The sequence below is a fragment of the Microbacterium sp. H83 genome (genome assembly GCF_001650405.1).
Lineage (GTDB): Bacteria > Actinomycetota > Actinomycetes > Actinomycetales > Microbacteriaceae > Microbacterium.
Map to the genome: position 1 here is coordinate 1 of NZ_LWCU01000010.1, position 55,851 is coordinate 55,851.

The 55,851-nt window shown below is 70.1% G+C and carries 56 protein-coding genes (1 of these 56 only partly in view); 34 read left to right on the forward strand and 22 right to left on the reverse strand.

Translation table 11 applies throughout. The features are described from left to right. Positions 1-508 precede the first annotated feature (508 nt). Positions 509-1,639 (reverse strand): sensor histidine kinase, encoded by a 1,131-nt coding sequence (locus A4X16_RS05135; RefSeq protein ID WP_442922901.1) that lies wholly within the window; start codon positions 1,637-1,639, stop codon positions 509-511. Further along, positions 1,626-2,297 carry a response regulator transcription factor gene (locus A4X16_RS05140; protein ID WP_067117411.1) on the reverse strand — a complete coding sequence of 224 codons (672 nt, stop codon included), beginning with the start codon at positions 2,295-2,297 and terminating at the stop codon, positions 1,626-1,628. Before A4X16_RS05140 ends, A4X16_RS05135 begins: the two co-directional genes overlap by 14 nt. Positions 2,298-2,399: 102 nt before the next feature. Here A4X16_RS05140 and A4X16_RS05145 point away from each other — a divergent pair, with 102 nt between their 5' ends. Beyond that, positions 2,400-3,002, forward strand: a complete 603-nt coding sequence (locus A4X16_RS05145) for a M15 family metallopeptidase (RefSeq protein ID WP_157559979.1) — start codon at positions 2,400-2,402, stop codon at positions 3,000-3,002. An 8-nt stretch (positions 3,003-3,010) separates the two neighbouring features. Here A4X16_RS05145 and A4X16_RS05150 read toward each other — a convergent pair whose 3' ends face one another. From A4X16_RS05150 to A4X16_RS05160, 3 genes are all read right to left on the reverse strand, one after another. Further along, positions 3,011-5,518, reverse strand: a complete 2,508-nt coding sequence (locus A4X16_RS05150) for a DEAD/DEAH box helicase (protein ID WP_067117414.1) — start codon at positions 5,516-5,518, stop codon at positions 3,011-3,013. Positions 5,519-5,641: 123 nt separating this feature from the next. Continuing rightward, positions 5,642-6,355: a purine-nucleoside phosphorylase gene (gene deoD / locus A4X16_RS05155; protein ID WP_067117417.1), complete on the reverse strand. Its 714-nt coding sequence runs from the start codon at positions 6,353-6,355 to the stop codon at positions 5,642-5,644. Positions 6,356-6,571: 216 nt separating this feature from the next. Continuing rightward, positions 6,572-7,240: a DNA alkylation repair protein gene (locus tag A4X16_RS05160; RefSeq protein WP_067117420.1), complete on the reverse strand. Its 669-nt coding sequence runs from the start codon at positions 7,238-7,240 to the stop codon at positions 6,572-6,574. A gap of 206 nt (positions 7,241-7,446) precedes the next feature. Between A4X16_RS05160 and A4X16_RS05165 the strand changes: the two genes are divergently transcribed. Then, positions 7,447-7,641, forward strand: a complete 195-nt coding sequence (locus tag A4X16_RS05165) for a hypothetical protein (RefSeq protein ID WP_067117423.1) — start codon at positions 7,447-7,449, stop codon at positions 7,639-7,641. 115 nt (positions 7,642-7,756) lie between these two features. Here A4X16_RS05165 and A4X16_RS05170 read toward each other — a convergent pair whose 3' ends face one another. Then, complete coding sequence (locus tag A4X16_RS05170) at positions 7,757-8,791, reverse strand: FUSC family protein (RefSeq protein WP_067117637.1); 1,035 nt, start codon at positions 8,789-8,791, stop codon at positions 7,757-7,759. 163 nt (positions 8,792-8,954) lie between these two features. Between A4X16_RS05170 and A4X16_RS05175 the strand changes: the two genes are divergently transcribed. The 10 genes from A4X16_RS05175 (at position 8,955) to A4X16_RS05220 (ending at position 17,494) form a co-directional block, all read left to right on the forward strand. Then, complete coding sequence (locus A4X16_RS05175; RefSeq protein ID WP_067117426.1) at positions 8,955-9,905, forward strand: manganese catalase family protein; 951 nt, start codon at positions 8,955-8,957, stop codon at positions 9,903-9,905. A gap of 113 nt (positions 9,906-10,018) precedes the next feature. Then, a complete protein-coding gene (locus A4X16_RS05180; protein WP_067117428.1) occupies positions 10,019-10,474 on the forward strand; it encodes an SRPBCC family protein in 456 nt (151 codons plus the stop codon). A gap of 180 nt (positions 10,475-10,654) precedes the next feature. Continuing rightward, the gene (locus A4X16_RS18035) at positions 10,655-10,900 is read left to right on the forward strand and encodes a hypothetical protein (protein ID WP_067117431.1); all 246 of its coding nucleotides are present in this window, start codon (positions 10,655-10,657) and stop codon (positions 10,898-10,900) included. 65 nt (positions 10,901-10,965) lie between these two features. Next, on the forward strand, positions 10,966-11,895 hold the full coding sequence (locus tag A4X16_RS05190; RefSeq protein WP_067117434.1) for an ATP-binding protein: 930 nt from the start codon (positions 10,966-10,968) through the stop codon (positions 11,893-11,895). 74 nt (positions 11,896-11,969) lie between these two features. Continuing rightward, positions 11,970-12,173, forward strand: a complete 204-nt coding sequence (locus A4X16_RS05195; RefSeq protein ID WP_067117437.1) for a cold-shock protein — start codon at positions 11,970-11,972, stop codon at positions 12,171-12,173. Between the two features lie 386 nt (positions 12,174-12,559). Beyond that, positions 12,560-13,594, forward strand: coding sequence for an iron-siderophore ABC transporter substrate-binding protein (locus tag A4X16_RS05200; protein ID WP_067117440.1), 1,035 nt, complete (start codon positions 12,560-12,562; stop codon positions 13,592-13,594). Positions 13,595-13,628: 34 nt separating this feature from the next. After that, positions 13,629-14,672 carry a FecCD family ABC transporter permease gene (locus A4X16_RS05205; RefSeq protein ID WP_067117443.1) on the forward strand — a complete coding sequence of 348 codons (1,044 nt, stop codon included), beginning with the start codon at positions 13,629-13,631 and terminating at the stop codon, positions 14,670-14,672. Between the two features lie 29 nt (positions 14,673-14,701). Further along, positions 14,702-15,751 (forward strand): FecCD family ABC transporter permease, encoded by a 1,050-nt coding sequence (locus tag A4X16_RS05210; protein ID WP_067117640.1) that lies wholly within the window; start codon positions 14,702-14,704, stop codon positions 15,749-15,751. Beyond that, entirely contained in the window at positions 15,748-16,548 is an 801-nt protein-coding gene (locus tag A4X16_RS05215; protein WP_067117446.1) for an ABC transporter ATP-binding protein, read from the forward strand. Before A4X16_RS05210 ends, A4X16_RS05215 begins: the two co-directional genes overlap by 4 nt. Then, on the forward strand, positions 16,538-17,494 hold the full coding sequence (locus tag A4X16_RS05220; protein ID WP_067117449.1) for a siderophore-interacting protein: 957 nt from the start codon (positions 16,538-16,540) through the stop codon (positions 17,492-17,494). The genes A4X16_RS05215 and A4X16_RS05220 overlap by 11 nt, the downstream gene beginning before the upstream one ends. Positions 17,495-17,661: 167 nt before the next feature. Here A4X16_RS05220 and A4X16_RS05225 read toward each other — a convergent pair whose 3' ends face one another. Then, entirely contained in the window at positions 17,662-18,504 is an 843-nt protein-coding gene (locus A4X16_RS05225; RefSeq protein ID WP_067117452.1) for an alpha/beta fold hydrolase, read from the reverse strand. 96 nt (positions 18,505-18,600) lie between these two features. On the opposite strand from A4X16_RS05225, the gene A4X16_RS05230 reads away from it, so the two are divergent. From A4X16_RS05230 to A4X16_RS05240, 3 genes are all read left to right on the forward strand, one after another. Continuing rightward, a complete protein-coding gene (locus tag A4X16_RS05230) occupies positions 18,601-19,164 on the forward strand; it encodes a TetR/AcrR family transcriptional regulator (RefSeq protein ID WP_067117455.1) in 564 nt (187 codons plus the stop codon). 298 nt (positions 19,165-19,462) lie between these two features. Beyond that, positions 19,463-20,257 carry a tryptophan-rich sensory protein gene (locus A4X16_RS05235; RefSeq protein ID WP_067117458.1) on the forward strand — a complete coding sequence of 265 codons (795 nt, stop codon included), beginning with the start codon at positions 19,463-19,465 and terminating at the stop codon, positions 20,255-20,257. A 150-nt stretch (positions 20,258-20,407) separates the two neighbouring features. Continuing rightward, entirely contained in the window at positions 20,408-20,896 is a 489-nt protein-coding gene (locus A4X16_RS05240; RefSeq protein ID WP_067117460.1) for a GNAT family N-acetyltransferase, read from the forward strand. Between the two features lie 112 nt (positions 20,897-21,008). On the opposite strand, the gene A4X16_RS05245 is transcribed toward A4X16_RS05240, so the two are convergent. The 6 genes from A4X16_RS05245 to A4X16_RS05270 all read right to left on the reverse strand — a co-directional run bounded on the left by A4X16_RS05245 (position 21,009) and on the right by A4X16_RS05270 (position 29,011). Beyond that, positions 21,009-21,680: a response regulator gene (locus A4X16_RS05245; RefSeq protein ID WP_067117464.1), complete on the reverse strand. Its 672-nt coding sequence runs from the start codon at positions 21,678-21,680 to the stop codon at positions 21,009-21,011. Then, positions 21,677-24,217: an ATP-binding protein gene (locus tag A4X16_RS05250; protein ID WP_067117467.1), complete on the reverse strand. Its 2,541-nt coding sequence runs from the start codon at positions 24,215-24,217 to the stop codon at positions 21,677-21,679. The genes A4X16_RS05245 and A4X16_RS05250 overlap by 4 nt, the downstream gene beginning before the upstream one ends. Then, a complete protein-coding gene (gene kdpC / locus A4X16_RS05255) occupies positions 24,214-24,816 on the reverse strand; it encodes a potassium-transporting ATPase subunit KdpC (protein ID WP_067117470.1) in 603 nt (200 codons plus the stop codon). Before kdpC ends, A4X16_RS05250 begins: the two co-directional genes overlap by 4 nt. 172 nt (positions 24,817-24,988) lie before the next feature. Then, a complete protein-coding gene (kdpB, locus tag A4X16_RS05260) occupies positions 24,989-27,238 on the reverse strand; it encodes a potassium-transporting ATPase subunit KdpB (RefSeq protein ID WP_067117473.1) in 2,250 nt (749 codons plus the stop codon). A gap of 1 nt (position 27,239) precedes the next feature. Continuing rightward, positions 27,240-28,922: a potassium-transporting ATPase subunit KdpA gene (gene kdpA / locus A4X16_RS05265; protein WP_067117476.1), complete on the reverse strand. Its 1,683-nt coding sequence runs from the start codon at positions 28,920-28,922 to the stop codon at positions 27,240-27,242. Then, positions 28,922-29,011 (reverse strand): potassium-transporting ATPase subunit F, encoded by a 90-nt coding sequence (locus tag A4X16_RS05270; protein WP_067117479.1) that lies wholly within the window; start codon positions 29,009-29,011, stop codon positions 28,922-28,924. Before A4X16_RS05270 ends, kdpA begins: the two co-directional genes overlap by 1 nt. 362 nt (positions 29,012-29,373) lie before the next feature. Between A4X16_RS05270 and A4X16_RS05275 the strand changes: the two genes are divergently transcribed. The 3 genes from A4X16_RS05275 to A4X16_RS05285 all read left to right on the forward strand — a co-directional run bounded on the left by A4X16_RS05275 (position 29,374) and on the right by A4X16_RS05285 (position 33,316). Then, positions 29,374-30,306: an RHS repeat-associated core domain-containing protein gene (locus A4X16_RS05275; RefSeq protein ID WP_157559983.1), complete on the forward strand. Its 933-nt coding sequence runs from the start codon at positions 29,374-29,376 to the stop codon at positions 30,304-30,306. Positions 30,307-30,434: 128 nt separating this feature from the next. Then, complete coding sequence (locus A4X16_RS05280; RefSeq protein ID WP_197491774.1) at positions 30,435-31,529, forward strand: DUF4240 domain-containing protein; 1,095 nt, start codon at positions 30,435-30,437, stop codon at positions 31,527-31,529. 608 nt (positions 31,530-32,137) lie between these two features. Next, complete coding sequence (locus tag A4X16_RS05285) at positions 32,138-33,316, forward strand: SLC13 family permease (RefSeq protein WP_067117643.1); 1,179 nt, start codon at positions 32,138-32,140, stop codon at positions 33,314-33,316. A gap of 12 nt (positions 33,317-33,328) precedes the next feature. On the opposite strand, the gene A4X16_RS05290 is transcribed toward A4X16_RS05285, so the two are convergent. The 3 genes from A4X16_RS05290 to A4X16_RS05300 form a co-directional block, all read right to left on the reverse strand. Then, the gene (locus A4X16_RS05290) at positions 33,329-33,910 is read right to left on the reverse strand and encodes a GNAT family N-acetyltransferase (protein WP_067117488.1); all 582 of its coding nucleotides are present in this window, start codon (positions 33,908-33,910) and stop codon (positions 33,329-33,331) included. Between the two features lie 41 nt (positions 33,911-33,951). Continuing rightward, positions 33,952-36,039 carry an APC family permease gene (locus A4X16_RS05295; RefSeq protein ID WP_067117491.1) on the reverse strand — a complete coding sequence of 696 codons (2,088 nt, stop codon included), beginning with the start codon at positions 36,037-36,039 and terminating at the stop codon, positions 33,952-33,954. Between the two features lie 100 nt (positions 36,040-36,139). Then, positions 36,140-36,499 carry a nuclear transport factor 2 family protein gene (locus A4X16_RS05300; RefSeq protein WP_067117494.1) on the reverse strand — a complete coding sequence of 120 codons (360 nt, stop codon included), beginning with the start codon at positions 36,497-36,499 and terminating at the stop codon, positions 36,140-36,142. 98 nt (positions 36,500-36,597) lie between these two features. Between A4X16_RS05300 and A4X16_RS05305 the strand changes: the two genes are divergently transcribed. The 5 genes from A4X16_RS05305 (at position 36,598) to A4X16_RS05325 (ending at position 40,268) form a co-directional block, all read left to right on the forward strand. Next, the gene (locus A4X16_RS05305) at positions 36,598-37,296 is read left to right on the forward strand and encodes a GTP pyrophosphokinase (RefSeq protein WP_067117496.1); all 699 of its coding nucleotides are present in this window, start codon (positions 36,598-36,600) and stop codon (positions 37,294-37,296) included. Between the two features lie 51 nt (positions 37,297-37,347). After that, positions 37,348-37,617: a hypothetical protein gene (locus tag A4X16_RS05310; protein ID WP_067117499.1), complete on the forward strand. Its 270-nt coding sequence runs from the start codon at positions 37,348-37,350 to the stop codon at positions 37,615-37,617. A gap of 79 nt (positions 37,618-37,696) precedes the next feature. Further along, positions 37,697-39,283 carry a molybdopterin-dependent oxidoreductase gene (locus tag A4X16_RS05315; RefSeq protein WP_067117502.1) on the forward strand — a complete coding sequence of 529 codons (1,587 nt, stop codon included), beginning with the start codon at positions 37,697-37,699 and terminating at the stop codon, positions 39,281-39,283. A gap of 59 nt (positions 39,284-39,342) precedes the next feature. Further along, positions 39,343-39,831, forward strand: coding sequence for a MogA/MoaB family molybdenum cofactor biosynthesis protein (locus tag A4X16_RS05320; protein WP_067117505.1), 489 nt, complete (start codon positions 39,343-39,345; stop codon positions 39,829-39,831). Continuing rightward, entirely contained in the window at positions 39,828-40,268 is a 441-nt protein-coding gene (locus A4X16_RS05325; protein ID WP_067117508.1) for a molybdenum cofactor biosynthesis protein MoaE, read from the forward strand. Before A4X16_RS05320 ends, A4X16_RS05325 begins: the two co-directional genes overlap by 4 nt. Positions 40,269-40,365: 97 nt before the next feature. Here A4X16_RS05325 and A4X16_RS05330 read toward each other — a convergent pair whose 3' ends face one another. Genes A4X16_RS05330 through A4X16_RS05345 form a run of 4 tightly spaced genes read right to left on the reverse strand, consistent with a single transcriptional unit; the run spans position 40,366 to position 43,086 of the window. After that, positions 40,366-40,599, reverse strand: coding sequence for a MoaD/ThiS family protein (locus A4X16_RS05330; RefSeq protein ID WP_067117511.1), 234 nt, complete (start codon positions 40,597-40,599; stop codon positions 40,366-40,368). Beyond that, entirely contained in the window at positions 40,596-41,075 is a 480-nt protein-coding gene (gene moaC, locus A4X16_RS05335) for a cyclic pyranopterin monophosphate synthase MoaC (RefSeq protein WP_067117514.1), read from the reverse strand. Before moaC ends, A4X16_RS05330 begins: the two co-directional genes overlap by 4 nt. After that, complete coding sequence (locus tag A4X16_RS05340) at positions 41,072-42,319, reverse strand: molybdopterin molybdotransferase MoeA (protein ID WP_067117518.1); 1,248 nt, start codon at positions 42,317-42,319, stop codon at positions 41,072-41,074. Before A4X16_RS05340 ends, moaC begins: the two co-directional genes overlap by 4 nt. Continuing rightward, positions 42,316-43,086: a HesA/MoeB/ThiF family protein gene (locus A4X16_RS05345; RefSeq protein ID WP_067117521.1), complete on the reverse strand. Its 771-nt coding sequence runs from the start codon at positions 43,084-43,086 to the stop codon at positions 42,316-42,318. The genes A4X16_RS05340 and A4X16_RS05345 overlap by 4 nt, the downstream gene beginning before the upstream one ends. Positions 43,087-43,226: 140 nt before the next feature. On the opposite strand from A4X16_RS05345, the gene A4X16_RS05350 reads away from it, so the two are divergent. From A4X16_RS05350 to moaA, 5 genes are all read left to right on the forward strand, one after another. Next, positions 43,227-43,619 (forward strand): TOBE domain-containing protein, encoded by a 393-nt coding sequence (locus tag A4X16_RS05350; protein WP_067117524.1) that lies wholly within the window; start codon positions 43,227-43,229, stop codon positions 43,617-43,619. A 1-nt stretch (position 43,620) separates the two neighbouring features. Then, entirely contained in the window at positions 43,621-44,409 is a 789-nt protein-coding gene (gene modA, locus A4X16_RS05355) for a molybdate ABC transporter substrate-binding protein (RefSeq protein ID WP_067117527.1), read from the forward strand. Further along, positions 44,406-45,194, forward strand: a complete 789-nt coding sequence (modB, locus tag A4X16_RS05360; protein WP_067117530.1) for a molybdate ABC transporter permease subunit — start codon at positions 44,406-44,408, stop codon at positions 45,192-45,194. Before modA ends, modB begins: the two co-directional genes overlap by 4 nt. After that, complete coding sequence (locus A4X16_RS05365; protein WP_231880278.1) at positions 45,191-46,249, forward strand: sulfate/molybdate ABC transporter ATP-binding protein; 1,059 nt, start codon at positions 45,191-45,193, stop codon at positions 46,247-46,249. Before modB ends, A4X16_RS05365 begins: the two co-directional genes overlap by 4 nt. A gap of 129 nt (positions 46,250-46,378) precedes the next feature. Then, the gene (gene moaA / locus A4X16_RS05370) at positions 46,379-47,473 is read left to right on the forward strand and encodes a GTP 3',8-cyclase MoaA (RefSeq protein ID WP_067117533.1); all 1,095 of its coding nucleotides are present in this window, start codon (positions 46,379-46,381) and stop codon (positions 47,471-47,473) included. A gap of 300 nt (positions 47,474-47,773) precedes the next feature. On the opposite strand, the gene A4X16_RS05375 is transcribed toward moaA, so the two are convergent. After that, the gene (locus tag A4X16_RS05375; RefSeq protein ID WP_067117536.1) at positions 47,774-48,988 is read right to left on the reverse strand and encodes an amidohydrolase; all 1,215 of its coding nucleotides are present in this window, start codon (positions 48,986-48,988) and stop codon (positions 47,774-47,776) included. Between the two features lie 10 nt (positions 48,989-48,998). Continuing rightward, the gene (locus A4X16_RS05380) at positions 48,999-49,646 is read right to left on the reverse strand and encodes a TetR/AcrR family transcriptional regulator (RefSeq protein WP_067117539.1); all 648 of its coding nucleotides are present in this window, start codon (positions 49,644-49,646) and stop codon (positions 48,999-49,001) included. Positions 49,647-49,836: 190 nt separating this feature from the next. Here A4X16_RS05380 and A4X16_RS05385 point away from each other — a divergent pair, with 190 nt between their 5' ends. From A4X16_RS05385 to A4X16_RS05410, 6 genes are all read left to right on the forward strand, one after another. Further along, on the forward strand, positions 49,837-51,501 hold the full coding sequence (locus A4X16_RS05385; RefSeq protein WP_067117542.1) for an ABC transporter substrate-binding protein: 1,665 nt from the start codon (positions 49,837-49,839) through the stop codon (positions 51,499-51,501). 64 nt (positions 51,502-51,565) lie between these two features. Beyond that, entirely contained in the window at positions 51,566-52,390 is an 825-nt protein-coding gene (locus A4X16_RS05390) for an ABC transporter ATP-binding protein (RefSeq protein ID WP_067117545.1), read from the forward strand. Further along, the gene (locus tag A4X16_RS05395) at positions 52,387-53,208 is read left to right on the forward strand and encodes an ABC transporter ATP-binding protein (protein WP_067117548.1); all 822 of its coding nucleotides are present in this window, start codon (positions 52,387-52,389) and stop codon (positions 53,206-53,208) included. The genes A4X16_RS05390 and A4X16_RS05395 overlap by 4 nt, the downstream gene beginning before the upstream one ends. Beyond that, positions 53,205-54,305, forward strand: a complete 1,101-nt coding sequence (locus tag A4X16_RS05400; RefSeq protein WP_067117551.1) for an ABC transporter permease — start codon at positions 53,205-53,207, stop codon at positions 54,303-54,305. Before A4X16_RS05395 ends, A4X16_RS05400 begins: the two co-directional genes overlap by 4 nt. Positions 54,306-54,366: 61 nt before the next feature. Beyond that, entirely contained in the window at positions 54,367-55,413 is a 1,047-nt protein-coding gene (locus A4X16_RS05405) for an ABC transporter permease (RefSeq protein WP_067117649.1), read from the forward strand. Beyond that, on the forward strand, positions 55,410-55,851 hold the start of the coding sequence (locus A4X16_RS05410) for a glycoside hydrolase family 3 N-terminal domain-containing protein (RefSeq protein WP_067117554.1). Its footprint extends 1,823 nt past the window's final position; the window shows 442 of its 2,265 coding nt (coding positions 1-442); it begins with the start codon at positions 55,410-55,412; its stop codon lies beyond the right edge, outside the window. The genes A4X16_RS05405 and A4X16_RS05410 overlap by 4 nt, the downstream gene beginning before the upstream one ends.

The following is a 55,851-nucleotide window of genomic DNA, read 5'->3' on the forward strand; positions in this document are numbered from 1 at the left end:
GGCGAGTCTGGTGCGCGCTGCCCGGTGGCCCGGTGTCGTGGTGGGTGTTGGGTGTCGTCTGCAGGCTCGATGAGCTCCTGCATGCCGAGATCGCCCCGTTCGGCATGCACACGGATTCTGGGCATGCACACGCGAGGGGGCGAGAGCGGTCGCGAGAAGAGTGACGACACCGCGCATGCCCGCCCAGGAGATGACCGCGTTGTCCTTCCAGGTGAGCTGCAGCCCCGCCATCCTGTCGCGCACGATCTTCGAGCGCAGCTCCTCGGCCGAGTACTGCTTCCAGCGTCTCGAATGCCGCCGTTCGTCGAACGCCGCCCCGGACCCGAACCCTAACCTGAACCGGTTCGTCCGTCCGTCCCTCGCGTGTGCATGCCCAGAATCCGTGTGCATGCCGAACGGGGCGATCTCGGCATGCAGGAGCTCATCGAGCATGCAGACGACACCCACCACCCACCACGACACCGGGCCACCGGGCAGCGCGCACCAGACTCGCCGGAACCTCCGCGGGTCACCGAGCCGGGACGGGGTGCGCGATCGGATGCGGCAGCCACACCGTCACGTTGAGCCCGCCGCCCTCGCGCGCGGTGAGCACCAGCGAGCCGTCGTGCGCCGCCGCGATGCGCTGGGCGATGGCCAGCCCGAGCCCGACCCCGCCATGATCGTCCCCGCGCGTGCGCTCGGCTCCCCGCTGGAACGGTTCGACCAGCGTCGCGACCCGATCGGGCGCCAGCACGTCGCCGGTGTTCTCGACCACGAGGGCGACGGCCTCCGGCAGCGTATGCGTGCGCACCGTGACCGTGCCGTCCTCCGACCGGTTGTGCACGATCGCGTTGTGCACCAGATTCGTGATCAGCTGCTGCAGGAGCGCCCCCGAGCCCCGCACGGCGGCGCTGTCTCCGCCGACGTCGATCACCACCGCCCGACGCTCCGCGAGCGGCAGCAGCGTCTCGACCGCCTCCTCCGCCAGCAGCGACACGTCGAGGGGCTCGCGGGTGAACGCACGGCGCTCGGCGCGGCTGAGCAGGAGCAGCGCCTCGGTCAGCTCGATCGCCCTCGCGTTGACCTCGTGCAGCCGGTCGATCAGCGCGTCGACGTCGCGGTCGGGGTCGGTGCGGGCGACCTCGAGCATGGTCTGCGAGATCGCCAGCGGCGTCCGCAGCTCGTGCGAGGCGTTCGCCGCGAACCGCTGCTGCTCGGCGACATGCGCCTCGAGCTGGGCGAGCATCGCATCGAACACGTCGGCGAGGTCGCGGAACTCGTCGCGCGGACCCTCCAGCGCCACCCTGTGCGACAGCGATCCCTGGGCCGCGAGCTGTGCCGCGCGACCGATGCGGTCGAGCGGCGCCAGCATCCGTCCGGCGATGATCCAGCCCCCGCCCAGCCCCATCGCGAGCAGCACGAGCATCGCGATCGCCGCCGCAGGGATGAACGCGCGGATGAGGTCGGAGCGGTTGGGCACGAACAGGCCGCTCTGCGTGGCGATCTGCACGTCGGGCACGTACCGCAGCAGGTAGAACGCGACCGCGACGAGCAGTCCGACGCCCGCGACCACGACGACCGCCGCGTAGCTCAGGGTGAGCTTCCACCGGGCGCTCAGCCCGCGACGCCTCGGCATGCGCGTCGGGTCAGCCATCGGCATCCGTCCCGATGCGATACCCGACACCCGGCACCGTGAGGATCAGCCCGGGCTCCCCGAGTCGTTTGCGCAGCGACGACACCGTGATGCGCACGGCGTTCGTGAACGGATCGGCGTTCTCGTCCCACGCGCGCTCGAGCAGCTCCTCGGCGCTGACGACCCCGCCCGCCGCGTCGACGAGCACCTCGAGCACCGCGAACTGTTTGCGGGTCAGAGCGACGTATCTGCCGTCTCGGAAGACCTCGCGGCGGAACGGGTCCAGGCGGAGACCGGCGACCTCGAGCACGGGCGGTCGCGCGCGCTGCCGGCGGCGGTCGAGGGCGCGCAGCCGCAGCACCAGCTCGCGCAGCTCGAAGGGCTTGGTCAGGTAGTCGTCGGCCCCGATCTCGAAGCCGGACGCCTTGTCGTCGAGGCGGTCGGCGGCGGTGAGCATCAGGATCGGGATGCCGGTGCCCGACGCGACGATCCACCGGGCGACGTCGTCGCCGGACGGCCCGGGGATGTCGCGGTCGAGCACCGCCAGGTCGTACGCGTTGACGCTGAGCATCTCGAGCGCGGTGTCGCCGTCGCCGGCGATGTCGGCGGCGATCGCCTCGAGTCGCAGCCCGTCACGCACGGCCTCGGCGAGGTACGGCTCGTCCTCGACGATCAGAACGCGCACCGGACAGCTCCCATGTGCTGAGAGCTTACGCACCCGCGCATATCGCGAGCGTATGCGAAAGCGCATACGCCGTGGCAACAGCCGGGTCCGTTGACTGACGGCATGAACTCACGCACCGCCCTCTCCCGTCCCGCCGCCGTCGCGGCCGTCGCTGCCATCATGCTGATGGCGCTCGTCATCGGCACGATCGTGTTCGTGGGACAGCAGTCGAGCGCCGTCGCGTCGCCGCCGGTCACGCGCGCTGCGCTGAGCGCGGCCGACGGCGTCATCACGGAGGAGGGCGCCGTATCGGTGTACGACGAGACGCCGGCGGTCTCGAACCTCGACCCCGAGCTGCTCGCGGCGGTGCGGGCCGCGGCCGAAGCGGCACGGCAGGACGACGTGCCGATGCACGTCAACAGCGGCTGGCGCTCGGCGGCGTATCAGCAGGTGCTCCAGCAGGAGGCCGTCGAGCAGTACGGCTCCGCGGAGGAGGCGGCGCGATGGGTCGCGACGCCCGAGAACTCGGAGCACGTCTCGGGAGACGCCGTCGATCTCGGGCCGCTCGCCGCGCAGGATTGGCTGGCGCAGCGCGGCGCCGAGTTCGGCCTCTGCCAGATCTACGCCAACGAGCGATGGCACTTCGAGCTGCGACCCGCTGCCGTCGCCAACGGATGCCCGCTGATGTACGAGAATCCGACGACGGATCCGCGCACCCAGCGCTGAGGATCCGATCAGAGGCGGTCGACTCCGGTCACGGTGACGACCGCCGCACCCTCCTCGTCAGAGGCCGCGAGATCGATGGTCGCCGAGATGCCCCAGTCGTGATCGCCTGCCGGGTCGTCGAGGATCTGACGCGCGGTCCACTCGGTCGCCCCCTCGGTGAGGAGCAGCAGCTGCGAGCTGCGTGCGTCGGCGCCGGTGAGGATCTCGTCGTGCTCGGCGAAATAGCCGTCGAGCGCGTCCGACCAGGCGTCGGCACCGAACGACGGATCGAGCTCGGCGAGAGCGTCCACGTCCTCACGCGCGGCGAGCTGCACCCGCCGGAACAGCTCGTTGCGCACGAGGATGCGGAACGCCCGGATGTTGGAGGTCAGTCGCTTCGGGGCCGGAGGGACGATCGGCTCCTCATCCGGGTCGTGCAGCACACCGGCGACGAGGTCGGTCCACTCGTCGAGCAGGCTGGAGTCGACCTGGCGCACGAGTTCGCCGAGCCACTCGATGAGGTCGCGGAGATCCTCGTCCTTCAGCTCCTCGGGGATGGTCTGCGAGGCCGCCCGATAGGCGTCGGAGAGGTAGCGCAGCACGACGCCCTCGGAGCGCGCGATCTTGTAGTACGCGACATATTCCCCGAACGACATGGCTCGCTCGTACATGTCGCGCACGACCGATTTCGGATGCAGCTCGAAGTCGCGGATCCACGGCTGTGCGGCACTGAAGGTCTCGAACGCGGCGCCGAGCAGCTCCTCGAGGGGCTTCGGGTGCGTGACGTCCTCGAGCAGCTCCATCCGCTCGTCGTACTCCATGCCCTCCCGCTTCATGGCGGCGACCGCCTCGCCGCGAGCGAGGAACTGCTGCTGGCTCAGCACCGGGCGCGGGTCGTCGAGCGTCGACTCCACGATGGAGATCATGTCGAGCGCGTACGAGCCGGTGCCGGCGCTCGCCGCGGAATCGGGATCGAGCAGCTCGAACGCCGCGAGGGCGAACGGCGACAGCGGCTGGTTGAGCGCGAAGTTCGGCTGCAGGTCGACCGTGAGGCGGATCTCGCCGGCATCCGTCTGCTCGACGACCCCGGACTCGACGAGGGTCCGGTAGATGCCGATCGCCCGCACCGCCAGCTCGCGCTGCCGCGCCCGCGGCTCGTGGTTGTCGAAGATCAGCGAGCGCATGTTGCCGAACACGTCGCCGCCGCGCGCGATCACGTTGAGCATCATCGCGCTCGTGATCTGCATGTGCGACGTGAGGGTCTCGGGCTCGGCATCGATGAGCTTGCGGAACGAGGGCTCCCCCCAGGACACGAAGCCGTCCGGGGCCTTCTTGCGCACGATCTTGCGCTTCTTCTTCGGGTCGTCGCCGGCCTTCCTGACCGCGGCGGCGTTCTCGCTCTCGTGCTCCGGCGCCTGCGCGACGACGGTGCCCGCGGTGTCGTAGCCCGCACGGCCCGCTCGTCCGGCGATCTGGTGGAACTCGCGGGCGTTGAGCTGCCGCATCCGCTGGCCGTCGAACTTGGTGAGCGCCGTGAGCAGCACCGTGCGGATCGGCACGTTGATGCCGACGCCGAGCGTGTCGGTGCCGCAGATGACGCGCAGCAGTCCGCGCTGGGCGAGCTGCTCGACGAGGCGGCGGTACTTCGGCAGCATCCCGGCATGATGAACCCCGATGCCCGCCCGGAGGAACCGCGACAGGGTCTTGCCGAACGCCGTCGTGAAGCGGAATCCGCCGATGAGAGCGGCGATCTCGTCGCGCTGCTCGCGCGTGGCGACCTTGGTGCTCGACAGCGCCTGCGCCCGCTCCATCGCGGCTGCCTGCGAGAAGTGCACGATGTAGATCGGGGCCTGGCCGGTGCCGAGCAGGTCGTCGATGGTCTCGTGGATCGGCGTCGTCTCGTAGAAGTAGTGCAGCGGCACCGGTCGCTCGATGCCCGTGACGGATGCCGTGTCGCGGCCGGTCCGGCGGGTGAGATCCGACGCGAGCCGAGTCACGTCGCCGAGCGTGGCAGACATGAGGATGAACTGCGCCTGCGGCAGCTCGAGCAGCGGCACCTGCCAGGCCCAGCCGCGGTCGGGGTCGGCGTAGAAGTGGAACTCGTCCATGACGACCTGGCCCACATCGGCATCCGACCCCTGGCGCAGCGCGAGGTTCGCGAGGATCTCGGCGGTGCAGCAGATGATCGGCGCGTCGGGGTTCACCGATGAGTCACCCGTGATCATTCCGACGTTCGAGGCGCCGAACAGATCGACGAGGGCGAAGAACTTCTCGCTCACCAGGGCCTTGATCGGGGCTGTGTAGTAGGTGCGGCGGCCCTCGACGAGCGCGGCGTAGTGCGCGCCCACGGCCACGAGCGACTTGCCGGTGCCGGTGGGTGTCGACAGGATCAGGTTGTTGCCCGAGACGATCTCGATGACCGCCTCGTCCTGCGCGGGGTAGAGCGTGATGCCGGTCGACTCCGCCCAGTCGACGAACGCCGTGTAGACGGCATCCGCATCGGAGCCCGCAGGCAGGGTCGTCGGGTCGAGCATCATGACTCGATCCTTTCACCCTGCGTGGCGGGCAGCCGTGCAGGATTCAGCACGGGTCCCCGGGATCAGGGCTCCGACCGGCGTTCGCGGCGTTCGGCGGCGATCCCTGCTGAATCCTGTACAGGCTCAGACGGCGGTGGCGGCGCGCAGCGCGATCCGGATCATGTCGCCGAACGTCTGCTCGCGCTCCTGCGCTGTCGTCTCCTCGCCGGTGACGATGTGATCGGACACCGTGCAGATGGCGAGAGCACGGCGCTCGTAGTACGCGGCGAGGGTGTACAGGCCGGCCGCCTCCATCTCGACGCCCAGCACGCCGTGCTTCACGAAGGGCTCGGTGAGCTCCGGTCGCGTGCTGTAGAACTGGTCGCTCGAGAACAGCAGACCGACGTGCACGGCAGCGTCCAGAGGCTCGGCCTCGCTCGCCTCGACCGCCGCACGGAGCAGGCCGAAGTCCGCGACCGGCGCGTAGTCGAGACCGTGGAACCGGGTGCGGTTGATCCCCGAGTCCGTGCAGGCGCCGTTCGCGATGACGATGTCGCGCACCGCGAGCTTCTCCGTCAGGGCGCCGCACGACCCGACGCGCACGATGGTCTGCACGTCGTACTCGTCGAAGAGCTCGTTCGCGTAGATGGCCATCGACGGCTGCCCCATGCCGGATCCCTGCACCGAGACGCGGTGGCCCTCCCAGGTGCCGGTGTAGCCCAGCATCCCGCGGGTCTCGGAGTACAGCTCCGCGTCCTCGAGGAAGGTCTCGGCGATCCACTTCGCGCGGAGCGGGTCGCCGGGGAACAGGACGACGGGGGCGATCTGACCGGGCTCTGCGGCGATGTGCGTGCTCATGGTCTCAGCGTACGAGGTGGGGCTGTGCCGGATTCCGGGAACGCGGAGTCTGCAGCACCTCACCGGAGATGACGGAGATCTCGCGGAATGAAGGAGAGGATGCCGGATTCGCTCCTTCATTCCGGGTGTTCTCCTTCGGACCCGGAGTCGTCGCCGCAGCCGGACCCATCGCCGGAGCGGAAGCCCGATCGGCAGCGGGAGAGCACGGGCGGATGCTCAGCCCTCGCGTCTCCGCACGATCTCGCCGATCCAGGCCGGGGCGAAGGGGGACGTGCAGCCGGGAGCCGTGGGGTAGTCGGCGAGCACCTGAAGCCGTTCGCCGATCTCGAGGGCCCGGGAACGGAGCTGCGGATGGAAGATGCCGATGTTCGCGAGCGTCTCGTTCATCGCCCACTGCAGTCGCTTCGGGGCGTCTCTCAGGTCACGCTCGATGAGGTCCAGCAGATGGTCGAGGTCGAGGCCCTCGGCATCCTTCTGCACCCGCACCGTCGTGAGCGACCAGGCGGCGGCGGCGACCGTCGGGTCGGGATCGTCGAACCAGCGCAGCCGCAGCTCCTCGGCGAGCGGGGTCTTCTTGGCGACGTAGTTCACGAACCAGTCGTTGATCTTCGGCTCGTCGGTCTCGCGCAGCATCGCGTCGAGCTCGTCGGCGGTGAACGCCCGCGGCGAGCAGACCAGAAGCGCGAGCAGGCGGGCGGAGGTGTCGCCCGTCGCCCATAGGTCCTGCGCGAGCGGCTGATCGGTCTTGATGCGCTTCGCCACGGCGCGCAGTCGACTGAGGTTCATGCCGTGATGGTCGCCGCGCTTCTCGTTCGCGGCGCGCATCTTCGGATCCTCGAGCGCGGCGAGCTCGGCCAGCGCCTCGGGAACGGTGAAATCGGACATGGCTCAAGGGTAGGTCGGCGGGCGATCTTCTGCCGGAGCATCCGTTCATAATTCAGCACGGACCGGCGAGAACCCCGCCGTCAGGCCGGAATCAGCACGCGGTCGCCCGCTCATGCTGAATCGTGCACCGCCGCGCGGCTTGTCAAGGGGCACGCGCTCGCACCCCCGACCGCATAGTTTCGTCGAAACCGACGGAAGGAACGGACATGAGCACCGACAGCGGACACGACGACATCAGCACCGACCGGAACGACCTCAGCACCGAGCCGTCGCCCGGCCCCGAGGAGAACGACAACCTCGGCGCCGAGGACAACAAGGGCGAGCCGCCGACGGTCGTCCCGTCGGGGTCGGGCGACGACGAGAGCGACGACGTCCTCGCCGACGACCCCGAACAGGACTGAGTTCCCGCCCGCGGCCGTTCACAACTCCGGACATCAGCGCCCATGAGTCGCCGAATCGGCTCCCGTCGGGCGAGAAGCGCCCCGATCTCCGGAGTTGTGAACGGGAGCGCCGCGCTCAGTCCTCGTCGACGAGCTCGCCCCTGATCCGACGCAGGTCCTCCATGAGCGACCCGATGAGGATCCAGTGCGCCGACGAGGGCGGACGGATCACGAGCGGTGCCGTCAGTGCGGGAATGGCAGACGTGAGCGCGTCGGGCTCGGGGGAGACGTCGGCGATCTGCACGGCCAGCCGCACGTCGTGCCCCGCTCGGCGCAGCTGATCGGCGATCGCGGCGACGGCGGGCTCCTGTCCGATCGAGTCGTCGTAGTGGTCGAAGTAGGCCCTGGTCATGCCGATGGTCTGCGTGACGATCGGCGTGAGCCTGTCGAGCAGCGCCCTCATCTCCACGAGATCCTGCCGGTGGTTCGATCGTCGGGGGTTGAGCGTCAGTGACTCCTCCCCTGCCGCGATCGACGCCTCGGCCGCATCCCGCATCGGACGCAGCAGTCGTACCTCGACCATGAGCTCGAGCAGCTTCTCCGGCGTCTGCGGTTCGGGCAGAGCGTCCGCCAATCGGTCGAGGCTCGCGGCCAGCTCGCTCCCTAGGAGTCCGAGATCGCGGCGGGCGGGACCGACGAGCACGGGCGGCACGATGAGCGCGTTGACGACGATGCCGATGGCCACGCCGATCAGCGTCTCGACGATGCGGGCGAGGGCGTAGTCGGGCGTCGAGCCGAGCGCGAGCACGAGCATCGCCGAGATCGCGACCTGGTTGCCGGTGCCCGGCGTCGCCCGGAACACCCAGGCGACGAGCATCGCGACGACGATCGCGAGCAGCACGATCCAGCTCGGCGATCCGAGCAGCAGGCCGAGCAGCACGGCGATCACAACGCCGACGATCACGCCGATGCTGCGCTCGAGCGCCTTCGACAGGGACTGGTTGATGCTCGGCTGCACGACGAGCAGCGCTGCGATGGCGGCGAACACCGGCAGCTGGCCCGGCACGACCCAGCCCGCGAGCAGCCAGGCGGCGATCGTCGCCGCGGCGGACTTCACCACCTGCAGCAGCGGTGAGCGCTTGGAGGCGCGGATCGCGGCGGGGATGCGCATGCCGACCACGCTACTCGCGCCTCCGGTCACGAGCGGCCGCGGCTGCCTGCCGCCCCGCGGGATCGCATGATAGACGGGCCGACCGGGTTCGTCCACGGGGGAAGCGGTCGTGGGGTTGAGGCGGAGAGTGGGCCACCCCAACCCAGATCAGCGAGGAGCCCCCATGTACTTCCACCTCCAGAACCTCATCAACGACATCGAGGTCGACGAGCCGGATCCCGCCGCGGCGAACGCGCTGCAGGAGGGTCTCGGCGGCCAGTTCGGCGAGATGCGCACGATGATGCAGTACCTGTTCCAGAGCATCAACTTCCGGGGTCCGTCCGGCAAGCCGTACCGCGATCTCATCCAGGGCATCGGCACCGAGGAGATCAGTCACGTCGAGCTGATCGGCACCACGATCTCGCGGCTCCTCGACGGCTCGCCCGAGTACCAGGGCAAGAAGGATGCTCCGGTCGACGCCCCCGGTGCGGGCGGTGCGGTGCCGCTGCAGATCGCGCTCGACCACAGCAACATCCACCACTATCTGGTCGGCGCGCAGGGTGCGCTGCCGGTCGATGCCGCGGGCAACCCGTGGATGGGCAGCTACGTGTACAACTCGGGCAATCTCGTGCTCGACCTGCTGTACAACCTGATGCTCGAGTCGACCGGGCGCCTGCAGAAGTGCCGGCTGTACGAGATGACGTCGAACAAGACCGCGCGCTCGACGATCTCGTACCTGATCGTCCGCGACCAGGCTCACGAGAACGCCTACGCCAAGGCGCTGGAGACCCTCGGGGTGAACTGGCGCACGTCTCTGCCGATCCCGAAGACGAACGCCGAGAGCTTCCCCGAGGTCAAGCGACTGCTCGATCTGGGACTGCAGAGCAAGCAGTACTCGTTCGACCTCGACGACCGGTCCGAGGCGGGCAAGATCTTCCAGGGCATGTCGCCCTCGAACGACGGCACGAATCTCGACGCGAGCGAGCAGGCGCCGGAGGGCGTGCCGAACGTCATCTCGCCCGAGCGTCCCGAGGAGTTCTCGCCGGGTGCGGATGCCGATCTGCGGGCTCTCATCGAGGCGACCGCCGAGATGGAGATGGCGGACATCGACGCCACCTTCGGCCGCATGGCCTGAGGGTCGCAGGATGGTCGGCGCGACCGCCGCTGTCAACCCCGTCGCCGAATCCGCGTATCGGCGGCTGAATGGACCACACGAACACATGACCGACGAACAGTGAGGAGCATCACATGGTGCAGATCATCGAGACCATCGACGTCCACGTTCCCGTCGACATCGCCTACAACCAGTGGACGCAGTTCGAGAGCTTCCCCCAGTTCCTCGACGAGGTGGAGTCGATCACGCAGATCGACGACACCCACACCCGCTGGAAGGTGAACGTCGGCGGCGCGACCCGCGAGTTCGACGCAGAGATCACCGAGCAGCACCCGGACGAGCGGGTGGCCTGGAACAGCATCGGCGGCGAGACGGAGCACGCGGGCGTCGTGACGTTCCACAAGCTCGAAGATCTCACGACCCGCGTGACGGTGCAGATCGACTGGGAGCCCGAGGGGCTCCTCGAGAAGGTCGGCTCGCTCGTGGGCGCAGGCTCGCACGCGGTGAAGAAGGACCTGCAGAACTTCAAGGAGTTCATCGAGAAGCGCGGTGCCGAGACCGGCGCATGGCGCGGCGACGTGGACGCCTGACCCAGACCCCAGGTGACGAGGCCCGGACGACAGCATCGCTGTCTCCGGGCCTTGTTGCGTCCGGGGCGCGCGAGCCCTGGGCGTCTGAGGCGGTCGGATGCAGAAGATAGGGCATCCGTCCGATGCCGGCGGGTCGCCTCAGAGCGGAGCGTGAGGACATCACCCCACAGAGGAGATGTCATGTTCGAGCACCCGTACCTCGCGTACAAGGTCACCGCATTCGACGAGGAGCAGCTGCAGCGCGCGGTCGAGCTCCGGCGGGTCGTGGCCGAGCATCCCGACCAGATCGTCCCGCGTCCTGCGGGCCCGGTGCGGCGGCTGCTCCGGCGGATGCTGCACCACGGCGCGCGCTCCGCGAGCGCAGCCGCATCCGCATCCGTCGACCGCCGTCCGAACCCGGCCCGAGAACCTGCCGCCGCGCGGTGAGCGCCGACCGTCCGCCGACGGCAGCGGGCCTGCCGGATGTCGGAGGGGGGTGGGACGATGAATCCATGTCCCCCTCCGCGTCGAGCACCGCGATGGTCGGCCGTGAGGCCGAGTCCGCGGCCGTGCGTGCGTCGTTCGACCGGGCGCTGGAGGGCACGCCGGTCGCGCTGCTCGTCGAGGGGGAGGCCGGCATCGGCAAGTCGCGTCTGCTGCGCGAGTTCGGGGCCGAGGTCGCGAACCGCGCCGACGTGCACGTCGGGTGGTGCCTCGATCTGGGGGCATCGCGCACGCCGTTCGGGCCGGTGATCGGCATCCTGCGTGCGATCGTCGCGCATCTCGGGGCCGATGCCGTGCGCGACGAGCTGGGCGTCGGCGCACAGGCGCTCGGGATGCTGCTGCCCGAGCTCAACCCCACCGAGCGCAGCCAGACCAGCCCCGACCGAGTGCGCGACGCGATCGCCGCACTGATCGAGGCCGCCGCGGCGCGGAACCCCCAGGTCCTGATGGTCGAAGACCTGCACTGGGCCGACGACTCCACGCTCGCCCTCCTCGCATTCCTGATGCGGACTCTCACGCAGGGGCGCATCCTGATCGTCCTCTCGTGCCGCAGCGACGACGTGCGGCGCGGCGACGCCGTGAGCTCCTTCATCGGGGAGTCCACGCGGTCGCGGCTTCTCGAACGGGTGCAGGTCGACAGGCTCGGCGCCGGTGCCGTGCGCGAGCTCGCGGAGACCATCACGGGCCACCCGCTCAGCGACGCGGCGATCGAGCGCATCCAGGTGCGGGCCGAGGGCGTGCCCTTCTTCGTGGAGGAGATCGTGCTCGAGATGGGTGAGATCGAGCGGGTCGAGGGGATGCTGTCGCGCGAGCTCGCCCAGGCGACGCTGCGCATCTTCCACGCCTACTCGACGATGACGCGCGTGCGGGTGCTGTCGTGGCGGGGTCGTCATGTCGAGGCGGTCCCTGCCACGTCGCAACCCGCCGTGGTACCGTGAAAACGTGTGCGCGTCGGATGCTCCGTCGCGGCACGGGCCGTGAGAGCGGCCATTCAACAGAAAGTAGAAAACACATGGCCACTGGCACTGTGAAATGGTTCAACGCGGAGAAGGGCTTCGGCTTCATCGCTCCTGATGACGGCTCGGACGACCTCTTCGCCCACTACTCGGCAATCGCCGGCTCCGGTTTCAGGGAGCTCCGCGAGAACCAAAAGGTCGAATTCGACGCTGAGCGTGGCCCCAAGGGCATGCAGGCGGCGAACATCCGCGCTCTCTGAGCACGCGCTGACTTCCTGAAGCCGGTCGGATCCTCACGGATCCGGCCGGCTTTCTGCATCCCCGGCGCGGCGAACCGCATCCGGGTGCCGGGATGGATGGAAAACGCGGCGGGGAGTGCCCTCAGGGGGACGTTTTCCATCCATCCCGAGACATGTGCGCCGGTGCGGGGTCGACACCGCATCCGGATGCCGGTGCGGGGCCGGAAGCGCACCGGAACGAGCCGTCGGCGATGCGTCATCGACCCCGCACCGCCCGTGCGCGCCGCGTGGTACGCCGACGACCCGAGATGAGGCTCGCCTAACTTTCTGTTAGATTAGGCCAGGCTTACCAAAGCCTGGCGCCTCTCGAGCGCCGCCCCCTCCTCCCAAACCCGAAGGGAATGCCTGTGCGCACCTCTCGACTCCTCGCGGCCGCCGGTACCGCTGCCGCCCTCGCGCTCAGCCTCGCGGCCTGCGCCACCCCGGCTGCCGACAGCGGCTCCGACTCCGCCGGCATGAACCCGGCCGACGACAGCGCGTTCCCGGTCACGATCGAGCACGTCTACGGCGAGACCACGATCGAGGAGAAGCCCGAGCGCGTCGCCACGATCGCCTGGTCGAACCACGAGGTGCCGCTGGCCCTCGGCATCGTCCCCGTCGGCATGAGCAAGGCCACCTGGGGCGACGACGACGACAACGGCATCCTGCCCTGGGTCGAGGAGAAGCTCGACGAGCTCGGCGGCGACGAGCCCGTGCTGTTCGACGAGTCCGACGGCATCGACTACGAGGCCGTCGCCGACACGAACCCCGACGTCATCCTGGCCTCGTACTCCGGTCTGACGCAGGAGGAGTACGACACCCTCTCCAAGATCGCGCCGGTCGTCGCGTACCCCGAGGTCGCCTGGGGCACCCCGGTCGACGAGATGATCGAGATGAACTCCAAGGCGCTGGGGCTCGAGGCCGAGGGCGAGGCCCTCATCGAGGATCTCCACGCCGCCGCGGAGGCGGCGCTCGAGGAGAACAGCATCCTCAAGGACAAGAAGGTCCTGTTCGCGTACGTCGACCCCACCGACCTCAGCCAGGTCGGCTACTACACGGCCAACGACACGCGCCCCGGCTACCTGCACGACGACCTGGGCCTCCCGCTCCCGTCGATCGTCGAGGAGAACGCCGACAGCGAGGAGTTCTACCTCACCGTCAGCTCCGAGCAGGCCGACGCGTTCGCCGACGTCGACGTCTTCGTCACCTACGGCGACGAGTCGCTCATCGCCACGCTGCAGGCCGACCCGCTGCTCTCGAAGATCCCCGCCGTCGCCGAGGGGCGCATCGCCATCCTCCCCGACGCGACGCCGATCGCGGCCTCCGCGAACCCGTCGCCGCTGTCGATCCCGTGGGGCCTCAGCGACTACCTGGGTCTCCTGGCGGCACCGCTCGCGCAGTGACCCTCCGCGTCACCCTCGCGCACTGAGCTCCACCGTGACCGCTGTCACCATCCCCACGCCGGGCACCGCAGACCTGCGGCGCCCGGCGTGGGCGCGCACCCTCTGGCTCGTCGCCGGAGCGGTCGTGCTCCTGGTGCTCTGCGTCCTCTCCATCTGCTTCGGCGTGCGCGCCGTGAGCGTCGACGACATCTTCGCCGCCCTCGCGGGCCACGACGACACCCTGGCGCAGGCCGCGATCATCAAGCGCTTCCCGCGCACAGTCCTCGCCCTGCTCGTCGGCGCAGCCCTCGCCCTCTCCGGCGCGACCATGCAGGCGGTCACCCGCAATCCGATCGCCGATCCGGGCATCCTCGGCGTCTCGAACGGCGCGTCGCTCGCGGTCGTGTTCGGCCTCGCCTTCTTCGGACTCACGAACCCGTACGCGCAGATGGCGCTCGCGATCTCCGGTGCCGCCGTCGCCGCGACCTTCGTGTACACGGTCGGCTCCCTCGGCCGCGGCGGAGCGACGCCGCTCAAGCTCGCCCTGGCAGGCGCCGCGACGTCCGCGGCGTTCGGCTCCCTCATCAGCGCCGTGATGCTGCCCCGCGTCGACCTGCTGCAGGCGTTCCAGTCCTGGCAGATCGGCGGAGTCGGGGGCGCGGAGTGGCCGCGCATCGCGATCACCGCGCCCGTCCTCGCACTCGGCGCCCTCATCTGCATCGCCAGCGCGCGCGGCATGAACTCCCTCGCGCTCGGCGACGACATGGCCAAGGGCCTCGGCGAGCGCGTCTTCCGCACCCGGCTCGTGTCGGCGCTCGGCGCCGTGATCCTCGCCGGTGCGGCGACGGCGATCGCGGGTCCGATCGGATTCGTCGGCCTCGTCATCCCCCACGTCTGCCGGATGCTGGTCGGCACCGACCACCGCTGGCTCCTGCCGTTCTCTGCGCTGGCGGGATCCGCTCTGCTGCTCGCGAGCGACATCATCGGCCGCGTCATCGCGCCGTCGTCGGAGGAGATCCAGGTCGGCATCATCACCGCGATCATCGGCGCCCCGTTCTTCATCTGGATCGTCCGCCGCACGAAGGTGCGTGAACTGTGAGCATCATGAACCGCCTCGCCCGTTCGCAGATGACCCCGCCCGCACCCGGGAGCGACCAGATCGCGTCGATCATCGCGGGCCGACGCGCGCGTCATCGTCGTCACGCGGTGGCGACGATCGTGCTCGCCGCCCTCGTGGTCGCGCTGTTCACCGTGTCGCTGATGATCGGCAACACCTTCTACCCGCTCGACGAGGTGGTCCGGGTCATGCTCGGCCAGACAGTTCCCGGGGCGTCGTTCACCGTCGGCGAGCTGCGGCTGCCGCGCGCCGTGCTCGCGATCCTCGCCGGCCTGTCGTTCGGCATCGCGGGCGTCTGCTTCCAGACGCTGCTGCGCAACCCGCTCGCGTCGCCGGATATCATCGGCATCTCCGACGGCGCGGGTGCCGCGGCCGTCCTCGGGATCATCGTGCTGTCGCTGAACGGCCCGGTCGTCTCGCTCCTCGCGCTCTGCGGCGCCCTGCTCACGGCCGGGGTCATCTATCTGCTGTCGATCAAGGGCGGCTTCGCCGGCACCCGGCTGATCCTCATCGGCATCGGCATCGCCGCGATGCTGCAGAGCGTCATCTCGTACACGCTGTCGCGGGCGGCGAGCTGGGACATCCAGACCGCGATGCAGTGGCTCACCGGAAGCCTCAACAACGCGTCATGGGACCGCGTCGCCCCGCTCCTGATCGCCGTCGCGATCATCGTCCCGCTCATGCTGTCGCAGGGGCGAGGGCTCGGTGCCCTGCAGCTCGGCGACGACTCGGCATCCGGGCTCGGCGTGCGCGTCACCGCGACCCGCCTGCTGTTCATCCTCGGAGCGGTGGCGCTGCTCGCCTTCGCCACTGCCGCGACCGGTCCGATCGCCTTCGTCGCCTTCATGGCCGGTCCCATCGCGGGCCGCATCACCGGCCCCGGAGCGAACCTGCTCCTGCCGAGCGCCTTCGTGGGCGCTGTGCTCGTGCTGGCCGGCGACCTGATCGGCCAGTTCGCGCTCGGCGCGCGCTATCCGGTCGGCGTCATCACCGGCGTCATCGGCGCCCCGTACCTCATCTACCTGCTCGTCCGCACCAACCGCTCGGGAGGCTCCCTGTGACCGAGGCGCACACCCTGACCGCTGAGTCGGTCACCCTCGCCTACGGCGACCGCACGATCATCGAGAACCTCGATCTGCAGATCGCACCGGGCAAGATCACGACGATCGTGGGGGCGAACGGATGCGGGAAGTCGACTCTCCTGCGCTCGCTCGCGCGCCTGCTCTCGCCCACGGACGGCCAGGTGGTGCTCGACGGCAAGTCGGTGCATTCGCGCCCGACCAAGGAGGTCGCCCGCATCCTGGGACTGCTGCCCCAGTCGCCGGTCGCGCCCGAGGGCATCGCCGTCGCCGACCTCGTGGGTCGTGGCCGGCACCCGCACCAGAAGATGCTCGCGCGCTGGAGCACGCACGACTACGAGGTGGTGGCCGACGCGCTCGCCGCCACCGGTATCTCCGATCTCGCCGACCGCAGCGTCGACGAGCTCTCGGGCGGCCAGCGTCAGCGCGTGTGGATCGCCATGGCCCTCGCGCAGGAGACCGACATCCTGCTGCTCGACGAGCCGACGACCTTCCTCGATGTCGCACACCAGGTCGAGGTCCTCGATCTGCTCACCGACCTCAGCGTCTCGCGCGGCACGACGATCGTCATGGTGCTGCACGACCTCAATCTCGCCGTCCGCTACTCGGACGAGCTCGTCGCGATGAAGGAGGGCCGCGTGCACGTCACGGGGAGCCCGCAGGACGTCGTGACCGCCCAGCACGTCGAAGAGGTCTTCGGCCTCGCGAACCAGATCACGACCGACCCGGTCTCGGGCAAGCCGATGGTCACCCCGATCGGAAGGCATCATGTCCGCTGAGACCAGCACCACCGACCGCCCCACCTACGTGCTGGCCCGTGCCGAGGTGCGCGCCGTCGAGCGCGTCTCGCCGAACTTCGTGCGGGTCACCTTCGGCGGCGCGGAGCTCGACGAGTTCGCGACGCCCGGCAACGTGTTCGACGCGCGGATCAAGCTGATCTTCCCGCCGGCATCCGGCATCCTCCCCGATCTCGACCGCGACACCGATGACTGGTGGGGGTCGTACCTCGCTGTCCCCGAGGCCGAGCGCGGCTCGATGCGCACGTACTCCGTGCGCGAGCTGCGCGTCGACCCGGCATCCGGGACCGAGGTCGACGTCGACTTCGTGCTGCATCTCGCGCCGGGACTCAGCGGGCCGGCGTCGCGGTGGGCCGACGCCGCGGCGGTCGGCCAGGAGCTGTTCGTGATCGGCCCGCGTCGCGGCGCCGTCGGGCACGGCGGCGCGGAGTACGAACCGGGCACCGCGTCGTCGGTGGTGCTCGCCGGCGACGAGACCGCCGCTCCCGCGATCGCCCGCATCCTCGAGGACGCTCCGCGCGACCTCCGCGGCGTCGCCTTCATCGAGGTGCCCTCCGCCGACGACGTGCTGACGATCGACGCCCCCGCTGGCGTCGAGGTGCAGTGGCTGCCGCGCTCCGACGAGCAGCTGCATGGCCTGCGTCTCATCCCCGCCGTGCTCGCCCACCTCGGCGACGCCGACGCGACGGACGACGTCGAGGTCGCGGACATCGAGACCGAGGACCTGCTCTGGGAGACGCCGGACTACTCGGGGCTCGGCGAGGAGATCGCGCGGGCGGATGCTCCGACCGAGCGCTACTTCTGGATCGCCGGCGAGAGCGGCGTCGTCACGACCCTCCGCCGCCATCTCGTGAAGGATCTCGGCATCGACCGCGGGCAGGTCGCCTTCATGGGCTACTGGCGCCGCGGCGTCGCGATGCGCGGCTGAGCCCCGGCATCCGGCTCACCCTCCCGGCATCCGGCCCACCCTCCCCGGCATCTGGCACACCCTCTCGGCATCCGGCGAAGGAGTTCTCACGCGATGAAGGACCGGATGCAGCATCCGGTCCTTCATCGTGGGAGATCTCCGTCAGAACGCGAGACCGCGTCGCGGGCCTACTTCGCGAGGAAGTCCTTCAGGGCGGCGTTGACCTCGTCCGCGTGCGTCCAGAGGAGGCCGTGAGGCGCGCCCTCGACCTCGACGTACTCGGCCGCGGGCACGGCCTGGTGGAACCGGCGCGCAGTGGCGTCGATCGGGAGGATGTTGTCCTTCGTGCCGTGCAGGATCAGGGTGGGCTTGCCGGCGTCGCGAACGGCCTCGACATCGCCGCGGAAGTCCTCGATCCATGCCGGGACGACCGCGTAGGCGGCGACGGGCGCGCTGCCGACCGCGACGTTCCAGCTGCCGGTGACGGCTTCCTGGCTGATGCGCGAGCCGAGGTTCTCGTCGAGGTTGTAGAAGTCGTTGTAGAACTGGGTGAACCAGGCGAAGCGGTCGCCCTTCGCGGCTGCGGCGATGCCGTCGAAGACGTCCTGCGGAACGCCCTCGGGGTTGTCGTCGCGCTGCACGAGGAACGGCTCGAGCGAGGCGAGGAAGGCGAGCTTGGCGACGCGCTCGTGCCCGTACTTCGCGACGTAGCGGGCGAGCTCTCCGGTGCCCATCGAGAAGCCGACGAGCACGACGTCACGCAGGTCGAGGGTCTCGAGCACGGTGTTCAGGTCAGCGGCGAAGGTGTCGTAGTCGTAGCCGGCGTTCACCTTGGACGAGCCGCCGAAGCCGCGGCGGTCGTACGTGATGACGCGATAGCCCTGGGCCAGGAGCTCGCGGGTCTGGCGTTCCCAGCTGTGGCCGTCGAGCGGGTAGCCGTGGATCAGGACGACCGGCTGACCGGACCCCTGATCCTCGTAGTACAGCTCGATCGGGGTGCTGTTCTCGTTTCCGACGGTGATGTAGCCCATGATCCTGATCCTTCCGGTTGGGGTGAGAACGATCGTTCTCGCTCGATGTGATCAATCTAGAGAACGTTCGTTCTCATGTCAAGTACACTTCTGGGTATGACCGAAGAAGACGCCCGGGAGCGCATCCTCTCCGCCGCCGACGAGCTGTACTACCGCAAGGGATACGCCGCCGTCGGCATGGACGAGCTGCGCAGTGCCGCCGGCGTGTCGCTCCGACGGCTCTATGCGCTGTTCCCGTCGAAGACCGACATCGTCGAGGCGGTCCTCGTTCGCAAGCACGCGGAGTGGGAGTCCGGGCTGACAGGGGCGGTGGCGGATGCCGGCGATGATCCGCGCGACCGACTCCTCGCCGTCTACGGGTACCTCGAGGACTGGTTCTGCACCGACAGCTTCCGCGGCTGCGCGTTCATCAACGCCTTCGGGGAGCTCGGCGGCACCAGCCCGGAGATCGCGGACATCGTGCGCAACCACAAGGCGTCGTTCCAGCAGTACATGGCCGGACTCGTCACGGATGCCGGTGCTCCGGCATCCCTCGCCGCCCAGCTCTCGATCCTCGCCGAGGGCGCACAGAGCACCGCGGCCATCTCGGCGGACCCGAAGGTCGCGGTCCAGGCGCGCGGCGCGGCCGAGATCCTCATCGCCGCCGCCGTCGCCGCCTGACCGCCGACCGGTCGTTGAGCGCCGACCCGCACCCTGACCGCCGACTCACGCCCTGACCCGCACCCTGGCCGGGGACCCGGTCGCGTGCTCCGCCCGCCGGGCCGACGCGACGGGCGGACTTCTCCGTGTCGGGCGGACGGATGCGGAAAGAGCATCCGCCCTACGCGGTGTCCTCCGCCCATCACGAGGACGCCGTCCCCCAGCGAGCGGTATCCGATTTAGCTAGCCTGGCTAGCTGTTCGCTCGGCGAGAGTCAAGGGCCTGTGCCGCGGGCGCGTGCGCGCGTACCGTGCGGAGCATGGAATCCCGGACGCAGGACATCGCCCGCCAGACCGTGATCATCGCCTCGGCGACATTCATGCTGATCGCCGCCGCCGTCGGATCCGGCGCGTTCGGCGGCACCTCGGTGAACGAGCTGCAGGACGGAGCGCTGTCCGCGCAGGGCTCGTACCTGGCACCGGCCGGTCCTGCCTTCTCGATCTGGTCGCTGATCTACATCGGCCTCATCGCGTACACGGTGTGGCAGGCGCTTCCGGCGCAGCGGTCCGACGAGCGGCAGCGCCTGGTCGGCTGGTGGATCGCCGGGACCATGATCCTCAACGGGCTGTGGCTCGTGACGGCGCAGTTCCTCACGCTGCCGCTGACCGTGCTCGTGATCGCCCTGCTCCTGGCGGCGCTGGCCCGGGTCATCATCCTGCTGAACCGTCACCGGCCGCGCACCATCGCCGAGCGCATCGTGGTCGACGGGTCGAACGGCCTGCACTTCGGATGGGTCACGATCGCGACCGTCGCCAACACCTCCGCGTGGCTGACGCAGATCGCGCCGGCGAGCTGGGCCGACAACGCCGACGCCTGGGCGGTCGCCGTGCTCGTCGTCGTCCTCGTCATCGGCGTCGCCAGCGCGCTCCTCACGAAGCGCATCGCGCCGTCCCTCGCCACGGCCTGGGGCCTCGCCTGGCTGGCGGTCGGACGTCTGACCGACGAGCCCGACAGCACCGTCACCGGGATCGTGGCCATCATCGTCGCCGTCCTGCTGGTCGTCGCCGGCTTCATCGGCACGCTGCGGGCTCGCCGGGCCGCCGTCCGAGCCTGAGGCGGGGCGACTCGGCGTTCACAACTCCGCAGATTCAGGGCGAGTTCTCCGGGGACACCGGTGTCCTGGACCGACTTCGCCCGTTCTTCCGGAGTTATGAACGCGCAGCCGAGCGAGCCGTGACGGCATCGCACGTGGCAGGCTTCTGCCATGGATGTGACGATCACCCGAGCGCGCCCCGAGATCTGGCGGCGTTATCGGGACCTCCGGCTCGCGGCGCTCGCGGAGTCGCCGGAGATGTTCGGCTCGACGTGGCAGCGGGAGGTCGACTTCGATGACGAGGTCTGGCAGACCCGGGCGTCGCATCCGGGCGCGTTCCTCGCCGACATCGACGGCGTCGACGTCGCGATCGGCGGCGTCTACGAGACGGGCGGCCGCTGGGTGATCAACGGCGTCTGGGTCGCTCCTGACCAGCGCGGACGCGGAGCGGTGGATGCGATCGTCGAGGCGTGCGTCGGTTTCGTCGCCTCCCGCGGCGCGGAGGTGATCCATCTCGGCGTCATCGCGGACAACGCCCGAGGCGTCGCCGCCTACCGACGGCTCGGATTCGTGCCGGACGGCCGGAGCGAGACGCTCGCCGACGGCAGGCTCGAGATCATGATGTCGCGTCCCGTCGGTCCGCGCCGCGATGACCCGTAGACCCCGCCGAGCCGAGCCCGGACTCAAGCCCGAGCCCCAGACCTCGCGCCGCGAGCCCGACACCGCGCCCGAGCCCCAGCCCCGATCCCCGAACCCGGAACGGCGCGAAGGCTCAGAGGACGAGCCGGTAGCCCATCCCGGACTCGGTGAGCAGATGCACTGGAGCGCCCGGCGACTCCTCGAGCTTCTTGCGCAGCTGCGACATGTACAGGCGGAGGTAGCCGGAGTCCGACACCTGCTCGCTGCCCCAGATCTCCTTGAGCAGATCTTGCCGGGTGACCAGAGCTCCGGGATGCCGGGCGAGGTGCTCGAGCATCCTCCACTCGGTCGGGGTGAGGTGCACGCGCGCGCCGCCGCGGGTGACGGCCTTCGCCGCGAGGTCGACCACCACGTCGCCGAAGCCCACCGTCGACTCGCCGCCCGCGGGGACCGACCGCCGCGACAGGGCGCGCAGCCGGGCGAGCAGCTCGTCGACCTGGAACGGCTTGGTGACGAAGTCGTCGGCCCCGGCATCCAGCGCCTCGACCTTGTCCGCCGAGCCGGTGCGCCCGGAGACGACGATGATGGGCACGTTGGTCCATCCCCGCAGCGCCTGGATGACCTCGATGCCGTCGAGTCGCGGCATGCCGAGGTCGAGCATGATGATGTCGGGGTGGGTCTGCGCGGCCGCGGCGACGGCCGCGGCTCCGTCGGGGGCGACGACGACCTCGTAGCCGTGAGCGGCGAGGGTGATGCGCAGCGCCCGCACCATCTGCGGGTCGTCGTCGGCGATGAGGAGCTTCACTCCGTCTCCTCCAGGTGCGTGAGATCGGGCTCTCCGGCGAGGGGGAGCGAGATGACCATGGTGAGTCCACCGCCGGGGGTTTCCTCGGGTGTCAGAGTACCGCCCATGCCCTCGGTGAATCCGCGCGAGAGCGCGAGTCCGAGGCCGAGACCGGTGGTGTTGTCGGTGTCGCCGAACCGCTGGAACGGCTGGAAGATCTCGTCGCGCTTCTCGGCGGGCACGCCCTGACCGCGGTCGATGATCCGGATCTCCGCGCGCTCGCCGAGGGCGCTGGTGGAGACGATGAGACGCGTGTCGGCGGGCGAGTGCCGGTGGGCGTTCGCGATGACGTTGACGAGCACCCGCTGCAGCAGCACGGGGTCGGCCGAGACGGCGGGCAGCGAGGGGTCGAGCGCGAGCTCGACGTCGTCGGGACCGAGGTCGAGCTCGTCGACGGCCGCGAGGATCGGCCCCGCGACGTCGAGTCGCATCGTGGAGACCGCGAGCACGCCGGCCTGGACGCGGCTGACGTCGAGCAGGTCGGTCACGAGCGAGGAGAGCGTCGCGAGGCTCTCGTCGGCGGTCGCCAGCAGCTCCTCCCGGTCGGATGCCGACAGCGACTGCGCCGCCCGGAGTCCGCCGATCGCGGCGACGGCCGAGGCCAGCGGACGACGCAGGTCGTGGCTCACCGCCGAGAGCAGGGCGCTGCGCACCTGGTCGGTCTCGGCGAGCGCGGCCACCTCGCGCGCCGTCGCCCGCAGGTCGGTGTGCTCGATGGCGGCGGCGAGCTGCGCGACGATCGCATCGAGGAGTCGCCGGGCCGGGGTGTCGAGGGGTTCGCCGTGCAGCTCGAGCACCGCGGGCGACGACCCGCCGGCCCCGACCGGGATGCTGGTCGCCCGTCCGTCCGCCACGGGTTCGCCGTCGCTCGCGAGCACCTCGCCGTCGGGTGCGAGCAGACGCACGCCGCTCAGGCCGAACGCCTCGCGCGTGCGGGTCACGAGCGCGAGCACCGCGTTGTCGCCGCGCAGCACGTTGCCGGCCACCGCGGCCAGCAGCTCGGCCTCGGCCGCGGCCCGCTGCGCGGTGCGGGCACGCCGCGCAGCCTGGTCGACGATGATGCTGACGAGCACCGCGATGATGACGTACAGCGCCAGGGCGAGGACGTGCAGGGGATGCGCGATCGTGATCGTGAAGATCGGCGCCACGAACAGGAAGTCCAGGGTGATGCCCGAGAGCACGGCGGCGAAGACGGCCGGACGCAGGCCGCCGACGAGCGCGACGACCACGACCAGGAGCTGGAACGCGAGCACCTCGACCGTGATGGACTCCGGGCTGCGGTAGGCGAACATCGCCCAGGACAGCAGCGGTCCGAAGACGAGCGCCACCGCGAATCCGAGCAGCTGCCGCCGCCAGCCGAGCGCCCCGCCGGTGATGCGGGGGAGGGCGACGCGTCCGCCCGCCGCGGCATGCGTGACGATGTGCACGTCGATGTCGCCGGAGCGGCGGATCACCTCGGAGCCGATGCCCGGTCCGGTGATCGCGGCGGCGAGCCGACCGCGTCGACTGACGCCGATGACGAGCTGTGTGGCGTCCGCGCCCTGGGCGAACTCGACGAGCGTGCCGGGGATGTCGTCGCCGATGATCTGGTGGAAGCTGCCGCCGAGCGACTCGACGAGCGTGCGCTGCGCTGCGAGGGCTCCCGGCGTCTCGTCGCGCAGCCCGTCCTGGGCGGCGACGTGCACGGCGAGCAGCTCCCCGCCGGCCGACCGGGCGGCGATGCGGGCCCCGCGGCGCAGCAGCGTCTCGCCTTCGGGTCCGCCGGTGAGGGCGACGACCACGCGCTCGCGCGCCTGCCAGGTCCCCTCGATGCCGTGGTCGGCGCGATACGACCGCAGGGCGCTGTCGACCTCGTCGGCCAGCCAGAGGAGGGCGAGTTCTCGCAGCGCGGTGAGATTGCCGAGGCGGAAGTAGTTCGACAGAGCCGCGTCGATCCGTTCGGCGGGGTACACGAGGCCGGCTGACAGGCGGTCGCGCAGGGACTGGGGGGCGAGGTCGACGACCTCGATCTCATCGGCGGCGCGCACGACGGCATCCGGGATCGTCTCCTGCTGGGCGACGCCGGTGATCTTCTCGACCACGGCGTTGAGCGACTCGATGTGCTGCACGTTGACCGTGGTGACGACGTCGATCCCGGCGCTCAGGAGGGCTTCGACGTCCTGCCAGCGCTTCACGTGCGCGGACCCGGGGGTGTTCGTGTGCGCCAGCTCGTCGACGAGGGCGATCTCGGGGCGGCGGGCGAGCACGGCGTCCAGGTCCATCTCGCTGAGCGGAACGCCGCGGTGCAGGTCGGTGCGGCGGGGCACCTCGGGGATGCCGATGGTCTGCGCCGCCGTCGCCGCTCTCTCGTGAGTCTCGACGATCGCGATGACGACGTCGCGCCCTTCGTTCAGCAGTCGGCGTCCCTCGGCGAGCATCTCGTAGGTCTTGCCGACTCCGGGGGCTGCTCCCAGCAGCACCCGCAGTCGACCGCGCCGCGCGTGGCGATCTCCGCTCATTCGCCCTCCCGCTCATCGAGCGCGAGATTGAGTTCGGCGACGTTGATGCGCTCCTCGCCGAGGAATCCCAGATCCCGCCCTTGAATCCTAGACTCCACGAGGCTGCGCACCTCCTGTTCGGGCAGGTCGCGCGCCTCGGCCACCCTGGCCACCTGGAGCAGGGCATACGCGGCGCTGATGTGCGGGTCGAGGCCCGAGCCGGATGCCGTCACGGCGTCCGCCGGCACCTCCGACGGCTCGACGCCCTCGCGCTCGGCGATCGCGGTCCTGCGCTCCTCGATCGCGGCGACGAGGTCGGCGTTCTCGGGGCCCAGGTTGCTGCCGCTGGAGCTCGTACCGTCGTACCCGTCGCCGGCGGCGGAGGGACGGGACTGGAAGTACTCCGGCAGCGCCTCGCCGTCGGCATCCGTGAAGGACTGTCCGATCAGCGCGCTGCCCTTGTCGTCGGGGAGCGGGGAGCCGTTCGCCTGGAACGGCAGAAGGAGCTGCCCGAAGCCGGTGACGACGAGCGTGTAGCCGACGCCGAGCACCAGGGTGAGGACGAGCATCGCGCGGACGGCGACACCGGCGGTGCGGACCGCGGTGCGGGTGGAGGACATGAGGTGCCTTTCAGGAGAAACGGTGTGTCAGAGGACCGGCACTTCGGGGGCCGACACGCCAGTCGAAGGACCGGCGGGGGCTTCTCGGCCGACGTGTGGTGTGTCGGCCCCCGAAATGGGCGAAGGGGCGGGGACGGGGTGAGACGGGAGCGGGCCTCGGGCGGGGCGCGCGTCAGAACCCGGGGATGAGGCTCACCACCAGGTCGATGAGCTTGATGCCGACGAACGGCGCGATGACGCCGCCGAGGCCGTAGACGAGCAGGTTGCGCTGCAGGATCTGCGACGCGCTCGCCGGCCGGTACTTCACACCCCGGAGTGCCAGCGGGATGAGGAACACGATCACGATGGCGTTGAAGATGATCGCGCTGGTGACGGCGGATGCCGGGGAGTGCAGCTGCATGATGTTGAGCGCCGCGAGACCCGGGAAGACGCCCATGAACATCGCCGGGATGATGGCGAAGTACTTGGCGATGTCGTTGGCCAGCGAGAACGTGGTGAGCGCGCCGCGCGTGATGAGCAGCTGCTTGCCGATGCGCACGATGTCGATGAGCTTGGTGGGGTCCGAGTCGAGGTCGACCATGTTGCCGGCCTCCTTCGCGGCCGACGTGCCCGTGTTCATCGCGACGCCCACATCGGCCTGGGCGAGAGCGGGAGCGTCGTTCGTCCCGTCGCCGGTCATGGCGACGAGACGGCCGCCCTCCTGCTCGCGCTTGATGAGCTCGAGCTTCTGCTCCGGAGTGGCCTCGGCGAGGAAGCCGTCGACGCCCGCCTCGTCGGCGATCGCGGCGGCGGTCAGCGGGTTGTCGCCGGTGATCATGACCGTGCGGATGCCCATGCTGCGCAGCTCCTCGAACCGCTCGCGGAGGCCGTCCTTGACGATGTCCTTGAGGTGCACGACGCCGAGCACGCGGGCTTCGCCGGTGTTCATCCGGCTGGCGATCGCACGATCGGCTGGCGGCTCGCCGGCATCCGTCCCGCCATCCGTGAATCGACCGGCCATCCGGACCTCGGAGGTCGACCGGCCATGCCGGACGGCGACGACCAAGGGGGTTCCGCCGCTCGAGGCGACGCCGTCGGTGAGCGCGGTCAGCTCGGCATCCGTCTCGAGACCGAGCCAGGCGGCGATGGCCGAGCCGGCACCCTTGCGGATCTCCGTGCCGTCGGCGAGGTCCAGACCCGACATGCGCGTCTGCGCCGTGAAGGGCACGACGACGGCATCCGCCGGCTCCTCGACGCGGATGCCGCGCGCGGCCGCCAGCTCGACGATCGATGCGCCCTCGGGCGTGGGGTCGGCGAGCGACGACAGGGCGGCGAGACGAAGCAGCTCCGCGGCGTCGACCCCGGTGAGGGGGAGCACCTCGTGGGCGCGGCGGTTGCCGTAGGTGATGGTGCCGGTCTTGTCGAGGAGCAGGGTCGTGACGTCTCCGGCGGCCTCGACCGCCCGACCCGACATCGCGAGCACGTTGCGCTGCACGAGACGGTCCATTCCGGCGATGCCGATGGCCGAGAGCAGGGCGCCGATCGTCGTCGGGATCAGGCAGACGAGCAGCGCGATGAGCACCGGGATGCTGACGGGCGAGGCCGCATACGACGCGATCGGGTTGAGGGCCAGAACCACGACGACGAAGACGATCGACAGGCTCGCGAGCAGGATGTTGAGCGCGATCTCGTTGGGCGTGCGCTGACGGCTCGCGCCTTCGACGAGAGCGATCATGCGGTCGACGAACGTCTCGCCGGGCTTCGACGTGATGCGCACGACGATGCGGTCGGACAGCACGCGGGTGCCGCCGGTCACCGCGCTGCGGTCGCCGCCGGACTCGCGGATGACCGGCGCGCTCTCGCCCGTGATGGCCGACTCGTCGACCGTGGCGATGCCGGCGACGATGTCGCCGTCTCCCGGGATCAGGTCGCCCGCAGCGACGATCACGATGTCGTCGCGCTGCAGCTCGGCCGAGGAGACCTCGACCGTCTCGGAGCGCTCCGCGCCGGCATCCGCTGCGCTGTCGTACCGCACCACACGGCGCGCCATGGTGCTGGTGCGCGTCTTGCGCAGGCTCGCCGCCTGCGCCTTTCCGCGGCCCTCGGCGACCGACTCGGCGACGTTCGCGAAGAGAACGGTCAGCCACAGCCAGATCGCGATGCCCCAGGTGAACAGCGCGGGCACCGGGGTGCCGCCCGACTCGGCGGGGCCGCCGAGGAACGGCTCGGCGATCGCCAGAACCGTCGTGAACGCGGCGCCGACCCAGACGAGCAGCATGACCGGGTTGCGCACGAGGGCTGCCGGGTTGAGCTTGCGCAGCGCTCCGGGCAGTGCCTGTGTCAGCTGCGCCCAGCCGAACGAGCGCGGCTGCGCGGCGGTGGCGGACGCCTCGGCATCCTGCTGTTCCGACGGGGTCTCGGAGGGTGTGGTGATGAGGGTCATGTCAGACGAGTCCTTCAGCGAGGGGTCCCAGTGCGAGCACGGGGAAGTAGGTGAGAGCGGTGATGATGACCGCGACGGCCGAGAGCAGGCCGACGAACTGCGGTCGGTGGGTGGGCAGGGTGCCGGTGGTCTCGGGGATGCGCTGCTGCGCGGCGAGCGAGCCGGCGAGGGCCAGCACGAGGACGATCGGGATGAACCGCCCGAGCAGCATCGCGACGCCGAGCGCGGTGTTGAACCACGGGGTGTTCGCGGTGAGTCCCGCGAACGCCGAGCCGTTGTTGTTCGCGGCCGACGTGAAGGCGTAGAGCACCTCGCTCATCCCGTGCACGCCGGGGTTCAGGATGCTGGTGGCCTCGACGTCGGCCCGGATGCCGGGAATCGCGAAGCTCAGCGCCGTGCCGGCCAGCACGAGGGTGGGCGTGACGAGGATGTACAGGCTCGCGAGCGTGATCTCCTTCGGGCGGATCCGCTTGCCGAGGTATTCGGGGGTGCGGCCGACGAGCAGGCCGCCGACGAACACCGCGATGACGGCGAGCACGAGCATCCCGTAGAGGCCCGAGCCCACGCCGCCGGGGGCGACCTCGCCGAGCATCATGTTGAGCATCGGCATCATGCCGCCGAGCGCCGTGTACGAGTCGTGCATGGAGTTGACCGCGCCGGTCGATGTCAGGGTGCTTGCGCTGCCGAACAGCGTCGAGCCGAGGATGCCGAAGCGCACCTCCTTGCCCTCCATCGCCGCACCGGCGAGTTCAGGGGCGCTCCCGCGTCCGGCGAGTTCGAGCGCCGAGAGCGCGAAGGTCGAGATGAGGAAGATCGTGCCCATGACAGCGGCGATCGCGTAGCCCTGGCGGTTGTCGCCGATCATGCGGCCGAACGTGCGCGGAAGCGCGAACGGGATCATGAGGATGAGCAGGATCTGGAGGAGGTTGGTCCAGCCGGTCGGGTTCTCGAACGGATGCGCGGAGTTCGCGTTGAAGAACCCGCCGCCGTTCGTGCCGAGAAGCTTGATGGCCTCCTGCGAGGCGACCGGTCCGCCGGGGATCGTCTGTGTGCCGCCCGACACCGTGGTCACGTCGGTGAAGCCGGCGAAGTTCTGGATGACACCGCCCGCGATCAGCGCGAGAGCGCCGAGCACGGCGATCGGCAGCAGGATGCGGCCCAGCCCGCGGATCAGGTCGACCCAGAAGTTGCCGATAGTGGTCGACCCGCGTCGGGCGAATCCGCGGATCAGCGCGACCGCGACGGCCAGGCCGACGGCGGCCGACACGAAGTTCTGCACGGTGAGACCGGCGAGCTGCACGGTGTAGCCCATGGTCTGCTCGGGCGAGTAGGACTGCCAGTTGGTGTTGGCGACGAAGGAGGCCGCGGTGTTGAACGCCAGGCCCTCGGGGACCGCGGGGAGGCCGAGCGACTCGGGCAGGAACGCCTGAAGGCGCTGAAGGCCGTACACGAGGAGGAGGCCGACGACGGAGAATGCGATGACGCCTCGGGCGTAGGCTCGCCACGTCTGCTCGGAGGACGGGTTCACGCCGATCACGCGGTAGACGCCGCGCTCGATCTTCAGATCCCGCGGGGAGCTGAAGACGTGAGCCATGTGGTCGCCGAGCGGGCGGTACAGCAGCACGATCGCGACGATGAGGACGGCCGCCTGGAGGACGCCGAACCAGATGTCCGCTCCGCCCATCAGAACTTCTCCGGAGCGACGAGGGCGACGACGAGGTAGACGACCGCGGCGACAGCGAGGGCGGCGGCGAGGATCTCGAAGACGATCACGAGCGTTCCACCGCCTTGGCGACGAACGAGACGAGGGCGAACAGCGCGAGAGTCAGCGTGATGTAGATGATGTCGAGCACGAGACTCGATACAACTCCTGCGCGGGTCGGCGTTCCGCGATCCTCACGCTTTGCCTACAGCGGTATGCAGGGATGCATGCGGGATGCTCACGAGCGGGCCGAGTCCCGGCGATGGCGTTCGTCCCCCGGCCCGCCCGCGAAGGAGATCTCCCGGAATGAAGGGCGGGATCCGGCATCCGCCCCTTCATTCCGGGAGATCTCCTTCACGACGCCAGCGAGGCGGTCAAACGGTCCGTCGACGCATGCATCGACCACCGGGTATGACGCGGCGGGTCGGATGGCGTGAGCGAAAGTTCCCGGGCATCAGCTGACCCGCGCGTTCGCGTCCGCTTGTCGATGAAGAGTGTCGGTCTGCCCGGTGGGGTGTCGTGGACGAATCAGGCCGGCGCCGTGACATGGTCGTTCCCCGACCTCTCGGGTCACGGCCTGATCACCCGCTCGGGTGGGACGAACAGTGCGCTGCTGTTGTGGGACCCGTTCGGGCAGCCGGTGGATCCGGTGACGTTCGCTCTCGGCACAGCATCAGCGGACGACACCGGACAGGTCGCCGGGAATACCCTCTGGCATCAGGGTGCACTCAAGCCAGCCGAATCCGCCGGGTCGACGCTCGTTGTCGAGATGGGCGCCCGGCTGTACGTCCCCGCGTTCGGACGGTTCCTGCAGGTCGACCCCATAGAGGGCGGTGTCGACAACGACTACGTTTGGCCACCCGACCCCATCAACCAGCACGACTTGAGTGGCAAAGCCGTCCCGCTGATCGCGTTGGCCGCTGCCCTCGTCAGGCTCGTCGTCAGCCTCGTGAGTGGCACATCCACCCTGGTCCTGGCGCGCTCGATCAAGTCCAGACCGATTCCGAAGACGCCACCGGCGCAACGAACGACGCGGCTCACGACGACCAATGGCGTCACCGTCCCGATTCCGCAACCGACCTGGTTCCGCAAGGACAAGAGCTACATGGTCTATGAGATCTTCAACACCAGGACAAACGAAACATGGAAGTACGGAATCACCAGTGCTGAGCCGGTGGGTGCACGTCCCCAAGCCCAGATAAGCACCTGCGAAGCGAAATCCAATGGCGACCGCTGCGACTGGATTTCACTCCAGGAGAATGTGGCTGGATACTATAACGCTCGGCTTTGGGAAGACAGCTACATCGCCGCCTATGTTGGCTTCCATGGTGTCTGTCCGCCGGGTCAGGTAACGAGTTGCAAATAGGAGTAGTGATGAGTCGATTGACGCCTGATCAGCTGACAGAGCGTGCCGATGCGATCGGGCGCCTCGGAGCGTTGGAGGCACACGGATTCTTCGGCGGGCACACCTCGGAGGGCCATGCGGTGCGGGTTGTGTTCCGCAAGGGGCGGCGGTTCGATGACCTTGTGCTGTTCCAGCGCGATGAGGGTGGTTTATCGGGTGTCGGTGCTCCCCCGGGGGGTGAGTTCCGGGTGCTGGACGCCTGGAACTTCCTCATCCCCTCCGAGTGGGGCCCGGTCGTGGTCCAGGACCGTATCCTTCCCACGGCGTTCGCGGACCCGGTCGCCTGGGTGAGGTCAGTGACGGGAAGCGTCGAGATCCCTGAATGGGGCGTCGACAAGCCGTCGCGATCGTTGATGGAGGACGACCGATTCTGGTCGTTGATCGACCTGCTCGGCGGATCGCTGGAGGACGAGGCGATCGCCGAGCTGTCCGACGCGTTGGAGGCGTTGGAGTACCCGGACATCGTCCGCTTTCGAGACACGCTCGTCGCACGCCTGCGCGAGCTCGATCATCCCCTCAACACCGTCGGATCGGGGGACGGCGACGAGCGGGTGATCAGTGCGGACGCGTCGTTGTACTACCGGTGCGAGATCGTCGCGGCCGGGCGAGACGTGTTCCGTGATCATCTCGAGCACCCCCGGCCCGGTGAGGGCCTCGCGGGCACGGACGGGGAGGCGCTGCTCGGGATCGCAGAGGACGCCTCGGTCAGCAGGATGCCGGCACCCGAAGTGTCGATCGAGACCGGAACGAACCCTCAGCACTGGCCTGATGCGCCCGAACCACCGCGCGATCCGTCCACGACGATTCCGAGCCCCGGCCCCTTCTCGTACGACATCCAGATCTCCCGACTGCGCCTTGCTCCGCCGAGTCTGCGGGCGCATATCGTGTGGACGGCCTACGCGACGACCGCCGAGGGGACGGTGCGTGAAATCATGGGCTGCGTCGCACAGGGGACTGTCGCAGCGGCCCGTGAAGAAGTCATCGCCTACGTCCGATCGATACTGCGTGCAGACGAAGTCCTCTACCCTGACGTGGTCGTCTATCGCCCGGGAATCGACGGAGTCGCGAACGGTAATCAGTTGTCTGGGGTGACTCGCCGCAGTCGACTGAGCATGGACGAATACGTCCAGAGGTACTACACGGGTGAATTGCTCCCGCCCGGGCTGCAGAAAGCGGGCGAATAAGCGCCGGTCGGCCGATGGTCATCGAGGACGATAAGGGGAGGTTCAGCAGTGGATGAAGAGATGGGGGGAGAGTGATGACGCCAAGCGACGCTACGGCCCTCTTCACCTCGCTGAGTGACGTTCATGGCCAAGGGCCTCTTGAAAGCGGGCTGTGGTGCTCAAGCGGGGTGGGGGTGGTGAAGTGATCAATCCTGGGATCATCTTGCCGACGCCTCCGCTGGCACTCAGCCTCCAAGAGCTACTCGAGTGTTGGGCGTTGGGTTCGTGCCGTTCGGGCTTTGGGTCATCGGCGGCGCGATAGTGGCGTTAGTACAGCACCTCGGCTCGCACCGCCTCAATGAGTGCCTCCGGTGAAGTGCGCGGTCTGCTCTGCCGATCCGAAATGACGCCGGACAGGCTGCCGGAAACACGCTTCGGTATCAGACGACGGCGTTCAACCGTATTGAGATCGGGCTGACGAACGGCGAGCTGTGGCGGTTCACCATCGTTCCGTTCAACGGCTCAGGCATGCGCGGCGCAACAGTGGACGAAGCGCTTTCCGTCATCGCCGGTCTGGACCGGGCGCGCGAAGACGCCGGGCAGGGCGGGTGACGCCCTACACTCAGCGAGTGAGCGCGACGCGACGGCGGTGGGGAGCGGGGACGACCATCGTCCTGGCGCTGATCGCCGCTGCGGTGGTCTGCATCGTCTCCGGCATCCTTCCCCGAGCGGATGCCGGTGCGCTGGGCGCTCGCATCGCGCCGGTGCTCGGGTTCGTCGTCGCGATCACGATCGTCGCCGAACTCGCCCGTGACGCGGCGGTGTTCGATGTCGTCGCGCAGCGCCTCGCCCGGTGGGGCCGCGGCAGGGTGGTGCTCCTCTGGGTGGCGGTCGTCGCCCTCGCGGTCGTGAGCACGGTGTTCCTGTCGCTCGACACCACCGCGGTGATCGTGACACCCGTGGTCGTCGTGCTCGCGCAGAGCGTCGGCATCCCGCCGCTGCCCTTCGCGCTCGTGACCGTGTGGCTGGCGAACACGGCATCCCTCGCTCTGCCGGTCTCGAACCTCACCAATCTGCTGGCGGCGCGCGCCATCGGCGACGACCCCGTCTCGTTCCTCGCGCTGAGCTGGGCGCCGACCCTCGTCGGAGTGCTCGTCCCCGTGCTGATCCTCACGCTGCGCCACCGACGCACGCTGTTCACGACGTACCGCCCGCCGTCGGGCGGCGCGGTGTCCGACCGCATCCTGTTCTGGGGAGCATCCGGCGTCCTCCTCGTGCTCATGCCGGTGCTCGCTCTGACCCATGACGTGTGGATACCCGCGACAGCCGCCGCGATCGTCCTCATCGTGCTGTTCGGCATCCGTCGTCGACACGTGCTGCGCCTGTCGCTCGTGCCCTGGCAGGCGATCGGGCTCGCGACCGCGCTGTTCGTCCTCGTCGAGACCGCGCACGCCACCGGGATCCTCGACGTGCTCGCCGTGCTCGCGACGGAGGGCCACACGATCCCCGAGCTGCTGCGGCTCTCCGCTGCCGGCGCGCTCGCCGCGAACGCGGTGAACAACCTGCCCGCGTACCTGATCCTCGAGCCCGCGGCCGGCGACCCGGTCGCGCTCATGGCACTGCTCATCGGCGTGAACCTCGGCCCGCTCGTCACGCCGTGGGCGTCGCTCGCGACCCTGCTGTGGCACCACCGCGTCGTCTCGCTCGGCGTCGAGATCCGCTGGGGAAGCCTCATGCTCTGGGGTGCGATCGTCGCGGTGCCGACCGTGCTCGCCGCGACCCTCGTGCTCGCGCTGGTGGCCGGCTGATCCGGCAGCGGCTCAGCGCGCGGGCCACTCCTCCGCGAGGATGCCGTAGTTCATCCCGTCCAGCCATGCCCCCGATCGGTGCAGCGCCGTCTTGCGACTGAACTCCTCGCGGCGCATGCCGAGACGCTCCATCAGACGCCAGGACGGCTCGTTGTCGGCGAAGCATCCGGCGTGCACTCGTCGCAGCCCCAGCGGGCCGAAGCAGACGTCGATGACCGCCCGGATCGCCTCGGTCGCATAGCCGCGGCCGGTGTGCGCCGGATCGAGCACCCAGCCGAGTTCGGCCTCGACGGCCTTGGCCTGATCGGCCACCTCGAGCTGCGCCCATCCGTCGCCGATCCGGATCATGACATCGCCGATCGGGACCGGGTCGGCGCCGCTCTCGGCCCGTAGCTCGACGATGTGCATCGACGCGAGTCGGTCGGGGTCGCGGTAGCGGTCGCGGAACGCCTCGAGGGTGTCGGGCGCGAGTCCGAGCCACCGGTTGACCTCGGGCAGGCGTCGCCACTCCCACATCGCGTCGATGTCGGGTTCGGTCATCGGGCGGATCTGCAGGCGCGCGGTGCGCACGGGCCAGACGGGGGCAGCGGTCATCGTCTCAGCCTAGAACCCCGCCCCGACGATCTCGCCGACGGTCAGCTCTCGGGCGGGCCCTCGGGCCGGTGCGCCCGGCGGCCGTTCACCACGACCGGGCGCCCGGCGCGCTCCTGACCCGGAAGCGGACGCGAGCGGCGGCCGTAGATGAGCTCCGAAGAGTCGAGCAGCCACGGCACGAGCGTGATCGACACGCCGTGCACGAGCATCAGCTGGTTGGCCATGCGCTTCGCGCGGCGGTTGTGCAGGAACGTCTCCCACCAGTGTCCGACGATGTACTGCGGCAGGTAGACGGTCACCACCGACGAGCCGTGCTTCTCGCGGTACTGCTTGATGAACTGCGCCACGGGCTGCGCGAACGACCGGTACGGCGACTCGACGATCACCAGCGGGATGGGCACGAGGTGGTCGCGCCATTCCTTCTGGAGCGGAGCCACATCATCGGATGCCACGGCGACGTGCACCGCGATCGTCTTGCCGTGCTTCGCCGCGACGGCGTAGTCGATCGCCTTCACGACCGGCTTCTGCAGGCGGTTGACGAGCACGATCGCCAGGTCGCCGGTCGCGCCGAACTTCGTGGTGTCGTCGATCGCGATCTCGTGCTCGACGTCGCGGTAGTACCGCTTCACGCCCAGCATGAGGAACGCGAGGATCGGGATCGCGAAGAACACCAGGTAGGCCCCGTGGGTGAACTTGGTGATCGTCACGATGAGGAGCACCGTGACGGTCATCGCCGCACCGAGCGAGTTGATGACGAGGCCCACCCGCGCCGAACGGCGGTCGGATGCCGAGGCGCCGTCGACACCCGATTCCGGCGTCGTCTCCTCCGGGCCGCGCAGCACGCGCCGCCAGTGGCGCACCATGCCGATCTGGCCGAGCGAGAACGAGACGAAGACGCCGATGATGTACAGCTGGATCAGCGTCGTCAGCTTCGCCTGGAACACCACGAGCACGGCGATCGCCGCGATGCCGAGCACGATCATGCCGTTCGAGAACACGAGACGGTCGCCGCGGGTGTTCAGCGACTTGGGCGCGTAGCCGTCGCGGGCGAGCACCGATCCGAGCAGGGGGAAGCCGTTGAACGCGGTGTTCGCCGCGAGAAGCAGCACGCACGCGGTCGCCGCCTGGATGATGAAGAACAGGATGCTGCCGCCGCCGAACGTCGCCGACGCGATCTGCGCCATGAGGCTGGGCTGCGGGGTCGAGCAGTCGAAGCCGACGAGGTCGCAGGGGTTCTCGGCGTAGTGCACGCCCGAGATCAGGGCGAGCGCGGTGAGCCCCGCGAACAGGCAGGCGGCGATCGATCCCATCAGCACGAGCGTCGTCTGGGCGTTGCGGACCTTCGGGGTGCGGAACGCGGGCACGCCGTTGGACACGGCCTCGACGCCGGTGAGGGCAGAGCATCCGCTCGAGAACGCGCGGAGGATGAGGAGGATCACGGCCGCCTGGCTGAGATCCTCGGCATGCACCGCGAACTCGGCGCTCGACGCGACGGGCGCATCGCCCAGGATCGTGCGGAACAGGCCGGTCACGATCATGAAGCCGACCGAGCCGATGAAGACGTAGGTCGGGATCGCGAAGACCAGCGACGCCTCGCGCACGCCGCGGAGGTTCACGATGATGATGAGGATCACGAAGCCGACCGCCAGCTCCACGCGCAGGGGGTCGAGGCCGGGTACGGCCGAGATGATGTTGTCGACGCCCGACGAGACCGACACGGCGACCGTGAGCACGTAGTCGACGAGCAGGGCAGCGGCGACGATCACGCCGGGGATCTCGCCGAGGTTCTTCGAGGCGACCTCGTAGTCGCCGCCGCCCGAGGGATAGGCCTTGATCAGCTGGCGGTAGCTGAGCACGACGACGATGAGCAGGACCACCACGGCGATCGCGACGAGGGGAGTGAAGGAGAGGAAGGAGAGTCCGCCGATGAGGAGGATCATCACGAGCTCCTGCGGCGCGTAGGCCACGGAGCTCAGCGCGTCGGAGGCGAAGATCGGCAGCGCCATCTTCTTGGGCAGCAGCTGATCGTCGACCTGTTCGCTGGTCAGCGGGTCGCCGATGAGGATGCGCTTGGCGAGCGGAGGAGCATCCGTGTTCTCGCGGGTTTCATCTGACACGTCCGGCGACATTACGCCCGCTCACGGCGCGCATACGCGATCCTCACGGAATCCCTACGCCCGGATGCGGCTCCCTAACGGAATCCCTACGGGCGCTCGAGCGCCCGGTCGGTCAGTCCTCGTGCGGGCGCGGCATGTACCACTCGGTGAACGCGGTCGCCCGACCGTCGGCATCCAGTCGCACGATCCAGAGATTCACGTAATCGCGCTCGGCCGGGTACTTCGTGCGCCCTTCGATCGCCACGAAGCCGTCGTCCTCGTGGACGACCCACCACTCGAACGACCAGGTGCCCGGCTCGTCGAGGTCTTCGAGCCACCCCTCCACGATGTCGGCCCGGCCGACGCGGGGTTCGGCGTCGGGGCTGGTGAGGTAGATCGCGTCGTCGCTGAACAGAGCGCCGATCTGATCCCGGTCGTTCGATCGCCATGCGTCGACGTACGCCGCCGTCCACTTCTCTCCGGGAGTCGTCATGTGCTCCGTTCTAGACGCGAGCACGGCCCGGGTCAAGAGGCGTCCTTTCATCGAAGATCCACAGCCCATTCCGATCACGAACGGATAACGTCGATCTCATGACGTCCCTCCAGGTCACCGATGACGCGATCCAGCAGACTCGGGAGCTCCGTGACGAATTCCAGCGCTTCCTGAGGGAGTACGAGTTCGGGATGCGCGAGGTCGAGACCAAGATCGGCATCCTGCGCGACGAGTTCACCCACCACCACGCGTACAACCCGATCGAGCACGTCAAGAGCCGCCTCAAGACTCCGGACAGCATCGTCGAGAAGATCGCGCGCAAGGGCATCGCGGAGCCCGACTTCGAGCGCATCCGGTCGGAGATCACCGACATCGCCGGTGTACGCGTCACCTGCAGCTTCGTCGCCGATGTCTACCGGCTGTTCGACCTGCTCACCGCGCAGGACGACGTGACCGTCCGCACGGTCAAGGACTACATCGCGACGCCGAAGGAGAACGGCTACAAGAGCCTCCACGCGATCATCGAGGTGCCGGTGTTCCTGTCGACCGGGGCGCTGTCGGTGCCGGTCGAGGTGCAGTTCCGCACGATCGCGATGGACTTCTGGGCCAGCCTCGAACACAAGATCTACTACAAGTTCTCCAACCAGGTGCCGTCGCACCTCGTCGAGAGCCTCACGGATGCCGCCGAGGCCGCGGCCGAGCTCGACAGTCGCATGGAGCGTCTGCACCGCGAGGCGCACGGCGTGCCGCAGCGGCAGCTTCCCCCGCCCCCTCCTCCCCACATCGTGCAGGTCTGATCCGGGCCGGCCGGAGTTGTGAACGACCCCGCGGCCTGTCAGCATCGACAGGTGGCGAAGACTCTGGAGCACACGGACGCGGCGATCGAGGTCGACCTCGACGATCTCCCCGGCTTCGACCGCGGCCGGCAGCGGTGCGAGTGCGACCACGGCGATGAGGAGGCGTACGCGCCGTGCGGCCGCAAGGCCAAGTGGCGCGTCTCCATCGACTGCGAGTGCGGCGAGAACCACCCCCGCACCGTCGAGATCCTGTGCTCCCGCTGCCTGCGCACGCTGCGCGCCTCCCAGAGCGCGGAGTCGATCACCGCGCGACCCCTCTGACCGGCCGCGGCCCGGGATCCGATTCGCCCCCCGCTCCGAACAACCGCTGACCCCGGCGCCGGCGAACGAGGAGCAGACCATGGCACAGCGGAACAGGCCCCACGGCACGCGCGGCCGCTTCGTCCTCTGGGCGGCGCTCGCCGGAGTGATCAGCGGAGCGGTCTTCCTCGCGACGGCAGAGCTCTTCGCGCTGATCTTCGCGCGCTCGGCCAGCCCGATCCTCGCCGTCGGCGGCTTCGTGATCGACATCGTGCCGCAGCCCTTCAAGGAGTTCGCGATCGCGACGTTCGGTGAATACGACAAGATCGCGCTGCTCGTCGGCCTCGGCCTCGCGGTGGTGATCGCCTCGGCCATCGCCGGCATCCTGCAGCTCGTGCGGCCACCGCTCGGCGTCGTCGCCCTCGTGATCGCCGGCGCCCTCTCGACCGCGGCGATCGTCACGCGCGCCGGAGTCACGCCGCTCGCGTTCCTGCCTCCCCTGCTCGGAACCGTCGTGGGATCGATCGTCCTGGTGCTGCTCAACCGCCGCCTGACGGCGTGGAAGGCCGACGTCGTCGCCGTGACGGCCGCGGACGGGGAGAGCGAGCCCCCGACGCAGATGGGTCGCCGACAGTTCTTCATCCTCGCCGGGATCGCCGGCGCGTCCGCGGTGATCGTCGGCGTCGCCTCGCGCGCGGTGAGCATGACCGTCGCCTCGGTCGCATCGATCCGCGACGCACTGAAGCTCCCGTCGCCGACGTCGACGGTGACCGTTCCGCAGGGCGCCGAGTTCGACATCCCGGGGCTCAGCTCGCTCTTCACCCCCAACGAGGACTTCTATCGCGTCGACACGGCGCTGACCGTGCCGACCATCGACCCCGCGACGTGGCGCCTGGTGATCGACGGCATGGTCGACCAGCGGGTGGAGATGAGCTTCCAGGACATCCTCGACATGGGTCTCGACGAGTATGCGATCACGCTCACCTGCGTCTCGAACGAGGTCGGCGGCGAGCTCGTCGGCAACGCGATGTGGCTGGGCGTCCCGCTGCGCGACGTGCTGAAGAAGGCCGGAGTGAAGTCGGGGGCCGACATGGTGCTCTCGAAGAGCGTCGACGGCTACACGGCGAGCACGCCGCTCTCGGCTCTCACCGACGAGAACCTCGACGCGATCCTGGCGGTCGGCATGAACGGCGAGCTGCTGCCGCTCGAGCACGGCTTCCCCGTGCGGATGGTCGTGCCCGGCCTGTACGGGTACGTCTCGGCGACCAAGTGGCTCACCGAGCTCAAGGTCACAACCTTCGCCGACGACGAGGCCTACTGGACGCCCCGCGGATACAGCGCCGAGGCGCCCATCAAGTTCTCGTCGCGCATCGACACCCCCAAGCTCGGCTCCGCCGTGGCGTCGGGGCGCATCCCGATCGCCGGTGTGGCGTGGGCGCAGTCGGTGGGCATCGAGAAGGTCGAGGTGAAGATCGACGAGGGCGAGTGGGTGCCCGCGACGCTGTCGGCGCCGATCAACGAGGACACCTGGGTGCAGTGGTTCATGGAGTGGGATGCCACTCCCGGCACGCACTACGTCGCCGTCCGCGCGACCAACAAGAACGGCGACCTCCAGATCGAGGAGCGCGCGCCGATCGCTCCCGACGGCTCGTCGGGCTGGCAGCGCTCGCTCATCCGCGTCACCTGATCGGTGCGCCACGGCATCCGTACCGGGGCGGACGGCCGCGCCGCCCCTAGGGTGGAGCCATGACGTCGCTCCCCGCGTGTGTGATCACCGTCTCGGACCGCTCCTTCTCCGGGGAGCGCGAGGATCGCGGCGGACCGATCGCCGTGGGTCTGCTGCGGGATGCCGGGTGGCACTGCCCTGACGCGCAGGTGATCCCCGACGGCGCCGACTCGGTCGCCGATGCGCTGCGCCGCGCTGTCGCGAAGGGCGTGCGCCTGATCGTGACCACCGGGGGCACCGGTGTGGGACCCCGCGACGAGACACCCGAGGGGACGCGCCAGGTCATCACCCGCGAGGTCCCGGGGATCGCCGAGGAGCTGCGGCGCAGCGGTCTCGCCGACACGCCGCTGTCGGTCCTGTCGCGGGGACTCGCGGGCGTCGTCGACCCGGCCGGAGCGCTGATCGTGAACCTGCCGGGCTCCACGCGGGCCGTGGCCTCGGGCGTGCCGGTCGTCCTGACCGTCGCGCGGCACGTGGTGGACCAGACCGACGGAGGAGACCACTCATGAACGACGTGAAGATCGCCGCGCTCGCGGAGGACGCGCTCGATGTCGAGGCGCACCTCGCCGCCGTCGACGACCCGCGGCTCGGCGGGGTCACCACGTTCATCGGCCGGGTGCGCGACAACGACCCCGACGCGCAGACCCCCGTCGTCGGCCTCGAGTACAGCGCGCATCCCGATGCGGAGGCCGCGCTGCGGAGCATCGCCGAGAAGGCCGGGGCGGATGCCGTCGGCGACGCGCGCATCGTCGTGGCGGTGAGTCACCGCGTCGGAACGCTGGGTGTCGGGGACGCCGCGGTCGTCATCGCCGTGGCCGCCGAGCACCGCGCCGAGGCGTTCGAGGTCTGCCGTGCGGTGATCGAGGACATCAAGAGCGAGCTGCCGGTATGGAAGCGCCAGCTCGAGTCCGACGGCACGACGTCGTGGAAGGGCATCGGCGGCTGACGCCGGACCCAGCCCCTCCGGGCAGCAGGGCCAGTGGGCTCAGGCCGGTGGGCTCAGGCCGGTGGGGTCGGGCCGGTGGGCTCAGCCCGGTGGGGTCTCAGCCGCCGGCGAAGGGCGGCAGCACGTCGACGAGCTCGGCGTCGGCGAGCGACAGGTCGGCGTCGCGGCGCACTCCGTCGACGAGCACGGCGCATCGCGGCAGGATGTCGGCCAGCGCGGGGTGATCCGCGACGACCGCGGCCCGCAGCGCATCGAGCGACGGCTCGCCGCGCTCCTCGGCCTCCGTGCCCGCGGCCTCGGCGGCGGCGGCGAAGTAGCGCACCCTGGTCATCGGCTCTCCCCGGGGCGCACCCAGTCTCCCGAGCGCCCGCCCGACTTGGCGACGATGCGCACGTCCTCGATCACGACCGCGCGGTCGAGGCCCTTGATCATGTCGACGATCGCGAGAGCGCTCACCGAGACGGCGGTCAGCGCCTCCATCTCGACCCCCGTGCGATCGGCGGTGCCGACGGTCGCCTCGACGTGCACGCCGTCATCGACGATGTCGAGCTCGACACCGGCGCGGTGCACGCCGATCACGTGGGCGAGGGGAAGAAGTGCCGGGGTGGACTTCGCAGCCTGGATGCCGGCGATGCGGGCGACGGCGAGCACGTCGCCCTTCGGGGCGGTGCCGTCGCGCAGGGCCGCGATCACCTCGGGGCTGCAGCGCACGAAGCCGCGGGCGGTGGCGGTCCGCACGGTCGGCTGCTTGGCGGTCACGTCGACCATGTGCGCCCGGCCGGCCGCGTCGAGATGGGGGAAGCTCATCCGACCAGCATGACATCGATCGGGTCGCCCACGGCGACGGCCTCCACCTCGGCGGGCACGATCGCGAACGCGTGTGCGCGGGCCAGGCCGCCGGCGAGATGCGAGCCCGATCCCCCCGCCGTCGCGGGACGCACGGTGCGGGCGGCGAGGTCGACGACCGCGGGCAGGTACTGGCGTCGTCCCGGCGGCGTCGTCCAGCCGGCATCGGCGGTGAACGTCGCCCGCGGGCGGTGGATCTCGGTGCGACCCTGCAGCGCCAGCAGCGCCGGCCGCACGAACACCTCGAACGACACGGCGACGCTCACCGGGTTGCCGGGCAGCCCGAAGACGAGGGCCCCGGAGTCGAGCACTCCGAAGGCCTGCGGCTTGCCGGGCTGCATCGCCACGCTCGCGAACTCGACCTGGCCGCCGCCGTCGAACGCTCCACGCACCGGCTCGTAGGCGCCCGCGCTGACCCCGCCCGTGAAGACGATGACGTCGGCCCCGCGCTCCACGGCCGACGCGGTCGCGGCGCGCACGCCGTCGGCGTCGTCGGCGACCCGGGCGACGAGCACCACCTCGGCATCCGCCTCGGCGACCAGGAGCTCGAGAAGGGGGCCGTTCGAGTCCGGGATGCGACCGCGCGTCGCGGGGTCGCCGGGGGCGAGCAGCTCGCTGCCGGTCGAGACCACGGCCACGCGCGGCGCGCGGGTGACGGACACCGGGTCGACGCCGGCGGCGACGGCGGCCGACAGCTGGAAGGGTCCGAGGCGTTCGCCGGCGAGCACGACAGGGTCTCCGGCGTGCAGGTCGGCGCCCCGGCGTCGGACGAAGGCTCCGGGGGCGGCGGGCGCCCGCAGCACCCGGACCTCGCCCAGGGAGTCGGCCAAGCCGCCCGCCGTGTCCTCGAACGGCACGATCGCGTCGGCCGCGGTCGGCGTCGGCGAGCCGGTCATGATGCGCGCGGTCTCGCCCGGCCCGAGCGGCGGGTCGTCCGAGACCCCGGCAGGCAGATCGGCCACGACGCGCAGGACGGCGGGCTGCGCGGCGGATGCTGCGGCGACATCCTCGTACCGCACGGCGAAGCCGTCCATGGCGGAGTTGTCGAACAGCGGGATGTCGTGCGCCGCGACCGCGGGTCCGGCGAGCGTGCGGGAGGCGGCGTCGCGCAGGGCCCTGATCTCGGGCGGCAGCGTCTGCACGGCATCCAGGACCCTGGACAGCTGCTCCTCGACCGTACGGCGGCCGCCGGCGGAGGCGCTCATGCGGCCACCGCCGACCGGATCGCGATCTCGTGCTGTCGACCGCCGAGCGCGTCGATCATCGCGAGGCGTCCGAGCAGCGGCTCGCCCGCACCGGTCACCAGCTTCACGACCTCGCCCGCCAGCATCCCGCCGACCTGCACGCACAGCGCCCCGAGCACGCCGACCTGCGCGCAGCTGGGCGGGTCGCCCTCGGTCCCGTGCGGAAAGAGGTCGGCGAGCACCACGGGGTCCGAGCCGGCGGGCGGCGCCGACCAGAACACGGTGGCCTGCGCGTGCCACTCCTGCACGGCACCCCACACGAGCGGGATGCCGAGGGCCTCGGCCGCGGCTGCCACATCGCGCCTGGTCGAGAAGGAGTCGCTCGTGTCGACGACGATGTCGGCGTCCGCGAGCAGAGCGTGCGCGTTGGTCGCGTCGAGCCGCACGGTGTGCGGGATCACGAGCGCCCTCGGCGCCAGAGCGGTGATCGCCCGGGCGGCGGAGGCGGTCTTCGGTGTGTCGATGTCGTCCACGCGATGGGCGAGCTGGCGCTGCAGGTTCGTGAGCTCGACCACGTCGTCGTCGATCAGGGTGATCGTGCCGACTCCCGCGGCGGCCAGCGCGAGCAGCACCGGAGATCCGATGCCGCCCGCTCCGACGACGGCGACACGGGCGGCGGAGAGACGCCGCTGCCCCTCCTCGCCGATTCCGGCGAGCACGGCGTGACGGGCGGTGCGCACGAGCTCGGTCGGGTCGAGGGACGAGGCGGGGGCGACGAGCGGCTGCATGGCCCCAGGCTATGCCCGACCCGTGCATGCGCCATCGGGGGTTGACGGCGGAGATCCATGTCGAGAGGGTCGATTCCCGATCGCGCCGCATGCGCGGCTGATTCGGCCGCAGATCTCCGCACCTGCGGTAGCATCACAGCATGGAGACTTTCCGGATCGCCCGCGCGGCTCAGCTGCTCGGCGTGAGCGACGATACGGTGCGGCGCTGGATCGATCAGGGGCTGCTGCCGACGACGGATGCCGTGCCCGCCGAGATCCCGGGTGACGCCCTCGCCGCCAGGGCTGTGGCGCTGGCCGAGGAGGTCGCCGACCCGGGAGACGCCCTCTCGAGTGCGCGCAACCGCTTCGTCGGGATCGTCACCCGCGTGCAGATCGACGGCCTCATGGCCCAGGTCGACCTGCAGTCCGGGCCGCACCGGGTCGTGTCGCTCATGTCCGCCGAGGCGGCACGCGAGCTGCGCCTCGAGGTCGGCTCGCTCGCCACCGCATCCGTCAAAGCCACCACCGTCGTCGTCGAAGTTCCGAAGGGCTGACATGAACCGCTCGATCCGCCGATCCGTCCTCGGAGTCCTCGCCGTCGCGGCGCTCGCTCTGTCGGGCTGCGCGTCGCAGGGCGCCGAGCCCGCCACCGAGGCTCCCTCGACCGGGGCTCCGGAGGAAGGGATCAGCGGCGACCTCGCGGTGTACGCGGCGGCGTCGCTCTCCGGCGCCTTCGACGAGATCGCGGCCGCGTTCACCGATCAGAACCCCGACGTGACGGTGAGCCCGATCTACGACGGATCGTCGACGCTCGTCACCCAGCTGCTCGAGGGCGCTCCCGGCGACGTCTTCGCATCGGCGGACGAGGCGAACATGGAGAAGCTCGACGACGCCGCCCTCGACCCGGCGCTGTTCGCCTCGAACACCCTCGTGATCGCGGTGCCCGCCGGCAACCCGGGCGGCGTCGAGACGCTCGCCGACCTCGCCGAGGTGACGACGGTGCTCTGCGCGCCCGAGGTGCCGTGCGGCGCCGCCTCCGCGACGCTCCTGTCGAACGCCGGGGTCTCGGTCGCACCCGCGAGCCTCGAGCAGAACGTCACCGCGGTGCTCACCAAGGTCGCGGCGGGCGAGGCGGACGCGGGACTCGTGTACGCGACGGACGTCATCGGTCGCGACGACGTCGAGGTGATCGTGCCCGAGGGTGCCGACGAGGTCGTGAACCGCTATCCGATCGCGGCCCTGGCCGAGGCGGCGAACCCCGAGGCCGCCGAGGCGTTCGTGGCCTTCGTGCTGTCGGACGAGGGACAGGGCATCCTGGCGGACTTCGGATTCGGAGCCCCGTGAGCACGAGCCGAGCGCAGGGCTACGCTCCGCGCTCGCTCGCCGTTCCCGCGCTCCTCGGTCTCGCCTTCCTCCTGCTCCCGCTGGCCGCTCTGGTCGCCCGCGTCGAGTGGTCGACCTTCCTGACCGACATCACGTCGGAGGCCGCGCGGGACGCACTGCTCCTCTCGCTCGGCACGGGTCTCGTCGCCACGCTGATGTGCACGCTGCTGGGGGTGCCGCTCGCGCTGCTGATCGCCCGCTCCGGCCCGCGCCTGGCCGCCGTGCTGCGCGCCGCCGTGACGATCCCGCTCGTCCTCCCGCCCATGGTCGGAGGCGTCGCTCTCCTCTACCTGTTCGGCCGCGCGGGCTGGCTCGGCGGACTGGGCCTGTCGTTCAGCACGCCCGCGGTCATCCTCGCCCAGACGTTCGTCGCGCTGCCGTTCCTCGTGCTGGCGGTGGAGGGCGCGGTCCGCACGTCCGGCGTCGAGTACGAGCGCACCGCGGCCGCGCTCGGAGCGAGCCGATGGACCATCCTCCGCCGCATCACGCTCCCGCTCGCGGCCCCCGGCATCGTCGCCGGCGTCGTGCTGTGCTTCGCCCGCGCGATCGGCGAGTTCGGAGCGACGGCGCTCTTCGCCGGCAACCGCCCTGGCGTCACCCAGACCATGCCGCTGGCGATCTACACCGCGTTCAACGGAGCCGGGGTGTCGCAGGGCACCGCCGTCGCCCTCGCGCTGCTGCTCCTGGCGGCCGCGATCGTCGTGCTCCTGCTCGTGCGCGGCTGGCGGCCGAGAGTCGGGCGGTGACCGCGGCCGGAGGTCTGCGAGCGCGGGTGGTGGTGCCGCGCGAGCACTTCACCGTCGACGTCGCGCTGCGGGCGGCGCCCGGAGAGACGGTGGCCGTCATGGGACCGAGCGGCGCCGGCAAGTCCACCGTGCTGCAGGCCCTGGCCGGTCTCGAGCCGCTCGGCGACGGCGAGATCGCGGTCGACGGCCGTATCGTCGACCGCGCAGCGAAGCCGCGAGTGCGCACCGAGCCGATGCGCCGCGGCGTGGTGCTGCTCGGGCAGAAGCCGCGGCTGTTCCCGCACCTCTCGGCGGCGGACAACGTCGCCTTCGGGCCTCGCGCGACCGGCGCCTCTCCCTCGGACTCCGCGCGTGCCGCCGACGAGTGGCTCGACCGCGTCGGTCTCCCTGGGGCCGGCCGCCGCATGCCGCACGAGCTGTCCGGGGGCGAGCAGCAGCGCGTCGCGGTCGCGCGGGCGCTCGCCGCGTCCCCTCGCGTCGTGCTGCTCGACGAGCCGCTCGTCGCTCTCGATCCCGTGACGGCCGGCGACATCCGGCGGATGCTGCGCGACCAGCTCGTCTCGACCACGACCGTCGCGGTCACGCATGACGCGGAGGATGCCGTCGCGCTCGCGGACCGTCTGGTGATCGTCGAGCGCGGTCGTGTCACGCAGGAGGGCGGTGTGCGTGACGTGCTCGCCGCCCCGGCGTCCGGGTTCGTCGCCTCGATCGCCGGGGTGAACCGGCTCCTGGGAGCCGCCGCGGACGGGGACTGGCGCGCCGGCGGCATGCGGCTGACGAGCACCGACCGGGTGTCACGGGCGCTCGCGGCGACCGACGGCGCCGCGCTCGCCGCGGTGTTCCGACCGTCCGACGTGCACGCGACGGAGGCGGAGACGGCCGAGAACGTGTGGACGGCCACCGTGACCCGCGTCGAGCCGACCGTCGCCGGGGCCCGCGTGCACACGGATGCGGGCGCTGCGGAGCTCTCGCGGGAGGCTGCGGCGGGACTGGCGAGCGGAGACCGCCTGCGGCTGTCCGTCGACCCTGACCTGGTGCGCTTCGTCCCGGCCTGACCCGCGGGCGATCCGATCCGCGCCCCGACCTGCGCCCCACCTGGCAATATGCCGGTTGTCGGGCGCAGCGGAGCCCGGTGCCGGGGACGCGGGCTAGTCTCGGAGCATGGCGGGGAGCGGGGAGACGCGATGACGGCCGTGCCGGTCGTGATCGGCGTGCGGGCTCAGGTCGGCGCGGCGTCCGATGCCGTCGCCGCTCCGAGCCCGCGGGGCCTCGTCGACACGCATGGCCGCGTGCACCGCGACCTCCGCATCTCCCTGACCGACCGCTGCTCGCTGCGCTGCACGTACTGCATGCCGGAGCAGGGCAACGAGTGGCTGGCCCGCACCAGCATCCTGTCGACCGACGAGATCGTCGAGGTGGCCGAGGTCGCGGCGTCGCTCGGCATCCGCACGTTCCGTCTCACCGGCGGAGAGCCGCTGCTGCGCGCCGACATCGTCGACGTCGTCCGTCGCGTCGCGGCGATCCGCGGCGACGACGGTCCGGTCGAAGTGGCCATGACGACGAACGGCATCGGCCTCCCCGCCAGGCTGCCGGCCCTCGTCGACGCGGGGCTCACCCGCCTCAACATCAGCATCGACACGATCGACCGGCAGCGCTTCGCCGACCTCACCCGGCGCGACCGGCTCGACGACGTGTTCGAGGGCATCGCGGCAGCGGCGGCATCCGAGCTGCGTCCGCTCAAGCTCAACGCCGTGGCCATGCGCGGCGTGAACGACGACGAGCTGCCCGACCTGGTCGCCTTCGCGATGGGCGTCGGCGCGCAGCTGCGGTTCATCGAGCAGATGCCGCTCGACGCGGGTCACACGTGGGACCGGGACTCGATGGTGACGCGCGAGGAGATCCTCGAGAAGCTCGGTGCGCGCTGGAGCCTCGAACCGGTGCCGGGCCGCGGCGGAGCCCCGGCCGAGAAGTGGCGCATCGACGGCGGTCCGCACGAGGTCGGCGTGATCGCGTCGGTCACGGCTCCGTTCTGCGGCGCCTGCGACCGGCTGCGCCTGACCGCGGACGGACAGCTGCGCAACTGCCTCTTCTCGAACACGGAGTACGACCTGGTCGGCGTGCTGCGCGGCGACGCGGCATCCGCCCCCGGCTCCGACGCGCGCGTCGAGGGCATCGCCGACATGCTGCGCTCCTGCGTGCACGGCAAGCTGCCGGGGCACGCGATCAACGATCCGTCGTTCCTGCAGCCGGCCCGCGGGATGAACGCGATCGGCGGCTGAGGCAGCGCCGCTTCGCGTGCACGATTCCGCAGAGAACGGGCGTTCCGCCTCTGCAGAGTGCGGATGCGGAGCGACCGCTGCCATCCGTGCTGAATCGTGAACGGCAGAGCGCGGGTCGCGGTACGACCTCCGTCCCGCACCCGAGCTCCGGTGACGAGAGCGCTCTGGGCTGAGGCAGCCCCGCTCGGCGTTCACAATTCAGCAGAGAACGGGCGTTCCGGCTCTGCAGAGTGCGGATGCGGCTCGATTCCGACCGCCCGTGCTGAATCGTGAACGGCACGCGACGGGCGCGACCGAGCGTCAGCCGAGGAACTCCCGCGCCGCCGCGGAGAGCGCCGTGACGCCGACCTCGATGGTCGGGTGGATCTCGGGCGCGAAGTAGGGGGAGTGGTTCGTCGGCACGTCCTTGTCGAGCGTCCCGGCGGCCATCGCCGCGGCGAACGCGGCGGGGTCCACGCCGCCCCAGAACCAGAACACGAGCGGCACGCCGGTGTCGCGGGCGAACCACGACACGTCCTCGCTGCCGGTGAACATCCCGGGGTCCACGACCGAGGACTCGCCGAGCACGCGCTGCAGGGCCGACGTGACGCGGGCGGTGGCGTCGGCGTCGTTGATCGTGGGCGGCAGAGTGTGGTCGGTGCGGATCTCGGGCTCGCGCTCGGCTCCGGATGCCGCGGCCTCGGCCCGCACGATGCGCTCGACGCTGGCGAGCACCCGATCGCGCATCTCGTCGTTCGGGTAGCGCAGGCTGAGCTCGAGCTTCGCCTCCGCCGGGATGATGTTGTTCTTGAGGCCGGCGTGGATCGAGCCGACGGTCACCACCGCGACGTCGCGCGGGTCCACCTCGCGCGAGGCGATGGTCTGCAGGCGCATGACGGTCGCCGCCGCCATGACGACCGGATCGATGGTCGAGTGCGGACGGGATCCGTGCCCGCCGCGACCGTGCAGCGTGACGGTGAGTCCATCGGACGCCGCCATCTGCGTGCCGGGACGGACGCCGATCGTGCCGGCGGGCAGCGGGGTCACGTGCTGGCCGAGCACGATGTCGGGGTGCGGCACGAGGTCGCGGAGTCCGTCGTCGAGCATGGCCCGGGAGCCGGCGCCGTACTCTTCGGCGGGCTGGATGAGCACCACCAGCGTGCCCGCCCACTCGCCGCGCTCGGCGACCAGCTTCTCGACCGCGCCGATCATCGCCGTGACATGCATGTCGTGGCCGCACGCGTGCATGACGGGCACGGTGTTGCCGGCCGGGTCGATGCCGGTGGCGGTGCTGGCGTACGGCAGGTCGGTGAGCTCGCCCACGGGCAGGGCGTCCATGTCGGCCCGCACCCAGACGACCGGCCCGTCGCCGTTCTGCAGCACGCCGACGACCCCGGTGACGCCGACGCCCTCGTGCACCTCGAGTCCGAGGTCGCGCAGGTGGCCGGCGGCGATGCCCGCGGTGCGGGTCTCCTGGAACGAGAGCTCGGGATGCTGGTGCAGGTCGATGTAGAGCGCTTCGAGGTCGATCGTCATGGCCCCGAGCCTACTCGCGGCGGTACGTCTCCAGAGCGGGACCGGGGTGCAGCACGCCGTTCACGATCGCGCGGATCGCGAACTCGCTCGCCTCGCCGAGGGCGAACACGTCGCGGTGCAGCAGCCACTGCAGCTGCAGGCCGTCCATGACGGCGAGGATTCCGGCCGCGGCCGCCGCGATCGTGTCGGGCTCGGTCACGCCCTCCTGCGCGCAGAGCTCGTGGAACGCATCGGTGACCTCGCGCCGCAGGGTCGTGTAGCGGTCCTCGAAGTACTCGCGCCCCGGGTGGTTGTCGGTCACCGACTCGGAGGACAGCACGGTGTACGCCTGCACGATGCCCGGCCGCGATTCGTTCGCGATCGCCGTGCGCACGAGGTGGAGGAACAGCTCGGGCCCGCCCGGGATGTGCTTGTCGGCGAGCTCGGCGACGTCGGCCTGGTCCCGATAGGCGAGCACCTCGAGGAGGAGCTTCTGCTTCGAGCCGAAGTGGTGGAGCACGCCGGCGTGCGTGATGCCGACCTGCTCGGCGACGTCGGCGAGCGTGCCGTTCGTCGAGCCCTTGTTGCCGAAGATCTCGACGGCCGCCTTGAGGATCTGCTCGCGCTTCTCCCTGGTGGCGGGGCGGACGTTCACCGGCGCGACGGCGTCCTTCGACATGGTCCCTCCTCACCTGCACGGGCTCTCGAACGGGTCTGCGGCGATCCTGCAAGGGATCGTACTTGCCAACTCTACTTACTGACGGGTAACCTCGCACCAGCTTACTTTCTCGCCAGTAAGCAAACGGCACCGGATGCCCGAGCCTCCGGCGCGTTCACGCAGCACAACGACCCGTGCCCAAGGAGAAGCAATGAAGCTCAGAAAGTCCCTGATCGCCGTCGCGGCGATCTCCCTGATCGGCGTCTCGGCCCTCGCCGGATGCGCCGCCGGCGGCTCGACCGACGGCGGCGGCGACGGCGGGGCGGCCCTCACCATCGCCAAGCCCGACGGCGCGATCACCACGGAGTCCAACAACCCGTACGTGGGCGACTCCGCCGCGTCGAAGTACGGCTACGGCAAGGTCATCTTCGAGAGCCTCGGGCTCGTGAACCAGACCGGCGACCGCGAGGTCACCCCGTGGCTGGCCGAGAGCATCGAATGGAACGACGACTACACCGCCCTCACCGTCGTGCCCCGCAAGGACGTCACCTGGAGCGACGGCGAGCCGTTCACCGCCGACGACATCGTGTTCACCTACGAGCTCGTATCGACCCCCGCGCTCGACACCGCGGGTCTCAAGTTCGAGGGCGCGACCGTCGACGGCGACGCCGTCACGCTGACGTTCGGCGAGTCCAAGTACGTCAACCAGGCCCGCGTCCTGCACGTCCCGATCGTGCCGAAGCACATCTGGGAGAAACTCGACGAGCCGGCCACCGACCCGATCAAGGGCGACGACCTCGTCGGCACCGGCCCCTACGCGCTGTCGAACTGGTCGACCGAGTCGGTCACGCTCGAGGCGCGCGACGACTACTGGGGCGGCGACCTCGCCGTGCCCGAGCTGCACTACGTCTCGTACGGCGACAACACCGCGCTCACCACCGCGCTGTCGCAGGGCGAGGCCGACTGGGCGCAGGCGTTCATCCCGCAGATTCAGGAGCAGTTCCTCGACGCCGACCCCGAGCACAACAAGTACTTCGTGGCCCCGACCACCGGCTCGGCGACGCTCTTCATGAACCTCCACGAGAAGCCGTTCGACGACGTCGCGTTCCGCCAGGCGCTCGCCTGGGTCATCGACCGCGACGCCTATGTCGACATCGCCCGCGAGGGTGCGAGCGAGCCCGTGTGGTCGGTGACCGGACTGTCGACGATCCTCGAGGACGAGATCCAGCCCGACTTCCAGGGCGAGGAGTACTCGGTCGACGCCGAGAAGGCGCGCGAGCTGCTCACGTCCGCCGGCTACACGTGGGACGGCGACGCGCTGATCGACCCCGACGGCACGCCCGTGTCGTTCACGCTCTCCGTGCCCTCCGGCTGGAGCGACTGGAACACCGCGCAGGAGCTCATCGCGGAGGACATCAGCGAGTCGATCGGCGCCGAGGTGAAGATCGACATGCCCGACTGGGGCGGCTGGGCCGGCCCGCGCGACGAGGGCACGTTCTCGGCGATCATCCACTGGCTCGAGGACAGCAACACGGCCTACGGCCTCTACACCTCGACCATGGACCCGCGCTGGATCTCCCCCGAGGGCATCGCCGGATTCAACTTCGGCCGCTTCGACGACCCCGCGGCGACAGAGGCCCTGAACACGTACGCGAACGCCGCCTCCGACGAGGAGCGCACCACGGCGATGCAGACGCTGCAGACGATCTTCGTCGACCAGGTGCCGGCGATCCCGCTCGGCGCGCACCCGCTGCTCAGCGAGTACAACACCCGGAACTACGTCGGATGGCCGTCGGAGGACGACCCCTACGCGTCGGGCGACCCCACGCAGCAGAACATCGTGATGATCCTCACGAAGCTGAAGCCGGCCGAGTAGGCAGTCACCGGATGGGCGGATGCCGCGGCATCCGCCCATCCCTCCGACCGACGAAGGACCCTCCATGTCAGAAACACTCCTCAGCGTGCGCGACTTCTCCGTCGTGTACGACGTCGATCCGCCCGTCGAGGCGGTGAAGGACGTCACCCTCGAGCTGCGGCGCGGCGAGATCCTCGGCCTCGCCGGCGAGAGCGGATGCGGGAAGACCACCCTCGCCTACGGCATCCAGCGCCTCCTGCGGGCGCCCGCGGTGATCGCCGGCGGCAGCGTCACCTTCCACGACGCCTCGGGCGTCGACGTCGACATCAACGCCCTCGGCGTCGAGGCGATGCAGCGGTTCCGCTGGGACAAGGTCTCGATGGTGTTCCAGGGGGCGATGAACGCGCTCAACCCCGTGGCCACGATCGGCTCGCAGCTGGAGGACGTCTTCGAGATCCACCGCCCCGACATGACCCGTCGTCAGCGCCGTGCCGAGGCCGAGGACCTTCTCGAGATCGTCAAGGTCGGGCGCCAGCGCATCCGCTCCTTCCCGCACGAGCTGTCCGGCGGCATGCGTCAGCGCGTCATGATCGCGATGGCACTGGCCCTGCGCCCGCAGCTCATGGTGATGGACGAGCCGACGACGGCGCTCGACGTGCTCGTGCAGCGGGAGATCCTGAAGCAGATCTCGCAGCTGCGCCACGAGTTCGGGTTCTCGGTCATCTTCATCACCCACGACCTCCCGCTGCTGCTGGAGATCAGCGACCGGATCGCGATCATGCGGCAGGGCGAGATCGTCGAGCTCGCCGCGGCCGAGGAGATCTGGACGAACCCGCAGCACGACTACACCCGCACGCTGCTGTCGTCGTTCCCGCGCCTGACCGGAGAGAGAGGAGTGCTGACCCGATGACGACCCTCGAGTTCTCCCATGTCAGCAAGGTGTACAACGTCCGGGGTGCCGGCCAGCTGAAGGCCCTCGACGACGTGAGCTTCACCCTGACGTCCGGCCGGACGATCGGACTCGTCGGTCAGTCGGGCAGCGGCAAGTCCACCATCGCCAAGATCCTCACCCAGCTCGAGGCGCCCACGAGCGGCGAGGTGCGGCTCGACGGCACCCCGATCCCGAGGCGGGGACGGGGGCTGCGCGCCTACCGGCAGCAGCTGCGGATGGTCTTCCAGGACCCGTTCGCGTCGCTCAACCCGTATCACTCGATCCGCTACCACCTGGAGCGGCCCCTCCGCCTCGACGACGTCGTCCCCCGGGCGGAGACCGAAGCCGAGGTGCGCCGACTGCTCGAGCGCGTGCGACTCGACGCGGATGCCGTGATCGACCGCCGCCCGCACGAGCTGTCCGGCGGCCAGCGCCAGCGCGTCGCGATCGCCCGCGCCCTGGCGTCCCGTCCGTCGCTGCTCGTCGCAGACGAACCGGTGTCGATGCTCGACGTCTCCATCCGCCTGGGCGTGCTGAACCTGCTCGCCGAGCTGCAGCGCGAAGAGGGGCTGGGCGTGCTCTACATCACGCACGACCTCGCCACAGCCCGGCACTTCAGCGACGAGATCATGGTCCTCAATCAGGGGCGCGTCGTCGAGCACGGCGACGCCGACGCCGTGATCCTCGACCCCCAGGACCCGTACACCCGCGAGCTGCGCGCCGCGTCGCCCGACCCCGAGGCGCATTTCGCCGCCGCGGGCCCGCACTCGACCGCACCCCAGGGAGGCACCCGGTGACCACCGCATCCCCCGAGCTCGGACAGACCGGCCTCGACCCCGACGGCGGTCGCCACGACGCGCTGGAGGTCGGCACGACGGCGACCACGGCGCAGAGGGGACGGAAGATCGTCCACTGGCGGTTCTTCGCCGGCCGGGCCGCGTTCTACCTGTTCACGCTGTGGGCAGCGATCACGATCAACTTCTTCCTCCCGCGGTTCATGAAGGGCGATGCGGTCAGCTCGTACCTCGCGCGCAACCGCAACATCAGCCCGGAGGCGGCGGACTCCCTCCGCATCCTGCTCGGCATCGACTCGGACAAGACGCTGTGGCAGCAGTACCTGGACTACTGGGGCACGCTGCTTCGGGGCGACCTCGGCATCTCCACCCTGCACGGTCTGCGCCCGGTCGCCGAGGTGCTGGCCGCGGCCCTCCCGTGGACCCTCGGACTCGTCGGGCTGGCGACGATCATCTCGTTCGCCCTCGGCACGGTGGGCGGCGCGATCGTCGGATGGAAGCGCGGCAGCCGCCTCGACGCCCTCATCCCGATCACCACCTTCTTCAACACCATCCCGTACTTCTGGCTCGGCCTCATCGCGATCGCGATCTTCTCGTCGACGCTGAAGTGGTTCCCGTCGTCGCACGCGTACGACAAGGGCCAGTCGCCGGAATGGAGCCTCGACTTCATCGGCCAGGTGATCATGCACGGCACCCTGCCGGCGCTCACGATCGTCATCGCCTCGCTCGGCGGATGGATGCTGGGCATGCGCAACATGATGCTCACGGTGCTCGACGAGGACTACATCACGGTGGCGCAGGCCAAGGGCATGCCGAACCGCCGCGTGCTGTGGGCGTACGCCGCCCGCAACGCCGTGCTGCCGCAGATCCAGAGCTTCGCGCTGTCCATCGGCTTCATCGTCGGCGGGACGATCGTCATGGAGATGGTCTTCAGCTACCCGGGCGTCGGCAAGCTCCTGCTCGACGCCACGAACGCGAAGGACTTCGCGCTCATGCAGGGAGTGTTCCTCGTGATCACGCTGTCCGTGCTGATCGCGAACATCCTCGCCGACATCGTCTACGCATACCTCGACCCGCGCACGCGCCAGACGGAGGCCTGACATGAGCACTCCCACCTCGACCGACACCACCGCCCCCGACGGCAGCACCGTCCCCACCGGGATGCCGGAGACGGCGACGTTCCGCACGACGACGGATGCCGGACCGCAGCGCACCACCTTCTGGTCGCAGCTCGGCCAGGCGTTCGCCATGTTCCGCAACCCCAAATCGGTCGCCGGGCTGATCATCCTCGGGGTCTTCGTGCTCGTCGCGATCTTCGCCCCGCTGCTCGCTCCCTACGGCCCGACCCAGAAGGACCGCTCGGCGCTGCGTCAGCCGCCGTCGCTCGAGCACTGGCTCGGGACGACGCACATGGGGGAGGACGTGCTCAGCCAGATCATCTTCGGCACACAGGGCGTGGTCGTCGTCGGCTTCCTGTCGGCGATCATCGCCACCGTCATCGCGATCACCATCGGCGTGATCTCCGGCTACGTGCGCGGATGGCGCAGCGAGTCGCTCTCGGCGCTCACCAACGTGTTCCTGGTGATCCCCGGCATCCCGCTCATCATCATCGTCGCGTCGCAGTTCGAGAACCCGCCGCTCATCGTGATCGCAGCCGTGCTCGGCCTCACCGGGTGGGCGTGGGGCGCCCGTGTGCTCCGCGCGCAGACCATGTCGCTGCGCAACCGCGACTTCATCCAGGCCGCCCGCGCCAACGGCGAGCCGCTGCGACGCATCATCACGGTCGAGATGCTGCCGAACCTCATGGCGCTCATCGCGTCGAGCTTCGTCGGCACCGTGACGGCGGCGATCCTCGGACTCACCACGCTCGCCTTCATCGGCGTGATCCCGGTGAGCAACCTCAACTGGGGCACGATCCTGTTCTGGGCGCAGCAGAACGGCGCCTTCCCGCGGCTGTGGTGGTGGTACGTGCCCGCAGGGCTCTGCATCGCGATCATCGGCGTCGCCCTGTCGCTCATCAACTTCGGCATCGACGAGCACGTCAACCCGCGGCTGCGGTCGGCCGGCGAGCGTGCACGTGCGATGAAGAAGAAGGGCCTCGACGTGAACGATCCCGTGACCGCGGTGCGCAGCATCCCGACGCCGACCCCGACCTCTTCCACCACGAACACCCCGACCACGGATATCCGGAACTCGAAGAAGCGATGACCTCCCAGACCCTGACCGACAGCCCGACCGACCTCGACTCCGCCCCGTACCTCGACCGCGACCTGCCGGTCGCGGCGCGCGTCGCCGACCTCCTCGACCGCATGACCGTCGAGGAGAAGGTCGGACAGATGCTGCAGCTCGACGCCCGCGACGACCTCGAGGACCACGTCCTGCGGCGTCACGTCGGATCGATCCTGCACACGTCGCCCGAGCGCATCCTGCAGGCGAACGCCCTCACGGCGCGGACGCGGCTGCGGATCCCGCTGCTGGTGGGCGAGGACTGCATCCACGGGCACTCGTTCTGGCCGGGGGCGACCATCTACCCGACGCAGCTCGGCATGGCGGCGACCTGGAACGCGGAGCTCGTGGAGAAGGTCGCGCGGGCCACGGCGATCGAGGTCGCGGCGACCGGCATCCACTGGACCTTCTCACCCGTGC

Bases quoted from the DNA above. Each gene is read 5' to 3' on its own strand.
- kdpC (WP_067117470.1), bottom strand. From the start codon at position 24,816: ATGTCCTCCACCCGCACCGCGGTCCGCACCGCCGGTGTCGCCGTCCGC.
- A4X16_RS05135 (WP_442922901.1), bottom strand. From the start codon at position 1,639: ATGCCGATGGCTGACCCGACGCGCATGCCGAGGCGTCGCGGGCTGAGC.
- A4X16_RS05295 (WP_067117491.1), bottom strand. From the start codon at position 36,039: ATGTCGCCGGACGTGTCAGATGAAACCCGCGAGAACACGGATGCTCCT.
- A4X16_RS05250 (WP_067117467.1), bottom strand. From the start codon at position 24,217: ATGAGCGGAGATCGCCACGCGCGGCGCGGTCGACTGCGGGTGCTGCTG.
- A4X16_RS05150 (WP_067117414.1), bottom strand. From the start codon at position 5,518: ATGATGCTCGACCCGACGACCCTGCCTGCGGGCTCCGATGCGGATGCC.
- A4X16_RS05175 (WP_067117426.1), top strand. From the start codon at position 8,955: ATGTACTTCCACCTCCAGAACCTCATCAACGACATCGAGGTCGACGAG.
- A4X16_RS05210 (WP_067117640.1), top strand. From the start codon at position 14,702: ATGACCCCGCCCGCACCCGGGAGCGACCAGATCGCGTCGATCATCGCG.
- A4X16_RS05350 (WP_067117524.1), top strand. From the start codon at position 43,227: ATGGAGACTTTCCGGATCGCCCGCGCGGCTCAGCTGCTCGGCGTGAGC.
- A4X16_RS05235 (WP_067117458.1), top strand. From the start codon at position 19,463: ATGGAATCCCGGACGCAGGACATCGCCCGCCAGACCGTGATCATCGCC.
- kdpB (WP_067117473.1), bottom strand. From the start codon at position 27,238: ATGACCCTCATCACCACACCCTCCGAGACCCCGTCGGAACAGCAGGAT.
- A4X16_RS05395 (WP_067117548.1), top strand. From the start codon at position 52,387: ATGACGACCCTCGAGTTCTCCCATGTCAGCAAGGTGTACAACGTCCGG.
- moaA (WP_067117533.1), top strand. From the start codon at position 46,379: ATGACGGCCGTGCCGGTCGTGATCGGCGTGCGGGCTCAGGTCGGCGCG.
- A4X16_RS05195 (WP_067117437.1), top strand. From the start codon at position 11,970: ATGGCCACTGGCACTGTGAAATGGTTCAACGCGGAGAAGGGCTTCGGC.
- A4X16_RS05300 (WP_067117494.1), bottom strand. From the start codon at position 36,499: ATGACGACTCCCGGAGAGAAGTGGACGGCGGCGTACGTCGACGCATGG.
- A4X16_RS18035 (WP_067117431.1), top strand. From the start codon at position 10,655: ATGTTCGAGCACCCGTACCTCGCGTACAAGGTCACCGCATTCGACGAG.
- A4X16_RS05345 (WP_067117521.1), bottom strand. From the start codon at position 43,086: ATGCAGCCGCTCGTCGCCCCCGCCTCGTCCCTCGACCCGACCGAGCTC.
- A4X16_RS05190 (WP_067117434.1), top strand. From the start codon at position 10,966: ATGTCCCCCTCCGCGTCGAGCACCGCGATGGTCGGCCGTGAGGCCGAG.
- A4X16_RS05380 (WP_067117539.1), bottom strand. From the start codon at position 49,646: ATGTCGAAGGACGCCGTCGCGCCGGTGAACGTCCGCCCCGCCACCAGG.
- A4X16_RS05290 (WP_067117488.1), bottom strand. From the start codon at position 33,910: ATGACCGCTGCCCCCGTCTGGCCCGTGCGCACCGCGCGCCTGCAGATC.
- A4X16_RS05180 (WP_067117428.1), top strand. From the start codon at position 10,019: ATGGTGCAGATCATCGAGACCATCGACGTCCACGTTCCCGTCGACATC.
- A4X16_RS05240 (WP_067117460.1), top strand. From the start codon at position 20,408: ATGGATGTGACGATCACCCGAGCGCGCCCCGAGATCTGGCGGCGTTAT.
- A4X16_RS05320 (WP_067117505.1), top strand. From the start codon at position 39,343: ATGACGTCGCTCCCCGCGTGTGTGATCACCGTCTCGGACCGCTCCTTC.
- A4X16_RS05145 (WP_157559979.1), top strand. From the start codon at position 2,400: ATGAACTCACGCACCGCCCTCTCCCGTCCCGCCGCCGTCGCGGCCGTC.
- A4X16_RS05325 (WP_067117508.1), top strand. From the start codon at position 39,828: ATGAACGACGTGAAGATCGCCGCGCTCGCGGAGGACGCGCTCGATGTC.
- A4X16_RS05385 (WP_067117542.1), top strand. From the start codon at position 49,837: ATGAAGCTCAGAAAGTCCCTGATCGCCGTCGCGGCGATCTCCCTGATC.
- modA (WP_067117527.1), top strand. From the start codon at position 43,621: ATGAACCGCTCGATCCGCCGATCCGTCCTCGGAGTCCTCGCCGTCGCG.
- A4X16_RS05390 (WP_067117545.1), top strand. From the start codon at position 51,566: ATGTCAGAAACACTCCTCAGCGTGCGCGACTTCTCCGTCGTGTACGAC.
- A4X16_RS05230 (WP_067117455.1), top strand. From the start codon at position 18,601: ATGACCGAAGAAGACGCCCGGGAGCGCATCCTCTCCGCCGCCGACGAG.
- A4X16_RS05315 (WP_067117502.1), top strand. From the start codon at position 37,697: ATGGCACAGCGGAACAGGCCCCACGGCACGCGCGGCCGCTTCGTCCTC.
- A4X16_RS05305 (WP_067117496.1), top strand. From the start codon at position 36,598: ATGACGTCCCTCCAGGTCACCGATGACGCGATCCAGCAGACTCGGGAG.
- A4X16_RS05340 (WP_067117518.1), bottom strand. From the start codon at position 42,319: ATGAGCGCCTCCGCCGGCGGCCGCCGTACGGTCGAGGAGCAGCTGTCC.
- deoD (WP_067117417.1), bottom strand. From the start codon at position 6,355: ATGAGCACGCACATCGCCGCAGAGCCCGGTCAGATCGCCCCCGTCGTC.
- A4X16_RS05160 (WP_067117420.1), bottom strand. From the start codon at position 7,240: ATGTCCGATTTCACCGTTCCCGAGGCGCTGGCCGAGCTCGCCGCGCTC.
- A4X16_RS05405 (WP_067117649.1), top strand. From the start codon at position 54,367: ATGCCGGAGACGGCGACGTTCCGCACGACGACGGATGCCGGACCGCAG.
- A4X16_RS05330 (WP_067117511.1), bottom strand. From the start codon at position 40,599: ATGACCAGGGTGCGCTACTTCGCCGCCGCCGCCGAGGCCGCGGGCACG.
- moaC (WP_067117514.1), bottom strand. From the start codon at position 41,075: ATGAGCTTCCCCCATCTCGACGCGGCCGGCCGGGCGCACATGGTCGAC.
- kdpA (WP_067117476.1), bottom strand. From the start codon at position 28,922: ATGGGCGGAGCGGACATCTGGTTCGGCGTCCTCCAGGCGGCCGTCCTC.
- A4X16_RS05220 (WP_067117449.1), top strand. From the start codon at position 16,538: ATGTCCGCTGAGACCAGCACCACCGACCGCCCCACCTACGTGCTGGCC.
- A4X16_RS05225 (WP_067117452.1), bottom strand. From the start codon at position 18,504: ATGGGCTACATCACCGTCGGAAACGAGAACAGCACCCCGATCGAGCTG.
- A4X16_RS05170 (WP_067117637.1), bottom strand. From the start codon at position 8,791: ATGCGCATCCCCGCCGCGATCCGCGCCTCCAAGCGCTCACCGCTGCTG.
- A4X16_RS05165 (WP_067117423.1), top strand. From the start codon at position 7,447: ATGAGCACCGACAGCGGACACGACGACATCAGCACCGACCGGAACGAC.
- A4X16_RS05375 (WP_067117536.1), bottom strand. From the start codon at position 48,988: ATGACGATCGACCTCGAAGCGCTCTACATCGACCTGCACCAGCATCCC.